This is a genomic window from Bacillus sp. CH140a_4T (assembly GCF_008923725.1).
Taxonomy (GTDB): domain Bacteria; phylum Bacillota; class Bacilli; order Bacillales; family Bacillaceae_G; genus Bacillus_A.
Genome location: NZ_WBPF01000013.1, coordinates 403070 through 460740 on the forward strand (window position 1 = coordinate 403070; position 57671 = coordinate 460740).

Here is a 57671-nt window from a genome sequence, read left to right on the forward strand (position 1 = left end):
ACTGCATCATCTAACGTTGGAAATTCTGTCGTTTGAAATGTTACTTCATCTTGAAGTAACCAAACATCTTTTGCCTCTTGCCCTACACCTGCAATGGACCAATGTAATAAACTATATGGATGATTATCATTCAAAAATGATGCCCACGTGCGCTCATTTGCAATGTTTCGTAATGTATGTAATTGTTTGTCCATCTCTCGTCACCTTACTCTAGTCAGTTATGAAAACTATTATAACACTCTATTCTTTCTCAAACAAAGTGCTCTTTTTATATTGTCAAGCACTTCCCTTGATTATATGATGAAATTAAGCGTTTGGGAAGGAGGGATAACGTTGGCGAAAGTACAAATTAAAGTAAATGATAATGGCTCTTTTCGCGTTACAGGGGACGTGGAATTAGTCGATTCACAAGGGAATGTATTCCCAGCAAAACCGGCATTTTCTTTATGCCGTTGTGGTTTATCAAAAAATATGCCTTATTGCGATGCTTCGCATAAAGGGAAATTCGAATCTGTTGTTAGAGCACCAGAGACAGAATAATTTCACATGTGACATGCACATTTTTTTGTGCATGTTTTTTCTTTTTATCAACTCCGTTATATCCCTTCTCCTTACAACATTTCTAATACTTCTGTCTCCATTCCAGCCTACATATATTTTCACATAATTCTTCACATTCGAATATTTTTTTCTAGCCTTTTATTTTTTTTGTGCTATAATTTGAGCAAACAACATCCTTCGGGGTCGGGTGAAATTCCCAACCGGCGGTGATGAAGTGCAAACTTCTAAGTCCGTGACCCGTTTTCAACTCGAAAACGGTGGATCTAGTGAAACTCTAGGGCCGACAGTATAGTCTGGATGGGAGAAGGATATGTTTCTAGTTTTTTATATAGTGAATACACTTTTATTTCAGTATGCATATTTTTAAAGATTCATTTTGATTCTTTATATATGTTTAGTTTTCTATACTTATTTTTTATACTGAAATAAAAAGAGACAACTAGCGTTTGAAAAATTCGATATTTTGCTAGGTTTTTTCCTTATGCAAAAATATCAATCATCGTTAGGTTTCTTTCCTGTACTTTCGTATTCGAACTATATTTCTAGAAATCACGTCTCCCAAACCCCAAGGATATAAAATCCTTGGGGTTTTTTGATTTTTTCAGGAGAGGTGAAGAGAATGACAGATCAAGAATATATGAGGATTGCTCTGCAGTTAGCAGAAGGAACATCTGGACAAACAAGTCCAAATCCTATGGTTGGTGCTGTTGTTGTAAAAGATGGAAATATCATCGGTATGGGCGCCCATTTACGTGCTGGTGAAGGACACGCAGAAGTTCACGCCCTTCATATAGCTGGTGAGAATGCAAAAGGAGCTACCGTTTATGTAACTCTTGAGCCATGTAGCCACTTTGGAAAAACAGCACCTTGCTGTGAATTGCTCATCGAAAAGGGAGTTAAGCGCGTTGTAATTGCTACCCTTGATTGTAATCCGCTCGTTTCTGGTAATGGAAAAAGGAGATTAGAAGAAGCTGGCATCGACGTAACAACTGGTGTTCTTGAAGCGGAAGCGGTTTTATTAAATCGCTACTTTTTTCACTACATGAAAACGAAACGTCCATTTGTAACAATAAAAACAGCGATGAGTCTAGATGGAAAAACAGCGACTGTCACTGGTGAAAGTAAGTGGATTACAAGTGAAGAATCACGATCTGATGTTCACCAATACCGCCATACACATGATGCGATTCTCGTTGGAGTGAATACAGTTATAGCTGATAATCCACATTTAACAACAAGAATTCCTAACGGGGGGAACAATCCTATACGCGTTATTTTAGATACCCATTTACGAACGCCACCATCTTCTCATGTCATAACAGATGGTTTAGCACCGACATGGATTATTGTCGGTAAGGATGTAAATAAGGAGAAGCTAGCTTCTTATGAATATAAAAATATAGCTATATTCCAAATGAAAACAAAACATATAGAAATCAAGGACCTTCTTTTCTTTCTTGGAGAGAAGCAAATTCTTTCTCTATTCGTTGAAGGTGGTCAAACAGTTCATGCAAGCTTCTTACAAACAAAGCATTTTAATGAAATTGTAACTTATATAAGCCCAAAATTAATTGGCGGGAAAGATGCCCCTACTTTATTTGGTGGAAATGGTTTCGCAGCATTACAAGATGCACTTTCCTTGGAAATTCAAGAGATGAAACAAGTTGGCAATGATATCAAAATCGTTGCAAATGCCCGAAGTGAGGTGACGGAATGTTTACAGGAATTGTAGAAGAGTTAGGAACGATTGCAAACATGAAACAAAGCGGAGAAGCGATGAAGTTAACGATCCATGCAAATAATATTTTATCAGATGTTCACTTAGGTGATAGTATCGCGGTTAACGGTATTTGCTTAACTGTAACGAGTTTCACAACAACTTCATTCACAGTAGACGCAATGCCTGAAACGATGCAATCCACATCACTTCGCATGCTTAAACCGCACTCTAAAGTAAATTTAGAACGAGCAATGGCTGCAAACGGACGATTTGGTGGACATTTCGTTTCAGGACACATTGATGGCATCGGAACGATATTAAACAAAAAACAACACTATAATGCCGTCTATTACAAAATAGCTATTGCTGATGAATTGCTTCGCTATTGTTTGTATAAAGGATCCGTTGCTGTTGATGGAACGAGTTTAACAATATTTGATATAGACGAATCTTCCATTACAATCTCACTCATCCCGCACACAGTAAGTGAATCTGTTATCGGAGAAAAGAATGCAGGTGACATCGTAAACATTGAGTGTGACATGATCGGTAAATATATCGAACGCTTTATTTCTAAACCAGTAAAACGAACAGGTTCAATGACCGAAAGCTTTTTACAAGAAAACGGATTTCTATAAGGGGGAAGCATTATGTTTCATCGTATTGAAGAAGCTCTAGAAGATTTAAAACAAGGAAAAGTCGTTATCGTATGTGATGATGAAAACCGTGAAAATGAAGGCGATTTTATCGCTTTAGCAGAATATATTACGCCAGAAACGATTAACTTTATGATTACACATGGGCGTGGTCTCGTTTGTGTACCGATTACGGAAGGGTACGCAGAACGTCTACAATTAGAACCAATGGTAGCTCATAATACAGATTCGCATCATACTGCATTTACAGTGAGCATTGATCATGTTTCTACAACAACTGGGATTAGCGCTCACGAACGTGCAACTACGATACAAGAATTGTTAAATCCTGCATCAAAAGGTGCTGATTTCAATCGTCCTGGACATATCTTTCCATTAATTGCGAAAGAAGGCGGTGTTCTGCGCCGTGCTGGTCATACAGAAGCTGCTGTCGATTTAGCACAGCTTTGCGGAGCAGAACCAGCTGGCGTCATTTGCGAAATTATTAATGAGGACGGTACGATGGCACGCGTACCTGATTTACTACAGTGTGCAAAACAATTTGATATAAAAATGATTACAATAGAAGATTTAATTGCTTATCGCCGCCACCATGAAACACTAGTGACGCGAGAAGTGGAAATTACATTACCTACAGATTTCGGTACTTTCCATGCAATTGGCTATTCTAATTCATTAGATACGAAAGAACATATCGCACTCGTAAAAGGTGATATTTCAACAGGAGAGCCTGTACTTGTACGCGTTCATTCAGAGTGCTTAACAGGAGATGTATTTGGCTCGTGCCGCTGTGATTGCGGACCACAACTCCATGCTGCCCTTGCTCAAATTGAGCGTGAAGGAAAAGGCGTTCTTCTTTATATGAGACAAGAAGGTCGAGGCATTGGCCTTCTTAATAAGCTTCGCGCTTATAAGTTACAAGAAGAAGGCTTCGATACTGTAGAAGCAAACGAAAAACTTGGGTTCCCAGCTGATTTGCGTGATTACGGTATCGGCGCTCAAATTTTAAAAGATTTAGGTTTACAACATTTACGATTATTAACGAATAACCCGCGAAAAATTGCTGGCTTACAAGGTTACGATTTAGAAGTAATCGAGCGAGTTCCATTGCAAATGCCAACAAAAGAAGAGAATAAAACGTATTTACAAACGAAAGTAAACAAATTAGGACATTTACTAAACTTATAATAAAGGGAGAGATTCATTATGTTATTCGAAGGTCATTTAGTTGGTACAGGATTAAAAGTTGGGGTTGTTGTTGGACGTTTTAATGAATTTATTACAAGTAAGTTACTCGGCGGGGCTTTAGACGGATTAAAGCGTCACGGTGTAGAAGAAACTGATATCGATGTCGCTTGGGTTCCTGGCGCATTCGAAATTCCTTTAATCGCTAAAAAGATGGCTAATAGCGGGAAGTATGATGCTGTTATTACGTTAGGCACTGTAATTCGCGGTGCTACAACACATTACGATTACGTTTGTAATGAAGTGGCAAAAGGCGTTGCATCTTTATCACTACAAACAGACATCCCAGTTATTTTCGGTGTATTAACGACAGAAACGATCGAGCAAGCGATTGAACGCGCGGGCACGAAAGCTGGTAATAAAGGCTATGAATCCGCCGTTGCTGCGATTGAAATGGCTCACTTATCAAAACAATGGGCATAAAAAAAGAGGCTGCGGCCTCTTTTTTTATTTCTTTACTTTTTTCCGTACATCTTTTATTAATTCATCCATTGTTTTTCCTTCTGTTTGTATACGAAGCGTTTGTGCTGTTCTCCATACATTCTCTCTTTTCTTCGCTTCTTCTATAATAGTAATTTCTTTTCGTACTTCCTTTAAATCTTTCCCTTCTGTTTTCAATCCAAAATGTTCAGCTTTCGTTCGAAAATGTTGTTCAATTCGTTGTTGCATCTCTTTTTGTTCAGGATTTTCGGCGGCCTTAACTGGATCAGTACTTATTGCTTTTAGTAAAATGAGACAAGTCATTATCGCTAATATATATTTGTGCATGTAAAATCCTCCAACCCAATATAAATTACATATTTACTATGTACAATTGGGGCTTGGAAAATTCGTCCACCAAAATTCTTTTTTTCGCTCAAAAACCAATAGTATCAAGTGTTTACAACTATTTATTACATTTTATTTACAAAAAAAAGCAAACTCTTTTACAAGTTTGCTTTTATCTATCTTATAGTGCACATTCTTCAATCTCAAATCCTAAATCTTCAATCATACCCCAGTCTGCAGTCGGCTCTTGCCCAGCTGTTGTTAAATAATCCCCGACAAAGATAGAGTTTGCTGCAAATAAACCGATTGGCTGTACAGAACGTAAATTGATTTCACGTCCTCCTGAAATGCGAATTTCTTTCGTTGGGTTTACAAAACGCATCATCGCCAGTACTTTTAAACATTCTACCGGCGTTAATTCTTTTTGTCCTTCAAGCGGCGTACCCTTTACAGCAACAAGGAAATTACATGGAATTGAATCTGCATCTATACGTTGTAATTCGAATGCAATTTCAGCACGCTCTTCTATTGTTTCTCCCATTCCAAAAATTGCACCAGAGCATGGTGAAATCCCCGCTTGTTTCGCTTTTTGAACTGTATCAACACGATCGTCATACGTATGAGTGGAGCAAATGCTTTCGTAATTATTCGCATGTGTATTTAAGTTGTGGTTATAACGATGTACACCCGCTTCTGCTAAACGTCCTGCTTGATCTTCGTTTAAGAAACCTAAACAACAACAAATCTTTAAATCTGTCGTTTCACGAATCTCCTTAACTGCTCCAATTACGTGATTCACCTCTTTATCCGTCGGACGACGACCAGATGCCACAATACAATACGTACCCGCTTTACGGCGAATTGCTTCATGCGCTCCTTCTACAATCTTTTTCTGCGTTAGCCATGCATATTTATCGATCGGTGCTTCTGAAATAATAGACTGTGAACAATATCCGCAATCTTCAGGACATAAGCCAGATTTCGTATTAATAATCATATTCAATTTTACTTTCTTACCAAAGTGATGATGGCGAATGATGTAAGCAGCATTCATAATTTCTAACACTTCTGTATCATCAGCTTCTAATATAGCTATTGCATCCTCTTTCGTAATCATTTTCTCTTCTACTACGTCATATGCAAGTTTTTTCCAATCCCTTTTTGTTTGTACTTGTTTCATTTCATCTCTTCCCCTCTTTTGTTATATGCATAAATAAAGCGTGATACGTTGCCATTATCCCTTCATTTTCCGTGAAGTCTCTTTCGTATATGCGAAGCATCGCACGAAAGAGTGAGGGACTTTGACAATATGTTTCTTCATTACTATTGGTTGCTCCTACTTTTCGAATAGAATGTAGAAACTCCCTAACTTCTGTAAATCTTTCTATGTAACATGTTTCAGAAACATGTACATCCCCTGTTTCTATTTCACAAATATGGCGCAACTGATTTTTCGAATAAAACCGTTGCCCAATCGATGTTTCATTTTGTATATTTTTTTCTTCTTTCGCCCGCTGGAACGAAGCATGCAACTCTTGAAATGTTTCCTGTCCAAACGTCGAAAAGAGTAATATCCCATCTATAGATAAATGATGAAATAAATTTCTTATCACTTGTTTTAAATCATTTAGCCATTGAAATGTGGCATTTGAAATAATGACATCATACGTTTTTTCTAGTCGTAATCGTTCGATATCCTCACAGTAAAATGTTACATTGTTCACATTTTTTCTAGTTTTTGCAACTGCAATCATACTTTCAGCAAAATCAATAGCTGTAATATGTGCTTTCGGAAATAAGTTTGATAATTGCTCTGTAACATATCCTGTCCCGCATCCAAGTTCTAAAATACGTATCGATGCATTTGCACTATATCGCCGATTCAATGTAGAAAGTAATGACTGTGCCATCTTTTTTTGTACATTTGCATATTGATCGTAGGATACAGCTGCCACGTTAAACCGTTTTTGTAGTAACGTTTTGTTGATCATGTCGTATCCCCTCTACAAATTGAGTTATCTCAATTCCGCAATATTCAAAATTCGTTACGCATAATGCGTGTCCAGCCTCCTTTACTACCTTGAGCGTTGCAGTTGCAGTCTCATTCTCAGCCATACTAAGCGCTGCAGAAAATGGACATATTACATCCTGCTCTCCGTGAATAAGTAGTATAGGTACTTTAACTTCTTTCAACTCTTCTCTCATATCTGTTTCTATTAAGTAATCTAAACCTAATTGTAAAGACTGAATACAATCACCTTTAAAGTGTTTTATTATATCGTCAAACCTTTTATTCCCTTTCAGCTCATCTTTCGTAAACATATTTTCATAAAAACGCTTGAGCGTATCTTCTTTCTTTCTCGCCAAATTCTTTTTCAGCCGTTCTACATGCAAAACGTTCCATCCACTCGTGTAGTCGCTCGTATTTGTAAATTTGGCAGTACCACCAATTAATACGATACCTTTTGCCTTAATCTTTTTATGAGCTTGAACTGCCGCTAACGCCCCTAGTGACCAACCAACTAAAATTACATTTTCATCCTTTGCTACCTCTATTATTCGCCCCGCAAATTCACTTTGTTCTTTCACATTACGCCAATTGATACATTGAACAGAATACCCTTTAAAATACGGCAGAACTAAAGTCCAAACATCTTCTTCCATTCCCCACCCAGGAATAAAAATAATCTTTAGCTCTTTCATACTAAAAACCCCTCTTCTTTACCAATGTGTATAATATGCTGAATAGCCCAGTTCAAATCAGCTATTGTATGTTGGGACGTAACTGCAAAACGGATCCTTGAACTATTAACTGGAACCGTTGGTGGACGAATTGCAATTGCTGCAATACCTACCTCTTGCAACCTTTTACTAAACCGTAAAGCTGTTTCATTTGAACCGACTACAATCGGTACAATATGAGTTGAGCTATTCCCAATATCAAAACCAGCTTCTCGTAAATGGTTTCTGAAATATGCCCCATTCTCTACAAGTCTCTCTCTTCTTTCATTATCTTCTTTCACAATTTCAATTGCTTTTTGTACCGCTCCCAATGTTCCTGGCGGTAATGCAGTAGTAAAAATAAAGCTTCTCATCATATTTTGTAAATACTCTATATAAATTGCATCGCCTGTCAAATACGCACCATAACACCCTAAAGCCTTGCTAAACGTCCCCATATGTATATCAATTTTTTGAGCAATATCTTTTTCTATATGGGACAACCCTGCTCCATCCATTCCATATATTCCACTCGCATGTGCTTCATCAACTATAATTATTGCTCCGTATTTCTGTTTAATTTGCACTAGCTCTCTTAAATGTGCAGTATCACCATCCATACTAAAAACAGTATCCGTTACGATTAATTTCTTCTTTTTGGGTGGCGCTACTTGCAACAGCTTCTCTAAATGATCTAAATCATTATGACGATATCTTTTATGCTCTGCCCCGCTTAATATAATTCCATCAACGATGCTTGCATGATTTAATTTGTCACTAAACACAATATCCTGACGACTGGCTAATGAAGAAATCACTCCAACATTTGCGGTATATCCACTATTTACAACTAAGGCTTTTTCAGTGCCTTTCCAATCGCATATACTTCTCTCAGCCTCTTCATACAGTGAGTAATTTCCTACAACGAGCCTTGATGCTGTCGCCCCAGTTCCATATTTTCTTGTGCATGCAATTGCAGCTTCTTTTAACCTTTCATCTCCAGCTAACCCTAAATAATTATTTGATGCTAAATTTAGCATCCTTTTCTCATCTCGAACAAGCCATGTCTCTTCTGCTTGCTCTGTTACATGTAAATTGCGATACTGTCCTTGCTTATTTAATTGTTGCAATTTAGATTGAAGATGTGTGCGCCACGTTTGATTCATTTCGGATAAGCTCCTCTAATTTTGAAATCATTATATATTCTTTAGCAGATTCCAAGACTTCTTCTTTTGTAAACTCACCTTCAAAGAATGGTAATAAACCTAAAACTGGTACCCCACTTAACTCTTCAATCATTTCTTTATTTTCTTGTACTCTTTCCATTTCGCATTCTTTGCAGCCAGATAAAATGACACCTGCTACTGTTAAACCATGTGCCTTTGCATAAGCAACCGTTAAAACTGTATGATTTACTGTTCCTAATGTAGGACGTGCTACTACAATGAGAGGAAGCTGTAATTCTTTTGCGAAATCAATTACTAAAGCGTCCTCTGTATACGGAACAGCTAATCCACCTGCTCCTTCTACAAGCAGACTATTAAACTCTTTCAATCTTTCATTATAGTGATGAATAATGTCTTTTAACGTTACTGTCCTTCCAGCTCTTTTCATGGCAAGTCTCGGAGCAAGCGGCTCTTCAATAGAATAAGGGCAAATTTCATCTTCTTTCGTCGGTACACCTGATAATGCCTTTAACCTTGCTGCATCTCCCTCTGGATTTGATGCAACATGTCCACTTTGCAACGGTTTATATACCCCAATGTTATATCCCAATTCTCTAAATACACCTGCTAATGCACCGGCAACGACAGTTTTCCCCACTTCAGTATCCGTTGCTGTTATAAAAAAACCGCTCATTATTCTCCCTCCGTAACATCCGAGATTGCTTTATACAAAATACGTAACATATCATTAATCTCATCAATTGTAGAAGCAAGAGGTGGCATAAATACAATCGTATTACCGAGCGGTCGCAAGATCATGCCTAGCTCTCTTGAGCGTTTACATACTTGAACACCGACTCTCTCTGTCCATTCAAACCCTTCTTTCGTTTCCTTATTCTTCACAAGTTCAATTCCAACCATTAATCCGCACTGACGAATATCCCCTACATGTTTATATGCAAAGAGTTCTTCTAATTGCGTCGCCACATATTCTGTTTTACGTGCCACTTCTTCTATTAAATTTGTTTTCTCATATAGTTCTAAATTCGCAATTGCTACCGCACACCCTAACGGATTCCCTGTATAACTATGACCGTGGAAAAACGTTTTTTGTTCTTCATAGCCTCCTAAAAAGGCATTATAAATTTCATCTGTCGTTACAGTGATTGCAACTGGTAAATATCCGCCCGTTAAACCTTTTCCGGCTGTTAAAATGTCCGGCGTTACATTTTCATGTTCACATGCAAACATTTTCCCGGTACGCCCAAATCCAGTCGCTACCTCATCTGTAATAAATAAAACGTTATATTTTGCACATAAATTACGTAGCCCTTTTAAGTATCCTTTTGGCATTGTAATCATACCGCCAGCACCTTGCATTAAAGGCTCTACAATAATCGCCGCAATTTCTTCATGTTTGTCTTTCAGTAACTCTTCCATTTCTTCTAAATGTTTTTTTACAATTTCCTCCTTATTATTTCCATAAGGAGAACGATATGTATATGGATAAGGCATTTTAATGGCTTCAAATAAAAGTGAACTATACACTTGGTGAAACAAGTCTATTGCTCCTACTGAAACAGCTCCAATTGTATCACCGTGATACGCTTCTTTTAATGTAACAAACCTTTGTTTCTTCGGTTTTCCTTTATGCTGCCAATATTGAAAGGCCATCTTAATTGCAATTTCAACAGCGCTAGAACCAGAGTCTGAATAAAATACTTTCTTCAATCCTTCTGGTACAACTTCAATTATTTTTTCTGCTAACAAAATAGATGGAACGTTAGCAAGTCCTAGCATAGTAGAATGGGCAATTTTATTTAATTGTTTACGAATTGCCTCATCTAGTTCCGGTACTTGATGCCCATGAACATTTAACCAAATAGACGAAACACCGTCCCAATATTCATTTCCATTTACATCGTATAGCTTTCTGCCCTCTCCACGTTCAATAATGACAGGATCTTCTTCTAAATAATCCTTCATTTGTGTAAATGGGTGCCATACATAGGCTTTGTTTTTCTCCGATAGTTCTTCATATGTATAAGACGATTTTTCAGTCGTATGTCTACTAAAAGTCACAATTGCCACCCCTAATGTTAACTAGTTTATAAATATAGTTAACATTAAATCTAAATGACTGTCAATTATTTTTAAATCAAGTAGTTCTTAAAAAAGAACAACTTATCATACGATAAGTTGTTCTACTTTCCATGTTGTATCTTTCCAATTTCTAAAATAATCTCTTCATCTTTTTTTCCTTCTGTATCAATTCCAAGTTGTTTTGCATGTTCAATCAATAAATCATGGCGCTTCTCAAATCTCGCGGTATTTACTTCTTTCGTAACCTCTTCTTTTGTTTTTCCTTCCGTAGAAACCCCTAGTTTCTCAGCTGCTTTTTCCATCGACTTCTTCTCTTCAGTTTCTTTCGCTTTCTTCACTTCTGACTGCTGCATTTGCGTTTGCTTCGCCTGCTCTGATTCAGCTGCAAAAGTCGTGTAAATTCCAGCACTTCCGCCAATGACTAGTAAGGTGGTAAAAAGAATTATTTTTTTCTTCACTCTTTCCTCCCCTTTCAAATTCATTATAACGCACATTTTTCGGCGTTAAAACCTATCTCCTTTATTTCCCTAAAAAAATATTACACATTTTTATTGACATGTATGATGAATATATGATAAAAATTTAACTAACATCATATGAATCGGCATTGATAGGATTTAGTAGTATTTCGATTTCTGATTTCAGAGAGCTGGTGGTCGGTGCGAACCAGTACAGAGCGAATTATGAATTACCCCCTGGAGCTTCTTTTGCGAAACGTAAGGAGTAGTGAAAGACGGTTATAGACCGTTATATCTAAAGAGTGGTGAAATGAAACTGTTTCACAATTTAGGGTGGTACCGCGAATTTTTCGTCCCTGCATATATTGCAGGGGCGTTTTTTATTTTATTAGCGCATATCATACGACCCTTTATTTTGTGATACATTCATTTCACAAGCTAGGGTGGTACCGCGATTTCTTCGTCCCTGCATAATTATATGCAGGGACGTTTTTTTATCCAATCATTTCCGTATCATATTGAAAGATCAACAATTACCGGTAATTTGTCACAAAATTCTAAATTTTAGAAGGAAATAAACAATATTGGCGAATTTTATATAAAAAAGAGCTATTTTAGATTACTTAGGAGGGAAAAACAATGGTTTCAAAAATTGAATCTGTTCTTTTAACATTATTTATCTTTTTCTGTATTGGCTTTAGTGTTATTCAATTAGAAGTTTCACCACACATCCCAATTTTATTTGGTATCGTGCTTTTATTAGCATTTGGATTTATGAAAAAAATCTCTTGGTCTACTATGGAAAAAGGGATGATTAGTAGTATTTCGGCTGGTATTCCATCTATTTTTATTTTCTTACTTGTAGGCGTATTAATTAGTGTTTGGATCGCTGCTGGAACAATTCCAACTTTAATGGTATACGGCTTCCAGCTTGTATCTCCTAAAATTTTCGTTCCAACTGTTTTTGTTGTTTGTGCAATCGTTGGAACAAGTATCGGTAGTGCCTTTACAACTGCCGCAACTGTAGGACTTGCCTTTATGGGTATGGGTAGTGCTCTCGGATACGATCCAGCTCTAATCGCTGGTGCAATTATTTCTGGTGCATTCTTTGGAGATAAAATGTCTCCTTTATCTGATACAACAAACTTAGCTCCTGCTGTAACAGGTGTAGATCTATTTGAACATATTCGTAACATGCTTTGGACAACAGTTCCGGCTTTCATTATTGCTTTTATCGCATTTTTCATTTTAGGAAGCGGTACAAGTGGAGACGTGGACTTTACAAACTTTATTAGCACATTAGAAAAAAACGCAACGATTTCTATTGTTACACTTATTCCAATTTTATTACTGTTCCTATTCGCATTTAAAAAAGTTCCAGCAGTTCCAACATTGCTTGCTGGAATTGTAGTAGGAATTATTATTCTCTTTATTTTTAAACCTAGCACTTCTTTAGCTGATTTAATGAAAATTATGCAAGACGGCTACGTTTCTAAAACTGGTATAAAAGACATTGATAGCTTACTATCTCGCGGTGGTCTACAAAGTATGATGATGTCGATTGCCCTTATTTTCCTAGCTCTTTGTATGGGAGGATTATTACAAGGAATGGGTATTATTACGCAGCTGATGAATATCATCTCTAGCTTCGTAAAAAATAGCACACGCTTAATTATTTCTACTGCTTCAACTGCAATTGGTGTAAATTTCTTACTTGGGGAGCAATACTTATCCATCGTTTTAACAGGACAAGCATTTGCTAATAAATACGATGAAGTCGGTTTAGAACGTAGAAATTTATCACGCGTACTAGAAGATGCAGGTACAGTTATTAACCCGCTCGTACCATGGGGAGTAAGTGGTGTATTCTTATCGAACGTCCTTGGCGTTCCGACATTTGATTACCTTCCATTCGCAATTTTCTGTTTAGCTTGTCCAGTCTTAACAATTATTGTTGGTTTCACTGGATTTGGCCTTTCATGGAAGAAAGAAAAAGCAGTAACAATTTCATAATATACTAAAAAGGATTACCTGAATCGGTAATCCTTTTTATATTTCTTGACTATCTATTTGCTTTCTTTCTTCTAAATAACAGAAGTAATCCCGCTCCAACAAACGCTAGACCTGCCCCAATTGTAGAAACAACACTTGTACCTGTTTTCGGTAAATCACGTTCTTCTTTCTTTTCACTTACAGTTGTTGTTTCTTTTGAGTTTTCATTACCCGTCGTAGTTTGTCCAGATCCTGCATTATTTCCATTATTACCTTCATTTGTTGGTGGTGTCGTTGGATTTTCTCCATTATTCCCTTCACCTGTTGGCGGTGTCGTTGGATTTCCTCCATTATTCCCTTCACCTGTTGGCGGTGTCGTTGGATTCCCTCCATTATTTCCTTCACCTGTTGGTGGTGTTGTTGGATTCTCTCCACCAGTTTCTTTACCCTCATCGTTCTTCTTCGTTATATCAATTGCATATTTAGCAAATTGATTTTCAGACGGTCCAACATATGATATTTTCCCATCTTTCTTTATATACTTTTGTGCATTTGGTGAAGAATCGAATGTTGTATTTAATTTATCTGCAACAATTGGTTTAAACGTCCAATTTTTATCTGCTGCTGGATCAATCACTGGTGTTTCTTGCATATACTTCACAATGATTTGACGTGTTTCATCTTGTGATTGGTATACAACTTCCCCTTTACTTACACCTGGGAACGTTTGGCTACTTCCACGATAGTTATTTGTAGCGACGATGAACTCTTGATTGTCAGCTACTGGTTTACCTTCATACGTCATATTTATAATACGATTCGTATTTGCATTTACAACTTTTCCATCTTTATCGTATTTCGCCGGTTGTGTTACATCAATTTCGTATTTTAAGCCATCTAAAATATCGAAGTTATATGTAGGATAGCCTATATTTACTAACGGCTGTTCTTCTATTTTCTTTGGATCGATTTGATTAAACTGACCTGCAGACATTTCAAGCCATTCTTTCACTTGTGCCCCATTTACTTTTACAGCATATAACGTATTTGGATATACATATAAGTCTGCAACGTTTTTAATTGCTAACGTTCCAGCTGGAATATCTGTATAATATGTAGCACCGTTTCGGCCACCTGCTTTAAATGGTGCGCCCGCAGATAAAACTGGAATTCCTTTATATTTGCTATACTGTCCATTTTCAGCAAGTAACTTTTCTACATACCATTTTTGTGCATTTGTCACAAGTTGTACAGAAGGATCATCTTGTACTAATGAGAAATAACTATTAATTGGCGCTGTCGTTTTTCCTACAGCTGTATTCACATAATCAATTGTCGCTTGATGATCATCTTTAATTTCATTAACTAATGTTTCATCAGATTGTACTAATGGGTTCCCTTTACTATCAGCAATCGGACGAAGTTGCGGCTTCGATTGCTCTTTTTGTACTTCCCATTTTCCGTTTACCTTTTTCAATTGCATATCAATAATACCTAAATTACTTCCAAAGACACCAGGCATTACGACTGGAACACCATTAAATATATCCTTCACTTCAGTATGTGAATGTCCCATTAATACTGCATCTACACCAGGAACTTCTGTTAAATAATACGACGCGTTTTCCATGCCAACGTTGTATCCACTCTTATCAACACCAGAATGCGCTAGTGCAACGATAACATCTGCACCTTCAGCTTTCATTTTCGGCACCATTTTCTTCGCTGTTTCAACTATATCTTTTGCTTTCACTTTTCCTTCTAAATTTGCTTTATCCCAGTTCATAACTTGAGGTGGAACAAATCCCATTACGCCAATTTTCACTTTTTGTTTTTGCCCTGATTCATCTTCTACTTCTTTTTCAAAAACATGATATGGTTTAAAGTAGTTTTGGTCGTTCTCTTCATTATTATCTTTATCATCTTTATAGACGTTCGAGTTAATAACCGGGAACTCTGTTTTACTAATTACTTTGTTTAAATAGTCTAAACCGTAGTTAAATTCATGATTCCCAAGAGAGATGACGTCATACTTCATTAAATTCATTAAACGATATAATGGATGTGTATAACTAGGATCCACAGGCTTCTTCGGATCATTTATTTTATTCGCTACATAATCTCCTAGCGGTGTCCCTTGTAATGCATCCCCATCATCAAATAGGACAGAGTTCTTCGCTTCTTCACGTGCTTTATTAACAAGTGTTGCCGTTTGTACGAGACCTACTTTATTATCGGTTTTCGTTTGATAATAATCGTAATTCATTAAGTTAACGTGAATATCTGATGTTTCTAGAATTCGTAAGTTAACTGTACTCTCCCCTGTTTTCTCATCCGCATAAGCTGTTGTTGGCAATACTTGCGGTGCTATTACACCAATAGCAAGCGTTGCTCCAGCTAGCATTTTTTTTGACTTTTTCACAAAAAATCCCCCTTATACAATTACCAAAAATAATGAGATGAATCTCTCTTTTTCTCTAACCACATACCTTTTTTCTTCTATTAGAGATAAGATTTTCATTTCATCCTGCGCTAATGAGTAGTCCCCTTAAACGCTTGATTAGTGAGACTTTAATTAGCTGGAAATATAGCCCTACTCATTAAAGTTTCACCTTATCTGACATTATCATATATAATGTACTTTCATATCGTCAATATTTTTTGACATACTTCTACAAATTTTCTGTAAAGTTATTGTAAACTTTTCATAAACATATAATATGCCCTTACATTGTTAATACTGCTGAATATGATACAATTACCAATTACAAGGAGGATGAATATATGAAAAAAGTCATCTTAACAATTGTTTGTCTCCTCCTTCTAATCATTTCTTATTCTTACTTTGAAAAGAACGATGAGACAAAACAAAATGAACCCGGAGAAAAAACAGAAAAAACAGAAAAAACATCTACTCCAAGTTGGATTGATAAGCAAACAAACGATTCCTTTTATCATCTCGTATTAGGTGATTCACTCGCCAAAGGATATGGATCAACGCAAGGGGGATTTGCTGAATTAGCTTCTAGACAAATAGAAACACAAATTCATAAACCAATTACAGTAGAAAACCTTGGGATAAACGGCCTTACAACTGATCGTCTCGCTAAAAAAGTTCAATCAGAAGATGTAAAGCAAAAAATTAGAGCGGCAAATATCATTACAATTAATATTGGGGGAAATAATTTATTTCGTTTAAATCGTGATGTCGGTGTTATAGATGGTATTAAAATGTTAAATAAAGAAAAGGCTCATTTTGAAGCGGATGTAAAAAATATTGTAAAGACAGTTCGAGATCAAAATCCGGATGCTTTACTCATTCTTTCTGAACTCTATAACCCGTTACAACTCGATGACTCCATCGCCAGTTATGCAGATATGTTTTTAGATGGCTGGAATGAATCCGTTTATTCCATTGCAAAAGCAAATCAACCATCTATCGTTTTACCCATTCGTAAATTAATATCGAATGATAAAAAAGAGTTATTATTTGACCAGGTACACCCTAATGATAAAGGCTATACGATTATTGCCGATTCATTTACAAAAAAAGTGTTGGCCTACAAATATTAAAGTTTCCATGAAACAATTCTATTTTTATAACATGTCTTTTTTGTTACAATGAGAGTGGAAGGGGGCCTTTATATGGAATCACGCGAGTGGGAACGTATTGTTGATCATCTTCTTTCGCTAGTGCCTCTTTTTTATCGCAAATTTATGCTTCCTGGAGAATTTTCTTCTCAAAGACATATGCCGCCATCACATACACAAGTATTGCTGCTTCTGCATGAAAATGGCACATTAGCAGTTTCCGAAATCGGCAAGCGGCTAGCGATTTCACGGCCTAACATGACACCTCTATTAAACAAACTGATTCAAGAAGAACTAATAGAGCGTCATTATAGCGAAAAAGATCGACGGGTCATTTTAATTTCCCTAACAGCTGAAGGGAAATTGTTAGTAAATCAGTATCAACAATTCATTTTAGACAAATTAAAAGAAAATTTTCAAACATTATCTGAGGAAGAACGTGAAAAACTCATTCACTCTCTTCAAACCATTCAAAATTTAATTTTGAAAACAAACGCATAAAGCTGCTTCTAAATAGAAGCAGCTTTATGATTCGTAATAATTACCATAGTATACATTTGAATACGGCCATGTCGTTAAATATGGTTTTTGTTCTTGCGTAGGCTGTTGCTGTGGTATTTGCGGTATTTGCTGTAATTGTTGTTGTCGATATAATTCGTATTGTCTATTCATATCATAAGCCGGATAATAATTTACATATGGATATACTTGAGGTACGTAATAATAATACATTCATTCTCTCCCCCTTTTTCTTAAACATATTCAAAGGAGAAAATGAGTGTGACACTCTTTATATTTGCACGAGTGGTTCTGTCACTCTTTTTTTTCTGTTCTTCAAACGTAACTTACGGTTCTTTTCGTATAGATAATGCACCACGAAATATGAAACTACACCAAACACAACTCCTAAAATCGTCATTCCGATTAATACATACACTTCACTCTGCAATAACCCCTTCAATATCGTAAAAATATGACTTGAAAACAAATCCGATATTGTAAATGGTTCATGATGTATTTTCTGTACATGAAATGGATAAATCATTTTCCCTAATGCATAAGCAAGTGGAAATAAAACTACTGGTAGAAACGAAATCTTTCCAATAATATTGCCAATCACCGCAGCAGGAAAAGATCCCTTTGCTAACCTGACGATTGGATAAAATATTAAATAGACGAGCGATGCCGTATATATAACCAACATCTCTAAACCAAAACCAATCGCAAACCCTAACGATACTTTCTTTGCGCCTTCTGGCGACCGAAGCAACTTATAATATTGAAACTTTAACATTCTCCACATCCGCTGAAAGAACGAATATGTTTTCTTAGTTGTTTTCACCCTCATCATCTCTTTAACTATATTTTTATACCTAGTATGCCCTTACACACTCCGAAAAACAAATTTCATTCTCTTTTATTATAGATGATATCAAAATGGTTAACTAAATATACATATGACATTTCACTATAAAAAAATACGTGTATCAACTTATTTCTACGCTGAAACCAAAAAAGCTCTTGTTGCCTTTAATCGACAATCAAGTACTTTCAGTTCATATTGTTTTTAAGTTGCACTAGATTTTATCTTAACCTTAAAACTTGTATATCTTGACAATTAATATTCATTTTCTTTTCTGTTCACTTCAAATATATTTTGCTTTAGCTGTATTAGTATTTATGTTTTTATAGCTGTACAGTAACAGACACTTAAAAAACATGACTGTATAAACTACCCCTTTAAAGCTAATATCTCTTCTCTATTATAGTCGATCATTGCTAAAAAGTACTCGTCAAAATTCTCAAATCTATCTATTTCTTCACCCGCAAACCAAATTATCTCTCCTGGTCTAGAAGAATTAGGTAAACATAAAACAAATAAATCCCTATCAAATTCAGAAACTGCTATTGGTAATAGCTCCTGTCTTAAAACACCGCTTTCTTCTAAAACAACATCATCTATAGCTTCTAATAATACCTGAGCATAATCCATTATAGATGATTCCTTTAATTGCTCCGTACCAAATAAATCCACCGTTTGATAAAAGCCTGCCCAACCATTGGCATATTGAAGAAATTCTCGATACATTAAATCAAGCTTATATCCCAATTCTTGTTCAATAGTGCGAATAGATTTTTCATTTGCTCCCACCTCTGGAAAATGGTGTGGCCATATTCTTTCTACATCTTGTTTCATTAGCTCCTGCTTCACTAAAATCATTGTAGCTATCTTAGCTTTCCAATTATTCATCATCTACTCCTCCTCTACAAACTTAAATTTTGTAGGTTTATAACCAATTGGGTATTTATTAGCCTGTCCACCTATGCTCATATTAACTTTTGGGTCAAGGTCTAACCAACTATGAGGATCCGGTTTCCCCATCCAAGTTGTATCAGGAACATGACCAACATGTCCCTTGTATGCTTCTCCATTATCAGCAGCTCTCTTACCTTCTAGTCTTGCCGCACGTGAAGCTTCTTGTCTTAATTTACCTTTAGTTGATACCCTTCCTGTTGGTGATAAAGCACCAGCTTCTAAGGCTTTATTAGATTCCTCAACATAAGCCTTAACTTGTGCTATCTGTTCATCTGTCGCTCCAGGAGGTGCTTTGACCTCTACAGGTCCCCCAGCCCCCTTAACTCCATTGACTTTCTCCACAGGTACTTTTTTAGCTTTATTCACAGCCTCAGTAGCCTTAGCAGTCATTTTAACTCCTTTGCCTACTTTAGCTATCTTTCCAAAGGGTGTAATCCCTGCTACTGCCATTCCTCCAGCAAATACTCTATCCAAAGTAGATAGTTTTTCGCCAGTAGATGGATCAATACCATTCCAAACGCGACGAATATCATACTCACCACTTATTTCACCCACTATATCCCTAGCAAGTTTTTCACCATCAAAATCCTCTTTTTCTGATGATAGTGGTCCACACATCGCCCCTCCTTCCATTGTAACATCTTGATTATCTGTATTGCGGAATTTTTCAGCAATTCGTTTCAAATCTTCTTCTACTTTTACAAGTGAATGAATAGATGTAAAAGCTTTTGGTTTCGCATCATTGAACATTTGAATGAACTGTTGATTAGAGGCACCAATCCACTGAAAACACAATTGATCTATTTCATTACATAAATTATTATGTATAGATTCTAATGCGATTCGGGTATTACTTGCACGATTCGCAACTTCTTCTAGCATTTCAGGTATTACTTTAATTTGAACCATTTTTTCCTCCCTCTCCCAATTAAAATTATGAGATAAAAAGAAAAAATGTGAATATAGAAATTTCAAAACATATAAATATCTTTATATAACACAAAAACTACTTAACAGCAAATAAAGCCTATGTGTATGTGAAGTAAAGGAAAGAACCTTCTTAGTGAACTGGACCCAAAAAGTTAGATGAAAAATTAACCAACTGTTTCTCTATTAGATGTCCCTTGTCTATCCATATAATTAAGCACTTTCATTTTATACTGAAGGGAATACCTTTTTTCATTTACCTTTTCTTCTAGTAAGAGTTTAGACCTAAAAAAATACACCTCCAATTGTTATTCGTGTCTAACAACTGGAGATGTACATTATTTAAGAAAGCTCTTCTACATTTTTAAATAAACTTACTAATAATGCTTTTTGCGCATGCAATCGATTACCAGCTTGCTCAAAGACGATAGACTGTGGTCCATCTATAATTTCTCCTGTTACTTCTTCTTCACGATGGGCAGGTAAACAGTGTAAGAAACGGTATGTTTGCTTCGCATGCGTAACAAGTTCTTTATTGATTTGGTAAGGTTGAAATAAAGTATATTTCTCTTCTTCTCCCTCTTGCCCCATGCTCATCCAAACGTCAGTATAAATGAAATCTGCTTCATTCATCGCTAGTTCAGGGTTATGCAAAATTTCAATTTTCGCTCCTGTTTGCTCGGCAATCGCTAACGCTTTTTTTACAATCTCTTCATTCGGTTCATATCCTACAGGCGTTGCAACAGTCATATTCATCCCGACTTTCGCACTCGCTAACAACAATGAATGACATACGTTATTTCCGTCACCTACGTAAGCCAATTTTATTCCTTTAAATGTATTTGTTTCTTCATATATTGTCATTAAATCTGCCAACGCTTGACAAGGATGATGATCATCCGTTAATCCATTAATTACAGGAATGCTCGATTCTTTTGCAAGCTCTTCTACATCCGCATGTGAGAATGTACGTATCATGATCCCGTCAATATAATGAGATAATACTTTCGCAGTATCTGAAACGCTTTCCCCTCTTCCAATTTGCATCTCTTTCCCACTTAAAAACATGCCATGTCCCCCGAGTTGTACCATTCCTGCTTCAAAAGATACGCGAGTACGAGTTGAATGTTTATCAAAGATAAGGCCTAATATTTTGCCTTGTAATAAAGCCTCCTGCTTATTCTTTTTTAAATAGATAGCGAACTCAATTAAGGAAATAATTTCTTCTTGCGTCAATTCTTCTAGTGTTAAAAGATCTTTCGTATTTAATTTCGGTACTTGTACAGTTGACATGGAACTTCCCCCTTATATAATTGATACGTTTTTCATACAAACTACTTTTTTTATCATATATACTGCCTGTTCTAACTCTTCATTCGTTACAATGAGTGGTGGTAATAGTCTTATCACATTAGGTCCTGCTTGTAATACGAGAAGTCCTTCTTTCCCTAGTTGTTCTATAAAACTTGAAACCTCATGCGTACACTCAATTCCAATCATAAGCCCCTTACCACGTATATTTTGAATACATTCGACATGTCGTAATTCCACTTGCAACTTCTGTAATACGTACTCGCCCTTTTCCTTTACTTCTTTTAAAAACGATGGTTTCTTAGTTATTTGCAATACTTCTTTCGCTGCAGCCATTGCAATATAATTCCCACCAAACGTTGAACCATGTGATCCTGCAGGAAACGATGTTCCAAGTTCCTTCCGGCCAATCATCGCTCCAACTGGAATGCCATTTCCAAGCGCCTTAGCGGTAGTAACGATATGAGGATGTACTCCCATTTGTTCGTAAGCAAATAATGTCCCAGTTCTTCCAATTCCAGTTTGTACTTCATCTATAATAAATAGGGAACCGGACTTCTTACATAATGTTTCAATCTCTTTCAAAAAGGCTAGATTAGCAGGTACTACTCCTCCCTCACCTTGAACAACTTCTACCATTACTGCCGCAACTTCTTCATTCATTACCTCTTTCAATGCCTTAATATCGTTAAAAGGAATATGTAAAAAAGATGGAAGTAATGGACCAAATCCCTCTTTCACTTTATTTTGCCCCGTCGCACTCATCGTTCCGAATGTTCTACCGTGAAAAGACTGCTCGCATGTTACGACGAGAGACTTTTCAGTATGCTTACGGGCTAACTTCAAAGCTGCTTCATTCGCCTCTGCCCCGCTATTACAGAAGAACACATAATCTAATGCAATATTTTCTGTTAATAATGACGCGACTTCTTCTTGTAAGCTGTTTGTAAACAGGTTAGATATATGCCATATTTCATGCAGTTGCTCTTGAACAGCTTTCATAACAGTAGGGTGACAATGTCCTAAATTACATACGCCAATTCCTGATGTGAAATCTAAATATTGCTTACCATTTTTATCAATAACTTTCGTTCCACTCCCCTTTACAAGCTCAATATTTCTTCTCCCATACGTTTGAAAAAGATGACTTGTCATACGATACTTACTCCTTTCGTTACCGTCGTTCCGATACACTCTCCCGTAACTTCAGTAAAATCTTTTGTACCGTTCACAATACTTATCTTTTGCACTCCCATTTTTAATGACGCTAGTGCCGCCTGTACTTTCGGAATCATTCCGCCTGTAATAACTCCTTTTTCTATTAAATTAATAATTTCCAATTCATCCGTTTTCTTTACTAACTTTCCTTCATGTAATATCCCATCTACATCCGTAATAAAAATGAGTTCTTTTGCGGATAATGCGGCCGCAATTCCAGCTGCAGCGGTATCCGCATTTATGTTATAAATCTCATTATCATTTATGCCGACCGGAGCAATAACAGGAATATAATTCAAATGTATTAATCCTTTTAGTAAGGCCGTTTCGACATAACTTACTTCTCCCACATATCCTATTTCTTCGCTGACAGGTTGAACTTGAAGTAACTTGCCATCACACCCTGAGCAACCTACCGCAAGTAAATTATGCCTTTGCAACTTCATCACAAACTTTTTATTCGTACTTCCGCATAGCACCATTTGAACAATATCCATAACTTCTTTCGGTGTTACTCGTAACCCATCTCTTTTTTCTACTTTGATGTTACAATCTTTTAGTTTGGCATCAATTTCTGGACCGCCACCATGGACAATCACTACTTTATACTTTTGTTGCAATTTCTTTATGCAATCAAAAAACACATCATTTAATTGATCCAACATACTACCGCCGCATTTCACTACAATATAATCGCTCATCTTCCCTCTCCTTATGTACGATAACAAGCGTTTATTTTCACATATTCATAGCTTAAGTCACAGCCCCAAGCTGATCCCCACTCTTCTCCTAAACGTAAATACACATTAATCATAATTTCATGTTCTTTTAATTTCTTTTTCATTTCCTCTTCAGAAAATATTTGGGGTTCACTATTTTTTAACACAGTGATCGATTGAAGAGTAATATCAATTGTATTTGGATTAATTTCTACTTCACTTTGTCCAATACTGCTAATAATTCGCCCCCAGTTTGGATCTTCACCATGTATTGCTGTTTTCACAAGACTCGAACCGACTATTTGCTTTGCAATTTTCTTTGCCTCTTCATTCGTTCGAGCTCCTAACACATTTACTTCTATTAACTTCGTAGCACCTTCACCATCTTGTGCGATTTTTTTCGCTAAATCTTCACATACCTTCTGTAAAGCAAATACGAAAGTTTCCCAATCTGCATGTTCCATATTGATTGGTTTCGTTTCTGATAATCCACTTGCCATAACGATGACCATATCATTCGTAGAAGTATCCCCATCTACCGTAATTTGATTAAATGTATGATTCGTTATTTTTGATAATGCTGTTTGCAATACGTCATGCTCTATATGAGCATCTGTCGTAATAAAACTTAGCATCGTTGCCATATTTGGATGAATCATCCCTGAACCTTTCGCAACGCCAGCAATCGTCACTTTCTTCTCATCAATCATCATCTCATAGCACGTTTCTTTCGTTATAAGATCCGTCGTTAAGATTGCTTCAGAAAAAGAATGAGCTTCATTTTCTTCCTTCGTCGGGATAAGAGTTGTAATTCCCTTTCGGATTATATCCATCGGCAGTGGAACACCAATTACACCTGTTGAAGCTACTGCAACGTAATGTTCTTTCACGGCAAAATGTTCTGCCCCTAATGCACGCATCTCGTAAGCATCTTGTAATCCTTTCATTCCTGTACAAGCATTTGCATTTCCACTATTGACGATAATAGCTTGCAATTTCCCCTCAGCCGTTATACTATCTTTCGTTACTTGCAACGGGGCTGCTTGTATTTGATTCGTTGTATAAACGGCGGCACATGATGCTGGCACTTCACAAATAATTACACCTAAATCCTTTTTTTCTTTTTTCAAACCATTTGCAGTACCGATTGCCGAAAAGCCTTTTGGTGTTACAATTGAACCATTTTCTAATTTTGTAATAGACTCTACTTTAATCATCATGTCCCCCTTATAGATAAAGCGGCATATGTTGTAAACCTGTTGTTTCTTCTAGTCCCGCTACAATATTTGCATTTTGAACCGCTTGCCCAGCCGCACCTTTCATCATATTGTCTATAACAGAAACGACTGTTACCCTTCCTGTTCTTTCATCGTAAGCTATCCCCATATCACAATAATTTGAGCCCCTCACTTCTTTCGGACTTGGAAACTCTCCTTGCATACGAATTCGAATAAAAGCCGATTGTTCATACGTTTCTTCATATAATTTTTGAAGTTGCTCTATTTCCATTTCTCGTTTTACTTTCGCATAAAGTGTAACCATAATCCCCCTTGATATCGGTATTAAATGTGTACTAAACGTGATTGGCTTCGTTTCCCTATTCCACTCTGCAAGCATTTGCTCAATCTCAGGAACGTGTTGATGCTCATTCACTTTATAAATACGCAAGTTATCATATAACTCAGGAAAGTGAGTCATTGTTGTTGGTGTTTTACCTGCTCCAGATACTCCTGATTTCGCATCAATAATAATAGAATCTTCTTCAACCATGCCGCTACGAACTAACGGTAATACCGCTAATAATGCAGCTGTAGCAAAACATCCTGGGTTTGCAATTAAATTTGCATTTTGTATCTCAGACCTTTTCCATTCACTTAACCCATATACAGCTTCACTAAGAACCTCTTCTTTTGGAGCTGCCCTTTTATACCACTGTTCATATATGAAAGGATCTTTCATACGAAAGTCTCCAGATAGATCAATTACTTTTAAACCCACTTCTAATAATTTTGGAGTTAGCTCTGCTGATACTCCTGCGGGGGTTGCCAAAAATACAATTTCTGCTTCCTTCACTATTTCCTCCGCATTAATTTCTTGTAATGTATGAACAAGAACATTTTGAAAATGCGGATATACATTTGTTATACACTCACCAACTTGCGAAAAAGAATGAAGAGATGCTATCGAAAAATATGGATGTTGCTCTAATAACCGAATTAACTCAATACCTCCATACCCAGTTGCTCCAATAATCGCGACTTTCATATGCCCCTCCTCATATCGATTCTTTAAATTAATTATGATTATAATATTGTATATTTATAGAGTCAATTAAATATTTATAAATTTTATAAACTTAAAAAACTTAATTTTACTAGAAAAACAATATACGAAATAGAATTTTTATACACAAATAGTGCATGGTAGTTTTTTCATTTCACTTCAAGTACAATAAAACAATACATGTATACATATAGGCGGGGAAAAACATGAATGAGAAATTAATTGAGAAAATGATTATAAAAAGTTTTCAACAATATCAATGTAATCCTATGTCAAATGAGGATCAGGAAATGCTTGTTAAACATATTCAAACGATAATTCATTCAAATACTGAAATTGATGTATACGAGGCAGTTGAGGATATCGTTTACGATTATGTGACTGGAAAATAAAAAAATAGGAGATTTCCATATGGAAATCTCCTATTTTTTACTTAATGATTTGCCTGCAACACGCTCAAATAAACCTGGGAATAGTGCATAAAGTTTTGGACCCATGCCCATCCACTTCGGTAAGTTTACTTCACGCTTTTTCGTTTGCATCGATTTTACGATTTGCTCTGCTACATATGTTGGTTTTAACATGTACCGTCCCATATTTTTCACATATGTACCGGATTGATCAGCTATTTCAAAAAAGTTCGTATCTATCGGACCTGGATTAATCGCTGTTACGAAAACATTTGTACTAGACAACTCCATGCGTAAACTATTCGTAAATCCTAATACTGCATGTTTCGTCGCTGCATACGCACTCGATTTCGGAGTTGCAATTTTCCCAGCAAGTGAAGCAATATTAATAATATGTCCTTCGTTCCTTTTCACCATATAGGGTAGTACCGCTTTCGTACAAGCTACTAATCCAAATACATTTACTTGGAACATATCTTTCACTTCATCCATTGAAGCATCTTCAAATGTTTTAAAAATACCAAATCCCGCATTGTTTACTAATATATCAATACGTCCCACTTCTTGTAATACCTTTGAAAAAACAGATTGTACTTCCGTCTCTTCACTTACATCTAATACATAATAATAGCAAGGCGTATTATAAGTTTCTTTAATTTTGTCTGCTAACGCTTTTAATTTCTTTTCTGTTCTAGCCATTAATACTGGAGTCGCCCCCTGCTCTGCAACTTGCATTGCAACTTGCTCTCCAATTCCACTAGAAGCACCTGTAATGACGATTACTTTATCTTGTAAACGTCCTGTCATTGCTGTCACCTACTTTGCATAATAAATCAATTGTTGCGAAGATTCATCAATCATCACTTGTTGATTATATGCTAAAAAGTCTAATTGTCCAACAGTTTCTGAAATAGTAAGCGGCAATTGCTCCTTATATAATACCGGAAATAGTTTTACACATACTTCAAATGCTGTCATTGGTTTTTCCTTTAATAACTCAAGCACTTTAAACGCACGTGTTTCTTGCTTTTGTAATCTTGTTTCAATAAGTTGTTTCACATTTAGAACATCTTCTCCATGTCCTGATAAAATGCGCGAAATATTCATTTCACTTAAACGCTTTAACGTTTGATTATATTGTAATAACGGACGCGCCCTTTCCGTTTGTCCTTCATATGGTGGTTCTAATATGGGATTCGAAGAAATATGACTAATGAGAGCATCCCCGCCAATTAATATTCCATCAGATTCTCTATATAATGAAATATGAGTGGAAGCATGACCTGGTGTTTCGATTACTGTAAACCCAGGCATTGAATCAATACGATCTCCCTCTCTCACAGTATGCGTTAACGATCTATTACAAGAATATTTAAGTGTCTTCGTCGTCAATAACGCCTCGTCTTTCAAAAATGCTGCTGGGACACCAAATTGCAAAGCTGTCTCTCTAAAAAACTCATGATACCACTTTAAAAATTCTGGATTTTGCGTGATCCAAGGCTTATTCCAAGGGTGTCCAATAATGTTCGTTTTCTCAGAAAATATATTTAAAAGCCCACAATGATCCGCATGATGATGCGTAATGACTACTGTTTCAATATCTTCTATCGCATATCCTAATGCACCTAATTGCCTTTCTAACGAACCTCTTGCCTCTTCTGTATTCGTCCCTGTATCAATTAATGTTAACGTCTCCCCCTCAACTAAAAACACATTCACAGTTTCAACTGCAAATGGCACAGGAATCTCCATTCGGTGAATCGCCGTCATGCTTAGCCCCCCTGTCTCTTTCCGGTTCAAAAATGAATACTTCTTCAGTTTACAACTTCTATATATTTTTGTCATTATTTTCAGATAAAAAGAGGTGTTTCCTATAAAAAAACGAATGTATGTACATTTATAAGCATTTCTAACCAAATTTAAAGGAGGAACATCATTGTCTACTCAAAATATTTCCTTTCTCGGTGCAGGCTCTATTGCTGAAGCTATTATTGGTGGCTTGTTACATGCAAATGTTGTAAAAGGCGAACAAATTACTGTAAGTAATCGGTCTAACGAGACAAGGTTGCAGGAGCTACATAACAAATACGGCGTCAAAGGTACGCATAATAAAAAAGAGCTACTTACTAATACAAATATTCTTTTTCTAGCAATGAAACCGAAGGATGTTGCAGAAGCGCTTACCCCTTTTAAAGAAGACATACATAATAACCTGCTTATTATTTCGTTATTAGCAGGTGTTTCTACTCACTCGATTAGAAACCTACTTCAAAAAGACGTTCCGATTATTCGTGCAATGCCAAATACATCTGCAGCTATTTTAAAATCAGCTACTGCTATCTCACCTTCAAAACATGCAACAGCGGAACATATTCAAACTGCCATAGCTTTATTTGAAACGATCGGTCTCGTCTCTGTTGTAGAGGAAGAAGATATGCATGCTGTCACTGCATTATCTGGAAGTGGGCCTGCTTATATTTATTACGTAGTAGAAGCGATGGAAGAAGCTGCAAAAAAAATCGGTTTAAAAGAAGATGTTGCAAAGTCACTTATTCTTCAAACGATGATTGGTGCTGCTGAGATGCTAAAAGCAAGTGAAAAACACCCTTCTATTTTGCGAAAGGAAATTACTTCTCCTGGTGGAACGACCGAAGCAGGTATTGAAGTATTACAAGAACATAAATTTCAACAAGCGCTTATTTCTTGTATTACACAGGCTACACAACGATCACATAATCTTGGGAAAACATTAGAACAACTAACAAAAGAAAAATAAAGAAATGGAGCTCAATCTTACTTGAGCTCCATTTCTTTATAAACATATATTTTTTAGTTATTAATCTTCCCAAAAATCTCTTCTTGCAGACGGCGACCAGTCGGTGTTGCTGCAAGTCCACCTTCTGCTGTTTCACGAAGTGCTACTGGCATCGTTTGTCCGATTCTAAACATTGCCTCAATTACTTCATCACATGGAATTGTACTCGTTACGCCAGCTAATGCTAAATCAGCTGAAATCATCGCATTCGCAGCTCCTGCTGCATTACGTTTTACACAAGGTACTTCTACAAGCCCTGCAACAGGATCACATACTAAACCAAGCATATTCTTTAATGAAATTGCCATCGCTGTAGCTGCTTGATCTTGTGTTCCACCAGCCATCTCAACTGCTGCTGCTGCTGCCATTCCACTTGCTGAACCTACTTCAGCTTGGCAACCTCCTGCCGCGCCGGAAATACAAGCGTTATTCGCAACAACCATACCGAAAGCTCCTGCTGTAAATAAGAATTCAATCATTTCTTCACGTGTAGGCTGTAACTTCTCTTGCAGTGCAAACAGTACACCTGGCACTGTTCCAGCAGAACCTGCTGTTGGTGTTGCACAAATAATTCCCATCGCTGCGTTTACTTCATTTGTTGCAACAGCTTTACTCACTGCGTCCAAAATCGTATCTCCAGATAAGCCTTTTCCGCTATTCATATACGTCTGAACTTTTACAGCATCTCCGCCAGTTAAACCAGTTGGTGATTTCACACCGCGAATACCACGTTCTACTGCTTGCTCCATCACGACTAAGTTCTTTTCCATACCAGCAATTACTTCTTCACGTGAAATACTTCTTGTTTCCATTTCACATTGAATCATAATTTCTGCGATTTTTACATTTTGTTCTTTAGCTTGCGCCACTAGTTCCGCTGCGTTCCGAAACATGGTGTGTCCCCCCTGCAATTATTCCATAATAGTTACTTGACAAATATTTTGTTGCGCGTTTATTTCTTCAATCACTTCATCTGCTAATAATTCATCTGTTTCAATAACCATCAGCGCTCTTCTACCTTTTTCTTTACGAGAAACACTCATTGTACTAATGTTAATTTCATGTTTCGCAAGGATTGAAGCTACTGCTGCAATAGCACCGAAGCGATCGTTATTTACAATAAGTAGTGCTGGACTCGTGCCTGTTAATTGAAGATCGAATCCGTTTAATTCTACAACTTCAATTTTACCGCCACCAATTGAGCAAGCAACAACTTCAATTTCTTCTTCACCTTTATACAAACGAATTCTCGCTGTATTTGGGTGAGGTGCATTTGCATCTTCTTCAATGAATTCCACTTCAATTTCGCGCTCTTTTGCTATGTCTAGCGCCTCTGGAATACGTAAGTCATCTGTTTCAAACCCTAATATCCCACCGATCAGTGCTACATCTGTACCATGCCCACGATACGTCTTTGCAAATGATCCATATAATGAAATGCTTACTCTTTCTGGTTCATGACGAAACAGCTGGCGAGCAACTTGCCCCATTCTTGCTGCGCCTGCTGTATGTGAACTTGATGGGCCAATCATAACTGGACCAATAATATCAAATACTGAGCGATACTTCATCATAACTCCCCCTAAACCTCTATGAAAAAAATTTTTACTATTCTATTAAGCTACCAAATCGGTTGCTTTTCTAGTTGTACTACGAATTTATTCCGCTGTACGAATTGGATCGTTTTTGAATAACAGTGAAACAATATATCCTGAAATAATACTAGTGACCATAATAAATAAGAAACTTAGCATTACCTTCATTTAAAAATAATATAAGCTAATCCACAATAAAGTCCGGTAGCAACCCAAAGTTTAACACAGAACCACTTACAAGGATAGCATAAACAAGTGAAACTTTAATTAGTAGGGATTTTGTCCATCCCACTGATTATTAGCCCGCAAATAGCGGATAAAGTGAAACTTTAATCAGTGGGGGTTTTGTTCATCCCCCACTGATTATTAGTTGAACCAATCGGACGTTTACGGACAGTTGATCTCCCACCTAACTTCTTTGCTCCAACTGAATTTTGAGGTGGGAGTTTTACTGTCCGTTAACGCGGGATAAATTATAATCTGCCCTCATTATAGCTTGTTTTTAATAAAACGCTTACTTTTATTGAATTTTAAAAGTTCTGAATAACAATCTGTTTTTACCATTTGTACCACTCGTATGTCGTCTGACTTATATAACAGTTTTTCTAAATAATCGCTACTATGTATTTTTATCCTATATCTTCACATCATTAAAACTTTCTGTTTCATCCCCTATAAGTATAAAATGATAACAGTTTTATTTTTGATTTTTTTTAGAAATAAAAAAATGGCAACCTCTTGTCGCCATTTTTTCATACCATTATTACCTTTCTACTGGAAATGATTTCAAATCCGTAGCTATTTCTGTATTAGAAAATAACTCTCTTGCCTCTTTCAATAATTCCTTATATGTATCTCCTTGATAACGAGAACTAATATGAGTCAATATTAAACGTTTTGCATTTGCCTGAAGTGCAATACTCGCAGCTTGCTTAGATGTGGAATGAAAATAATCATACGCTTGTTGTTCATCTTCTGCCGCGAAAGTTGCTTCATGAACAAGTACGTCAGCGTCTTGTGCTAGCTCTCTACTCGCTTCACAATATCTTGTATCACCTAAAATGGTAATAACTCTTCCCTTTTGAGGTGGGCCGATAAAATCTTTTCCGTTTAGTATCGTACCATTTTCTAATTCAACTACTTCTCCATCTTTTAAACGTTTAAAGAGTGGACCTGGTTTCACACCCATCTCCAGTAATTTATCGACTAAAAGGGCACCTTGTATATCTTTCTCTATAATACGATACCCAAAACATTCAATACCATGTGACAATCTTTTCGTTTCTACATGAAATTCATTATCTTCAAACACAGTACCTTCTTCTGTTATCTCAACAATTTCAAGTGGATATTTTACATGTGTCGTACTTACTGATAATGCCACTTCAATAAATTGTTTAATTCCTTTTGGTCCATACACTGTTAAAGGTGTAGTCCCTCCTTGAAATGAACGGCTTCCTAATAAACCAGGCAAACCAAAAATATGATCACCATGTAAATGCGTAATAAATATTTTTTCAATGCGGCGTGGGCGTACTGATGTATGTAATATTTGATGTTGCGTCGCCTCGCCACAATCAAATAACCAAGTCTGTCCTCGTTCTTCTAACAATTGCAAAGCAATTGCTGAAACATTCCTTCCTTTCGAAGGAACACCTGCACCAGTTCCTAAAAATACAAATTCCACTTTCTTTCCTCCAGCTCTTTATATAATCTACCTTTCATCTTACGGAATGTTATTTCAAATGGCAAATCGAATTTACATAACCAATCATCTAGACAACTATATAACACGAACATTATACTCAAAAAACTTAGATATCGTTCGTATTTTGTGTTAAAATAATTATACTACATGTTAAGGGAGCGTTTTATTATGAAAGAAGCATTTCGTTTACAAACTGATTTTTCATCTTCATTTGATCGCTGGGTAAGTTCTTTCGTGTCAGATCACCCAGCACAATTAGAATGGACGACTTTGAAAGAATTAATCCATGAATATACAACAACACATACAAATGATTCGTTACCAACATATATTTCTTCAGCTTTAACCTATTACGCACAACGCGTTTCAACAACAAACAGTTCAGAAATTGTTATTTTTGAAAATGCTACAATCTCATAATCTATAATAAAAAAGCACTGTAATCAGTGCTTTTTTATTTATACTTATTTAGCAAATCATCATATTCCGTCCAAAAATCTGTATACATACTTTGATCGAACTCATCTAAAATTATCTTTTCACTTGAGTGATTAAATAATTCTTTTGCTTGTAGTGCAAAAGAAACAATTTGTGTTCTATATTCACTTTCCTTCACTTCTATATGAATTCCTTCATAGTATGTAGCTTTTTGACAAGTAGAAATCACTTTAACAAAATCTTTTAAAAGCACGTTTTCGCCTATATAATTTACAGTCCAGTGAATTGAAATTGGGCATCCTAACATTAACATAGTGCCACATCCATGCAAAATAAGCCCCTCTTCATTTTCAATATCACAAGTATATTCTTTATCTAAAGTTCGTAACAGAGCCAAAGCTGATTCACTTATTCCCCATTCCTCATCCATACCTGTTTGTGTAATAATCGTTCCATCCACATTTAAATAAATTTCTCCGTGAGAACATAAATCTTCCTGCTCATTAAACAACCACTTTTGATTCTCAATATTTATAATAAATTTTTGTGGTACCATTACAAAATTCCCCTCTTATAAAAAGATTTATTCTCCATATTATTTATAAACGACATAATGTATTTCATCTCGAATATCTATTATAAATCTATATAATATTTTAAAAACACAGACAAAAAAGATATTGACACTATAAATTCACAGTGCTAACATTCAAATTGTAATAGAATATGGTCTCTGTTAGGTGAGGCTCCTGTATAGAGAAACGCTGCTGCCCAAAAATGTCGAGAGACGCCAATGGGTCAACAGGAAAGGTCGGAATGAAGGCCTTTTTTAACGTAGCTGGTTTCAGTACCTATGCTATACAGTGCTAAAACTCAACGAGGGAGAGGTGCGTATATTTTGTCATACACAAAAACTGTTTTTATCTATGTTTACTAACAGTATTTGTTGTGGACTCTTTTAACTGCGAATTCAGACCTTTACTCGTTTTGAGTAAAGGTCTTTTTATATGCACCTTACTATGAAACAAACATAGCATATTCAGAAACTACTAAATTGTACGGAGGTGAGGAACAGTTGGCAATTGATGATTCGGCCCAGATACCCATATGTTTTACGTTAATATTTCATCATGTAGGTAGGAAAGAAGCTGTTCCTCCTAATTTTAAATAGTCGAGTAACAGATTGTTTCCTCCTTCATGAAAAAGGAGGAACTACCGATGTTAAATTTACAAAGACAAGAAACAAAACATTCTTACAATCAAGATCGTATGAACACAAATAACGAATTATTGCTGGAAGTCGCAACACAAGGTGCAAAAAAGGCGTTACAACTTTTAGAAACAACAGAAGATGGACTCTCTAAACAAGAAGCGGCTCGTAGACTTACTTTATATGGCCCCAATGAAATCGCTCATAATAAAATATTGCCGTGGTACGTTCAATTTCTATTAGCATTTAAAAATCCGTTTATTTTTGTTTTATTAGCTCTCGGCGCACTCTCTTTTTTCACAAATGACATACAAGGAACCCTCGTTGTATCTGTCATGGTAATACTTAGTGCAACGATTCGCTTTTTACAAGAATTTCGTTCTCAAAAAGCTGCGGATCAGTTAAAAGCTATGGTTCGAACAACGGCGAGCGTCTTTAGAATAGATGGATTTGTACACGAAATAAAAAACGTAATGAATTTAAAGCAAAATAATACAACGGAAATTCCAATTGAGGAACTTGTACCTGGCGATATTATTTCACTTTCAGCCGGTGATATCGTTCCGGCTGATGTGCGTATTTTATCAGCTAAAGATTTATTTGTGAATCAGTCTTCTTTAACTGGGGAAGCACTTCCTGTAGAAAAGTACGAAAACTGTTACCATACAGAGAATCAACATATCTTACCGAAAAACACGAAAAAAAATTACAATCCACTCGATATGGAAAACCTTTGTTTTATGGGTACAAATATTGTAAGTGGTAGCGCAAAAGCTGTTGTCATCTCCACAAGTACCGATACGTATTTCGGTTCTTTAGCAAAGAAGGTAATTGGTAAGCGCGTAGAAACAAGTTTTGATAAAGGAGTAAACAAAGTAAGCTGGCTCTTAATTACATTCATGCTTATTATGGCACCTATCGTACTTCTCATTAACGGATTTACAAAAGGGGATTGGCAAGAGGCTTTCTTCTTCGCTATCGCTATTGCTGTTGGTCTCACACCTGAAATGTTACCAATGATTGTAACTGCTAATTTAGCAAAAGGTGCCGTTAACATGTCTAAACAGAAAGTAATTGTAAAACAACTGAATTCTATTCAAAACTTAGGTGCTATGAACATTCTTTGTACCGATAAAACGGGTACTTTAACAGAAGATAAAGTTGTACTTGTCCGGCATTTAGATCCAAACGGTAATACATGTAATCGTGTATTACACTTCGCCTATTTAAATAGCTTCTATCAAACAGGATTGAAAAATTTAATAGATAAAGCCGTTATGAAACATACAGAAGAAAACCAAAAGTTTAATCCATCCATTTTTCAAAAACTAGATGAAATTCCATTTGATTTTGCTCGCCGGCGTATGTCTGTCATCGTGAAAGATATTTCAGGTGAACATACAATGGTTTGTAAAGGGGCAGTAGAAGAAATTTTATCTATTTGTAACTACACTGAAATAGATGGAAAAGTTGTTTCTCTTACCGATGACATGCGCTCAAATGTAAAACAACTAAGTGAAACATTAAATAGTGAAGGTATGCGTGTTATTGCTGTAGCTTATAAAAAAGATAGACCAATAAATGATACAGAGTACGCGGTACAAGATGAAAATGATATGATTCTCGCTGGATATATTGGCTTTTTAGATCCACCGAAACCATCTGCAGCTACTGCCATTCAAGCATTACAGAAACATGGTGTACAAGTAAAAATTTTAACTGGTGATAACGAAATCGTGACAAGAAAAGTTTGCAAAGAAGTTGGATTAAATATCGGTGAGCCTGTCCTTGGTTACGAAATTGATTCTTTACCTGATAAAGCATTAGCAAAATTAGCCGAAGAAACGACTGTATTTGCTAAACTAAATCCAATGCAAAAATCTCGCATTATACAAGTATTACAAGGAAACGGACACACTGTAGGTTATATGGGAGATGGCATTAACGATGCGGTAGCGTTACGTGAAGCTGACGTTGGCATATGTGTTGATACTGCAACTGATATTGCAAAAGAGTCTTCCGACATTATTTTACTTGAAAAAAGTTTAACGATTTTAGAAGCAGGTATTTTAGAAGGACGCACTACATTTGGTAATATTTTAAAATATATTAAAATGACAGCTAGCTCTAACTTCGGAAATGTATTTAGTGTGTTAGTAGCAAGTGCTTTCATCCCCTTCTTGCCGATGCTTGCCATTCACCTTTTAATTCAAAACTTACTTTATGATATTTCACAACTGTCTATTCCATGGGACAAAATGGATAAAGAGTTTTTAGAAAAACCAAGAAAATGGGATACTGCGAACTTACGGAACTTCATTATTTGTATCGGTCCTATTAGTTCCATATTTGATATCATCACATATGTAGTCATGTGGAACGTCTTCGGTGCGAATACAACTAGCAATCAATCATTATTCCAATCTGGTTGGTTTGTCGTTGGATTACTAACACAAACTTTAATTGTTCACATGATAAGAACACAGAAGATTCCGTTCATTCAAAGTACTGCGTCAATACCGGTTCTTTTATTAACCGCTTGTATTATGGCAATCGGAATTTATATTCCATTCTCACCACTCGGAGCAGCCGTTGGATTACAAGCATTACCACTTAGCTACTTCCCTTGGTTAATAGGAATACTATTAGGCTATGCTTTCTTAACACAGTCCCTAAAAAAAGTTTATATTAAAAAATATCATAGCTGGTTATAAAGTGAAGCTTTCATCAGCCCGCAAATAGCGGGATAAAAATGAGAATGAGCGGGTCCCCCACTCATTCTCAAAAACATAACATGGACTTATATGTATGGAGGTGACCATGATGGTATGGTATGACATTGTATTAAGATTATTTATCGCCATTATTGTAGGTGCTTGCATCGGAATGGAACGGCAATGGAGACACAGGATGGCTGGACTACGGACAAATGCTCTCGTATCACTTGGTGCCTGTATATTTGTTTTATTATCCGTCATGCTTGATCACGATGCTAGCCCCTCACGTATTGCCGCTCAAGTCGTTAGTGGGATTGGTTTTTTAGGAGGCGGCGTTATTATCCGCGATGGTTTTAGTATTAGAGGGCTTAATACGGCAGCTACTCTATGGTGCGCAGCTGCCGTTGGTACTCTTACAGGCGCTGGTTTCCTCATTGCAGCTATATTAGGTGCAACTGGCGTTTTACTAGCAAATATACTACTTCGCCCAATCGCTCTCTTTATGAATCAGAAATCAAAAGAAGAATCACCTGAACAAACGAACTACTTACTGTCTCTTACTTGCTCAGAAGAAAATGAAGCCCACATTCGTTTTTTACTTATGCATATGGTAAGTTCTGAAGGGATCGGTTTAAAAGAATTATATAGTGAAGACGTAAATTCTAAGCAAAAAGTGTGTATACAAGCTACATTACATTGCAGTACAAATGCAGCAGTCTTAATTGAAAAAATAGTGAGTAGAATGCTATTAGAATCTGGCGTTACTGCAGCTGGGTGGAAAACTTCATTCAATTTAGAAGCAAGTTAAAAATAAAAGGTGTCATCATATTTATAGCTACATGACACCTTCTACATAAACTTATTTTCTAATTTTTGCTGAAAAGACTTTTCTTGCTTACGTAATAATTGACTACCTCGTTGTAAAATCGGCATTCCATACTTATCATTAATTTGATCAATGACAGCAAGTAGCGGCTCTTCTTTCGCATCTTCTTCAAATGAAAACAAATCTAATTGTTTCGCCGATTCTGTCTTCCACTCTATTTCAGTAGCTGTAACACCTAGTAAACGGACGGAATCACCGTCCCAATGTTGCTTCCATAAACGAGATGCTGCCTGAAAAATATCTCGTTCTTCCCAAATGGCATTTTTCAATTGCTTACTCCGCGTTACTGTCCGCCTATCATGATATTTAATCATAATTTGAATATTATAGCTGACAAGGGTTCGCTTTTGTAATCTTTTACTCACTGACTTGGATAGCCTTTCTAACATATCAAGTAATTCTTTCTCTTCATCCATATCCTTTGAAAAAGTCATCGAATTACCGACACTTTTATGTTGTCCCATTTGACTCGGATCAACTTCCCTATCATCCACACCTTTTGCCCGCCTTTGTAAATCAACACCATGCTTTCCAATTTTAGCGCGAATGATATGTTCGTTCCCTTTTGCTAACTGCTCAATTGTTTGTATATGAATATCATTTAATTTTTCAGCTGTTTTTTCTCCAATTCCATGCATCGCTCCAACCGGAAGTGGCCAAATCATTTCTGGAATATCTCGTTTTCGAAGCACAGTAATCCCGAGGGGCTTTTTCATATCAGAAGCTGTTTTTGCTAGGAAAAGGTTTGGAGCAATTCCAATGCTACAGGGTAGCTGTAACTCTGTTAATAACGCCTGCTGAATCATCTTTGCTATTTCAAGAGGCGAACCGAGTGCGTAGCAATCTGTAATATCTAAATATCCCTCATCTATAGAGACTGGTTGTATTTTTTCCGTAAAACGGGAAAGGATTTGAAACATTTGAAATGAAGCTTCACGATATAATGTAAAATTAGGACGCCTTACAACTAATTGCGGGCATAACCTTTTTGCTTCCCAAAGAGGCATCGTTGTACGTATTCCAAATTCCCTCGCCTCATAACTACATGTTATGATGATTCCTTTTCTTTCTTTTTCATTTCCAGCAACCGCTAACGGCTTTCCTTGTAATGATGGGTCATGAGCAATTTCAACAGATGCGAAGAAACAATTCATATCTACATGTAAAATAACACGACCATTTTTCGGATACATTTCTCGCATAGTACTCACTCCCTAATCAGAACATTCGTTCTTTTATTATATCAAATTTTGCACAATAATTATAATAATTCCTTGTTCTTTTCTATCATATTCATTGCTATAATTTAAATAAAGTGGATATATTTGTAATTAGGGGTGATTATTATGAATTCAACTGATAAACTCAATTATACGTTTCTCGTAATTATACTAATTGTCGCAATCAATTATTTACTTCTTCCTATTTTTGATATTAACATAGCTGGTTTCCTCCCTCGGCTAGTCCATGTAGTAACAACTTACATACTGCCATGGATTTTCTTGTATTGGCTTATCCGCCTTGTAAAAGCAATCGAATCAAAAAAAAGCGTGTAAATCCATTGTGATTTACACGCTTTTTCTATTACATTATTTCGCTACTTCTTCAATAATTGCGACAACTAATTCTGCTGTTTTCGCTAATTCCTCAACAGGGATCTTTTCGTTTGTTGTATGAATTTCTTCATAACCAACCGCTAAGTTAACTGTTGGAATACCGTGTCCTGCAATTACGTTTGCATCACTTCCGCCACCACTTTGGTGAAGGGAAGGTGTACGACCAATGTTTTCTGCTGCACGTTTTGCAACCTCTACAACGTGGTCGCCATCAGCAAATTTAAATCCTGGGTACATAACGTTTACTTCAACGTCTGCGTGACCGCCCATTTCTTTTGCAGTTGTTTCAAATGCTTCTTTCATTTTCGCAACTTGTACTTCCATTTTTTCATTGATTAATGAACGCGCTTCTGCAAAAATTTGTACATGATCGCAAACGATATTCGTTTGTGTACCACCTTCAAAACGTCCAATATTTGCAGTAGTTTCAGAATCAATACGACCAAGTGGCATCTTCGCAATTGCTTTCGCTGCAATAGTAATTGCAGATACACCTTTTTCTGGTGCTACACCAGCGTGAGCTGTTTTCCCGCGAATAATTGCATTCACTTTCGCTTGTGTTGGAGCTGCAACAACGATTTCACCAACTTTTCCATCGCTATCTAATGCGTAACCGTATTTCGCTGTAATGCGCTCACGATCTAATGCTTTTGCACCAACAAGACCAGATTCTTCTCCAACTGTAATAATAAATTCAATTGTACCATGAGGGATATTTTTTTCTTTTAAAACACGGATTGCTTCAAACATCGATGCTAATCCTGCTTTATCATCCGCACCTAAAATCGTAGTACCATCTGATACGATATATCCATCTTTAATAGAAGGCTTAATTCCATTACCAGGAACTACTGTATCCATATGAGAAGTAAAGTAAATTGTATCAACACCATCTTTTGTTGCTGGTAATGTACAAATTAAGTTACCTGCACTATGCCCAGTAACAGCCATTGTGTCATCTTCAAATACTTCTACACCTAAATCTGTAAATTTCTTTGTTAATACTTTGCAAATTTCTGCTTCAAATTTCGTTTCAGAATCTACTTGTACTAATTCCATAAATTCATTTACTAAACGTTCTTGATTAATCATAAGACTGCGCCTCCTGCACTACCATTATGTATGTAACACTATTAATTATAACAGAATTTCGCAAAAGTTTCGAAATACAAGACAAAAAACAGACGGTTTATATGTCTAGATAACCATCTGCTTTCTATTACTCATTTAACAATACCCAGCGCATATGATCTTCCCATACTCCATTTACCATTAACATCTTCCTAGACACTCCCTCATATTGAAAGCCTATCTTCGTCACTACTTGTATAGATGCTAAATTTCGCGGCATAATCGGTGCTTCTATACGATGTAATTGAAATTCCTCAAAAGCAACTTGAATCGCTTTTCTAAGCGCTTCTGTCGTATAACCTTTGTTTAACTCTGCCTTATCTAATTTATAACCGAGTACACAAGATTGATAAATGCCGCGAACGATTAAATTAAATGAAATACATCCAATTATTTTCGTATCATCACCCTTTTTAAAAATCCAAAGCCTGATGATTTTACCTTCTGCAAACTCTTTTCTATCCTTTTGTAACTTTTTCTTTTGATAATCTAACGTAAAAAAATCCTCTGGTCTATACTCTTCCCAAGCTTTTAAAAATTCACGATTTCTGTCGTAATATTGAAGAACTTTTTCAGCATACGACTCATCGATTTCCCTTAAATGTAAACGATTTGTTTCATATATTTTCATCATCGTATCTCCATTCTTCAGCTTGCATAACAAAAAACTTAAAATCTATCATTTTATATATTCTCTACATACATATGAATTTCCTGTTATACTTTACACACACTTCTCGAATTTTGTCATTTCTCTCCCCTTGTCCATAATATCATTTCTCGTTACAATGATATTGTACTGATTTGCAAGGAGGTATAACGATGCATAAAAAAGCTCAAAAAGTTATGATTTATGTAATGCTAATTTCTATGCTTGTAACAACATTACTTGCTGGCGCGAGTATGTTTTGGTAAAAAGGACGATGTATTCGTCCTTTTTTTACGTTTTACACATAATATAACAAAATAAACCATCTCGATATCGAGATGGTTTATTTTATATAAAGCACAACCGCTACAATACTAAAGGAAAATGACATTACAAGTGCTATTATAAAGCTTGTATATTGTTTCTGCTGAAATGCCCCAATAACAAAAGTAAGATTGAGTAATGCCATACATACAAGTGCTACAAGATAAGAACATATATTAAAAGTTGCCAACATGAATGTAACAACAAATAGAAATCCCATAAAGAACTGCATATACGAAAGCTTTGGATTCAAGTACATATGAGCAACCCCTTTATCTAATTTTTCACCCCGATTGGTGAGGGCTGATATTCAGCGGGTAATAACATCCCACTGATTAAAGTTTCATTTTATCTTTCTATACTCCCATTAACTCATGGTTATGTACACATGTCAAGACAACTTGTTACAATAGAAAAAGCCAACCTTTTCGTTGGCTTTTTCATATGCAATGGCTCCTTTTTCTTTTGCCAATTGCTGAAATGATTTTTTCGACTTCACAATCCATACTTTCGTTCCAATTGGAATGCGATCAAATAAATACTCCACATCGTTTTTCTTCATTCTTATACATCCTTGTGAAATATACTTTCCAATTGAACTAGGTTGGTTTGTTCCATGTATTCCATATTTACTCCCATCAGTTCCTCTTGCATTAAATCCAATCCACCTTGACCCAAGTGGATTTTTCGGTGATCCACCGGGAATATCCTTCGCAATATAATACGGATCCTTTGCTTTCATTACAACATCAAAAGTTCCCTCTGGAGTTAATTCATTTGTTTTCCCTGTCGCTACTGGAAAAACCTTTTGAATCTTTCCATCGTCAATATAAGCTAGTTTATTCGTCGCTTTATTTACAATAATAAAAGGATCTCCGGCACGTGGATTATCACCAAGAGGCCAAATAGGCGATAAAGAAAGACATAATATGAAAGAGAGAAGATACGGCATAAATAATTCCTACCTTCTATATAAGTTCTTTTATATTATCCTTTCCCTTAAAGCGGCTTTTAATGAGTAAATATTGCTCCATTTCATATACAAGTTGAACAAGTTTCGCACGTATCTCAAATTCTTCACGTGTAGCCGGCAATGGCATATCCCTAAATAATTCTCGCATTTCTTGAAGCTGTCTTAAGGAGATAACCCCAGTACTCTCAGGGCTAATGGCATTTCCAATGTTCTCAACCACATCCGCAATCATATCAGCTTGTTCATATGTCCATGATAAAGAAGCTGCTAACGGTATCATCCGCTCTAAAATTTCGAACTGTTGCATGCGCATATTAAAATAACGATAGTAATAGCCATCTTCTCGCATAAATGCATTCTCAAGTTTCTTAAACGATAAATCCCTTGCTTCATTTAGCATATTTTCAGTTTCAATAAGCTCTGCCCCGCTCCAACTACTTTCTCTGTTTCGTAGATACACAACCATTTCAAACAAAATCGTTTTAAAATTACTTTCTATTGTATCCTGATACTCTTTTAGCTTATTTTCACTACTTGGCATATACATATTCACTAATAATGCCACGCTAATCCCTATCGTTAATATCGCAATTTCATTTCCAACAATAAGCCATGTAATTTGTTTCAATGAATATAGATGCATCACAATAACTGAACTCGTGACAATACCTTCTTGAATTTTAAGCATAACTGCAGTCGGAATAAATGTAAGTAATAATACGCTAATTGCTAGTGGTGTATATCCAATTGTTTCAAAAATACAAAACGCGAATACCATTGATAATACACAAGCTAAAAAACGATGTAACGATACTTGAAGTGATTTACGTTTCGTATTTTGTACACATAATATAACTAAAATACCCGCTGAACTATAAAATTCTAATCCTAATAACTGAGCAATAAAAACCGCTGTGCCTGTCCCTATTGCTGTTTTTACTGTACGGTATCCGATTTTGAACATAGCATTGCTCCTATATGTATAAACGTATTTACAGTTAGTATAAAAAAAGGATGACACAATGTCATCCTTTTCTACTTATTATTCACGTAACCTTTACAGATTACAATATTTTTTGTAAAAATTGTTGCGCACGTTCACTTTTCGGTGCTGCAAAAAATTCCGCTGGCGAACTATCTTCTACAAGCTTTCCACCATCTAAAAAGAGAACACGATCTGCTACTTCTTTTGCAAATCCCATTTCATGTGTAACAATCGCCATTGTCATTCCTGTCGTAACTAATGATTTCATAACTTCTAACACTTCTTTTACCATCTCTGGATCTAGTGCTGATGTTGGTTCATCAAATAACATCACTTCTGGTTCCATCGCTAACGCTCTCGCAATTGCTACACGTTGCTTTTGTCCTCCCGAAAGACGATTCGGATACGTATCTTTTTTATCTAATAAACCGACCTTTTCTAAAAGTTTTTCGGCTTTCTTTTCAGCTTCTTGTTTCATTACTCCTTTTACATTGATAGGAGCATACGTAATATTTTCTAATACAGTCATATGAGGAAATAGGTGAAAATGCTGAAATACCATTCCGACATTTTCACGAACGTGCATAATATTCGTTTTCGGATTCGTTACTTCTTCCGTTCCAATCCAAATATGACCATTTGTCGGTGCTTCTAACACATTCATACAACGTAAAAATGTTGATTTCCCTGATCCAGACGGTCCAATAATTGCTACTACTTCCCCTTTTTCAATCGTTGTTGTAATTCCTTTTAATACTTCATTTTTTCCAAATGATTTATGAAGGTTTTCAATTTTAATCACTTTTCTTCATTCTCCCTTCAATTGCCTTCCCGACTAATGTAAGAATAATGACTAGCATATAATAAATTAGTCCAACAAAAAGTAATGGTTCAAGATATTTAAACGTTTCACCGCCTACGATGTAAGCACGGCGCATTAAATCCGTCGCTCCTATTACTGTTACTACAGCCGATTCTTTCGTAAGTGTCGCAAACTCGTTCACAAGCGCTGGTAATATATTTTTTAATGCTTGAGGGAAAATAATATTTCGCATCATTTTCCCGTAAGGAACCCCTAATGCCATTGCTGCTTCTGTTTGTCCTTTATCAACCGCTTGAATGCCCGCGCGGATTACTTCTGACATATATGCACCTGAATTCAAACTAAATGCTAATACAGCCGCTAAGAATGCTGGTATTTCATAACCAATTATTTGCGGGACACCGAAATAAATAATCATTAATTGCAATACAAGTGGTGTACCACGGAAAATTGATGTATAAAGATCAGCCGCTATATTTAATGCTCGTATTCTAGCAATTTTGCAAAGCGCTAATAACATTCCTAAAATAAATCCTACTAGCGCTGATACTGCTACAATTTTCAAAGTAACTTCTAAGCCCTTTAATATATATGGGATCGAAGGCGTAATCGCCGAAAAATCTAAGTTCATTCTTTTCATTCCCCTCACAGAAAAGTGAAAGGCAGCTTATTTTTCGCTGCCAAACCATTTCTTCACTAATTTATCCATTTCTCCATTTTCTTGCATTTTTTTAATTACTTTATTAAATTCAGCTGTTTTATCACTGTTTTTTGGAAGAGCAATTGCTGCTCCAACTTCTTCTGGCGCTTCTTTAATTTCAATTCCTTGTAATTCTTTCATTTTTTCTAAATAATTTTTAGCAACTGTATCTTCTATAATTGCAGCGTCAAAACGACCTGCTTTAATTTCTTGTACGATTTCTGGTATACGGTCACGTCCCTCAACTTTGAAATCTACTTGTTTTTTAAATTCTGCTGCTTTCTCTTCTTGAATAGATCCTGTTTGTACCCCTACTTTTTTCCCTTTTAAATCCTCTACAGATTGAATGTTTGAATCCTTTTTAGAAACGACCATGTTTTTCGCAACGAAATAAATATCTGTGAAATCAACATTATTTTTACGCTCTGCAGTTGGCGTCATACCTGCCATTACGAAATCAACTTTTCCTGAGCTAAGAGATGCTAATAAACCACCAAAATCCATATCTTTCACTTTCACTTCATAACCAAGTTCTTTTCCGATATATTTAGCAACATCAACATCAAAGCCGATAATTTCATCACTTTTTGAAGCTTCTACGTATTCATATGGTTTATAATCTGCTGAAGTCCCCATAACCAATACTTTTTTATCTTTTCCAGTAACCTTTTCTTCCCCATTACTACAAGCGCTGAACATACTTACAACTAAAATAAGTGCAAACGATATTGATAATAACTTCTTCATCTTTCTTCCCCCTAATGATGTATATTTAAAAGTTTAATAGAATATTTATTCGATGTTTGTATTGTATCAGCACTTTTATTTTTATGCAATATATAAAATAAAAATAAATTAAATAACAATATTAATAATGTTTGTCGTGTATAAAATAATGCATAAAACAACATGACTATGCATGTCCCATAAATTTTAATACTAAATAAAAAAGGCGGTACACCCACTTAATTGTGGACATACCGCCTTTTCGTTTATTTTTATAGTTCTTCACAATTCTCTTCGAAATAAGATTGTAGTTTTGCAATAACTTGCATCGGTTCATGACCTTCAATTTCATGACGCTCTACCATCGTTACAATTTTTCCATCTTTTAATAAAGCAAATGATGGAGAAGAAGGTGGATACCCTTCGAAATATTCACGAGCTCTTGCTGTTGCTTCTTTATCTTGACCTGCAAACACCGTTACAAGATGGTTAGGACGTTTATCATAATGTACAGAATGCGCAGCAGCAGGACGAGCAATACCACCTGCACAACCACATACAGAGTTTACCATTACAAGTGTTGTTCCATTTCTTTTAAACGCTTCTTCTACTGCTTCTGGCGTCGTCAATTCTGTATATCCAGCAGAGACAATCTCTTCACGCGCTTGGCGGACAACATCATTCATAAAAAAGTTAAAATTAATCAATCTTTTCCCTCCTCTAAAACTACCTATTAGTATCTTACCAGTTAATGTTTATGAAATACAAGTAAGTTTACTTGTATTTGGGTATAGAAAAGGTGTTAGAACCCTGTTCTAACACCTTTTCTTAATGACCACGATGTTTTTGCTTTGCTTTTTGTACTTTGATTAAACGTCTTCTTTGTTTTTCAGCCTCTCGCTTCTCCTTAGATTGCACTTTCTTTTCTTGTTTATGCAGTTCATAAGATAAGCTAATTGCCTCTTGCGCCTTAGTAAAGCGGTTTACATTTACTTCTTTTGCTGCTTGTCGTATGATCCGCTTTATATTTTTGGGACGCTGTTTTTCTTTCACTTCCACGCCACATTTTGCAAAGTACTGAAAATACGCTAACATTGAACCGTTCACAAATATAAGCACTTCTTCGTCTGAAGGTTCCGTTCCAAAGATATACCTCGCTCCATACAACTTCCCTTTTTCTTTACATGTAATGATTCCAACAAAAAATTGGCCATCGTGATATACTGTCAACTCCATTGACAGCCCCGCCTTAAAAAAATTAGAAATACGGGACATCCCGGAGGGGAAGGTTACTGACATGAAATCATGCGTCTGGACTACCAACCAGAACTATGTTTTTGTATTTCTTTCACTATTATTATATCTTTTTTTCCATAATCTTCGTATATTCCGCAATCATTTTTTTATGCGATCCTACAATATAGTCAGGTAGTTCTGTTAGTGGGAAGAATTTAAGCTGAACTGCTTCTTCTTTATTCATAACAAAATCACCTTCGTATTCATCCGTATAATAAGCTGTCGTTACAGATTGAAATTCATCACCGTTTGCTAGTTTTGTAAAATAGTTCGCTCCAGAAAACACATTGATTAATCGCAGGTTCTTCACTTCTATTCCTGTTTCTTCGTATACTTCACGGCAAGCTGTTTCTTCTGGTGATTCACTAAGCTCCATTAATCCGCCAGGCAGCCCCCATTTTCCGTAAGGCTCTGTTCTTTGTTGTAATAATACATATCCATTTTCATTTATAACGAGTACAACAGCACCAACTAAAATTAAAGGGCGATGACCAACTATTTTTCGTAATTCTTCTACATATCCCATCGTATCGCCTCCTTTTTCGTTGTCCACACTATTGTATCATATGTACGAAACGACAAAATGCGTATATTTTTCATTTTTTTTAACAAAATATTTATTTTATGCGCTTCATCTACTGTAGCTAACATACTGTGAAGTACAACGAGTATGAACGTTGTACTCATCGAGCCGAGTAATCCCATTTTTTCATCAGATAATGCATTAGAAATATTCCCACCAAGCAATAACACTAATACGACATCTAAAAAACGAAGTTGTGCGATGGACCTTTGCCCCATCGCTTTCGCAACTAATATTAAAAATATGTATGCTATCATCGCCCGAATAACCCATTCATTATTAGAAAGATGCCGTGCCCCTTCAAAAATATGCATATGCATTACTTTGCACTCCTTACCCATCTCAAACTGCTATTCTGTTTTAGTTTGCAACGTTTAAGAGCATATATGTAAAAAGGCTGGTTCGTATTTACACGAACCAGCTTTTTTACTTAACAGAAAACATATACTTTTTATACGTTTTCCGTACCGATAATATGAGACCCATCATAATCATATTCGAGAACAAGGAACTTCCCCCATATGATAAGAACGGTAATGCAATCCCTTTTACAGGCATTAATCCAACGATCATACCGATGTTTTGGAATATTTGAACCGTTAATATTCCAATTGCTCCCGCACATAATAATGTACCGAATAAATTATCAGCAGAATAACCAATAATAATTGTTCGATATAGTAGTAATAGGAACAAGAATACAACTAACGCGGCTACGATAAATCCACCTTCTTCGGCAATTGTAGCAAAAATAAAGTCAGTATGCTTCTCAGGTATATAGACGTTCCCTTCGCCAAATCCTTTTCCTTCCATACCACCACTACCTACAGCTAAAATTGATTGCTGTGTTTGATAACCTTGATCTGCATTTTCAAATGGATTTAACCAACCTACAATACGTGATTGTTGGTGAGGTTTTAGTAACGTAACTAAATTATTAAAGAAGAAATCCTCATACCTTACGTAAATAAATATTAACGTAGATAATACGGTCACCGGAATAACTGTACATAACGCTATCAATTTCTTCTGAATACCTGACATAAATAAAATACATGCAATAGCAGCAGCGTATAAGAACACCATCCCTGTATCCGGTTGGCTATATACAACGGCCATAGGCGGGAGGGATACTAGCACAATTTTACCTACTAATTTTAAGTCCGTTTGGAATGTCCTTGCCATATACTGCGCATTATGTTTCACTGCTATACTTGCTACTACGAGAAGCAATGAAATTTTGAAAAACTCAGATGGTTGAATTTGTCCAACTAATGGAAATACAAACCATCTTTTTGCACCTAATTTTTCAGGTGTGAAAGTGGAAACCGGTAGTATTTTCAAAAGAATAAGTGAAGCAAATCCAACGATATAAAGTGGCCAAGATAATTTTTGTAATTGATCTAAGTCAATGCTTGCAACAAGCAATAACAATACAATCCCAATTATGTAGTTCAAACCCTGTTTCATCGCAAAGTTTGCCTCTCCATATTGGCCAGTTTGCTGACTGCTATATATAGCAGCTATACTCGTAACACATAGTGCACACAAAATTAATATTAATTTTACATCTAAACTTTTTAGAAACTCGGTACTTCTTTTCATGACATCCTCCTGAAACATTGTTACAGCAAAATAAAAAACCAGGAGTCAACATTCTTCATGTTTTGACGACTGATTACACATTATCTATAAAACACTTATATAGAATAACTCTCTTTTTCATACAATACAATATATTATACTACAGTTTCATCAGTAAGATTTGCCAAAAAAATTATTCTTTCCTTATTTTATATCTATATACCATATATCAGCAATGTATTTTCATAAATTCCTAATACATACTCGTTCATTGTAAGATTGCTGGGAAAATTGTTGTACATATAGTAGGATGCAAATGAAGAAATAAGACGATAAAAAGCTCGCATAAGCGAGCTTTTTATTAATATACAGATGTATTATTTTCTGACGTATTTTCTAGAATTTCTTTTACACGTCCTAAGAACTTACCACAAATTAGGCCATCTAGTACACGGTGATCAAGTGATAAACATAAGTTAACCATGTCGCGAGCACCGAACATACCATTATCCATAATTACTGGGCGTTTTACAATTGATTCAACTTGTAAAATAGCCGCCTGTGGGTAATTAATAATACCCATAGATTGAACAGAACCGAATGATCCTGTGTTATTAATTGTAAATGTTCCGCCTTGCATTTCGTCCGCTTTTAACGATTTCGTACGTACTTTTCCTGCAAGCTCTGTAATTTCACGAGCGATACCTTTAATCGTCTTCTCGTCCGCATGTTTAATTACTGGTACAAATAATTCATCCTCTGTTGCAACAGCGATAGAAAGGTTAATATCTTTCTTCTGAACAATCTTATCGCCAGCCCACATTGAATTGATTTGAGGATATTCTTTTAACGCTTGTGCTACTGCTTTTACGAAGAAAGCAAAGAACGTTAAGTTAAAGCCTTCGCGTTTTTTGAAATCACCTTTAATTGAATTACGGTATGACACAAGGTTTGTCACATCTACTTCAATCATCATCCAAGCGTGTGGCGCTTCGTGTTTACTACGTAACATGTTCGCTGCGATTGCTTTACGCACACCTGTTACTGGAATTTCGATATCGCCAGGCATTGTTGGTACAGAAACTGGTTTTGCAGCTTCTACTTTTTGTGCTACTGGCGCTGCTTTTGGTGCTTCTGGACGAGCTTCTACTACTGCCGCTACCGCTTCCTCTTTCTTCGCACCTGCTTGCGGAATATTTCCAGATTCCACTAGCTTTAAAATATCTTTACGAGTGATACGACCATTTGCTCCCGTACCTTCTACTAAATCTAAATCAACATTATGCTCACCCGCAAGTTTTAAAACAGCTGGTGAAAAACGTGGTTTTCCATCAGTTGGTTGTTTTGCTTTCGGTGCTTTTTCAGACGTAGCTACTTCTGCCTTTGGTTCTTCTTTTGTTTTTTCCTCAACAGCTGTCGCTGCTACTTCATCTGCGCCTTCTACTTGAATAACACAAACTATTTCACCTACAGCTAACGTCTCACCTTCACCAGCGATTAATTCTTTCACAATACCAGTGAAAGAAGATGGTACTTCAGCATTTACTTTATCAGTCATTACTTCTGCAAGCGGATCATACTTGTTTACGTGATCGCCAACATTAACGAGCCATTTACTAATTGTACCCTCTGTAACGCTCTCCCCGAGCTGAGGCATTGTGATATTTTCTACAGCCATGTATAGTCCCCCCGATTAAAATTCCGCAAGTTCACGCATTGCTTTTTCAACTTTATCTGGATTTACCATAAAGAATTTTTCCATTGTTGGTGCATATGGCATTGCTGGAACGTCTGGACCTGCAAGACGTGCGATTGGCGCATCTAAATCAAACAGACAGTTTTCAGCAATAATTGCTGCCACTTCACTTATAATACTTCCTTCTTTATTATCTTCTGTTACAAGAAGAACTTTACCTGTTTTAGAAGCTGCTTCAATGATTGCTTCTTTATCTAATGGATATACAGTACGTAAATCAAGAACATGTGCAGAGATGCCATCTTGCGCTAACTTTTCAGCTGCTTGAAGAGCGAAGTGAACACATAATCCGTACGTGATAACAGTAATATCATCACCTTCGCGTTTTACATCTGCTTTTCCGATTGGTAATACGTAATCATCCTCTGGCACTTCACCTTTAATTAAGCGATATGCACGCTTATGCTCAAAGAATAATACTGGATCTTCATCACGAATTGCTGCTTTTAATAAACCTTTTGCATCATATGGTGTAGAAGGAATAACAATTTTTAAACCTGGTTGGTTCGCAAACATCGCTTCCACAGATTGTGAATGATACAATGCACCGTGAACACCGCCGCCAAATGGCGCACGAATTGTAACTGGACAAGTCCAATCGTTATTAGAACGATAACGAATTTTTGCTGCCTCAGAAACAATTTGGTTTACTGCTGGCATGATGAAATCAGCAAACTGCATTTCAGCGATTGGACGCATACCATACATTGCCGCACCAATTGCTACCCCAGCAATTGCAGATTCTGCAAGCGGTGCATCAAGCGCACGATCTTCACCAAATTGATCATATAAACCGTGTGTCGCTTTAAATACGCCACCTTTTTTACCAACATCTTCACCTAAAACGAATACTTTCTCATCGCGTTCCATTTCTTCGCGCATTGCTAATGTAATAGCATCAATATAAGACATTACAGCCATGAAACGTTCCCCCCTATTCTGCGTATACGTGCTTCAATGCATCTTCAGGTGCTGCATACGGAGCATTTTCTGCATATTCTGTTGCTTCATTTACGATATGCATAATTTCGTCTAACATTTGTTTTTCAGATTCCTCAGTTAACACGCCAGCTTCTTTTAAATAAGCAGCAAATGTTATAATTGAATCTTTTTTCTTTGCTTCTTCTACTTCTTCTTTATCACGATAAACACGATCATCGTCGTCACTAGAATGTGCTGTTAAACGATATGATACTGTTTCAATTAAAGTTGGGCCTTCACCACGACGGCCGCGGTCTGCAGCTTCTTTTACAGCTTTATATACTGCAAGTGGATCGTTTCCGTCTATTGTATATCCAGGCATACCGTAACCAATTGCACGGTCTGATACATTTTTACATGCTAATTGTTTTTCAACTGGAATAGAGATTGCGTATTTATTATTTTCACACATGAAAATAACAGGTAGTTTGTGTACACCAGCAAAGTTTGCCCCTTCATGGAAATCACCTTGGTTAGAAGAACCTTCCCCGAATGTAACAAACGTTACTAAATCTTTCTTTTCCATTTTTCCAGCTAATGCAATACCAACTGCATGTGGTACTTGCGTTGTTACTGGAGATGATCCTGTCACTATACGATTTTTCTTTTGACCGAAGTGACCAGGCATTTGACGACCACCAGAGTTTGGATCTCCAGCTTTCGCGAAAGCAGACAACATAAGCTCTTTAGCTGTCATACCAAACGCTAGTACAACACCCATATCACGGTAGTATGGTAATGCATAATCTTTCGCTCTATCAAGAGCGAATGCTGCTCCAACTTGTGCTGCCTCTTGTCCTTGACAAGAAATTACAAATGGAATTTTACCAGCTCTGTTTAATAACCACATACGTTCGTCAATTTTACGTGCAAGTAACATCGTACGGAACATTTCTAATACTTGTTCATCACTTAAGCCAAGCTCTTCATGGCGCTTTTCTTTTACTTCTGCCATTTTTCATAACCTCCTAAATCCACATTTTTATGCGTGTAACGCTTTTCCATCTACAGCTAATGCTGCTTCACCAATCGCCTCAGATAATGATGGATGCGGATGAATTGTATGTGCTACTTCCCACGGTGTTGCATCAAGTACTCTTGCAAGACCAGCTTCAGAAATCATATCTGTTACATGTGGTCCAATCATATGAACACCAAGAATGTCATTTGTTTCTTCATCAACTACAAGTTTTACGAAACCATCTGATTCGCCGTATACAAGTGCTTTTCCGATTGCACGGAATGAGAACTTCCCTACTTTTAACTTATAGCCTTTTTCTTTCGCTTCTTGTTCTGTTAAACCGACAGAAGCAACTTCCGGACTGCTATATACACATTTTGATACCATAGAATAATCAATTGGTGTAACTTCTTTACCAGCAATATGTTCTACTGCAACAATTCCTTCATGAGAAGCAACGTGAGCAAGCTGTAAACCACCGATTACATCACCGATTGCGTAAATATGAGATTCTTTCGTTTGATAAAACTCATTTGTTTGAATGTATCCTTTTTCCACAACGATATCCGTATTCTCTAAACCAATATTTTGCGTATTGGCTTGTCGTCCTACAGATACAAGCATTTTTTCTGCTTTAAATTCTTTATTCTCACCGTTATGTTCAGCTTGAATTGTTACTCCATTATCTTTTACCAATGTTTCTGGTAATACTTTTGCACCAGTTACCACTTTAATACCTTTTTTCTTGAATAGACGTTGCATTTCTTTTGAAACGTCCTGATCTTCTAGTGGTAATATCGTTTTCGCATACTCTAATACTGTAACTTCTACACCAAAGTCAGCAAGCATAGATGCCCACTCAATACCGATTACACCGCCACCAACGATAATGATCGAACTAGGAAGCGTTTCCATTTTTAGGGCATGATCGGAAGACATTACATACTCTCCGTCTAATTCTAAACCTGGTAATGAATTCGGACGAGAACCTGTTGCAACAAGTACATTTTTTGGAATTAACATTTCATTCTCTTCTCCACTTGCAAGTTCAACTGAAATTGTCCCTGGCATTGGAGAGAAAATAGATGGGCCAAGAATACGACCGATACCTTCAAACACATCAATTTTACCTTGTTTCATTAAGTGTTGAACACCTTTATGAAGTTGCGTTACAATCTTCTCTTTACGCTCTTGCACTTTCGCAAAGTTTAGTTCTACATTACTGGCAATAACTCCGAACTCTTCGCTTTTTTTAGCAGTTGCGTATACTTCCGCACTACGTAAAAGAGCTTTACTAGGAATACATCCTTTGTGCAAACAAGTACCACCAAGATTTTCTTTTTCAACAAGTGCAGTTTTTAAACCTAGTTGTGATGCACGAATAGCAGCAACATATCCACCAGTACCGCCGCCAACGATGACTAAATCATATTCTCTTGCCATTATCTCAACCCCTAGCTACTGTTTGTTTTTCTCGTACAACATACTCTTTCGGCGCTTCTTCTTCACGTAATACACGAAGTGCTCCTTCTGCCAATGCTTGTAATTCATCTTCCCCTGGATGTACGATAACATCTGCAATCCAGTCAACACGTTCTTTTATTTCATCAACAAGAATTTTACTGTATGCAAGTCCACCAGTTAAAACGATTGCATCGATTTTCCCGTGAAGTACAGCGCTAGCTCCGCCAATCTCTTTTGCAACTTGATATGCCATTGCTTTATAAATAAGAGTTGCTTCCGGATCACCTTTTTCCACCATTTGTTCTACTTTGATCGCATCATTTGTACCGATTAGGCTTACAAGTCCACCTTGTCCAACAAGTTTTTTAACCATTTCGTCACGGTAATACTCACCAGAGAAACACATCTCAACTAATTGTCCTACCGGTACTGTACCCGCACGCTCTGGGCTAAATGGTCCTTCTCCGTTTAAGCCGTTATTCACGTCAATAACTTTTCCTTTTTTATGAGCACCAACTGTGATACCGCCACCCATATGTGTAACTAATAAATTTAAATCCTCGTATTTGTGATTTAATTCTTCAGCCACTTTACGAGCAACCGCTTTTTGGTTTAATGCATGGAAAATACTTTTACGTTCCATACCAGCAATACCGCTTATACGAGCAATCGGCTCCATTTCATCTACAACGACAGGATCTACTATGAATGCCGGAATATTTAATCCAGAAGCGATTTCATATGCTAAAATGCCTCCAAGGTTTGAAGCATGATGACCGCTAAACCCATTTTTTAAATCTTCTAACATCGAATTGTTCACTGTGTATGTTCCGCCTTCGATTGGACGAAGTAATCCCCCACGCCCACAAACTGCGTTTAACTTTGAAATGTTAATACCGTGAGAATGTAGAACTTCTAAAATCGTTTCTTTGCGAAACTCATATTGATCGATAATTCTTTTATATTTTCCAATTTGTTCTTCATCATGACGAATAGTTTCTTCTAAAACGGGTCTTTCATTATCAAAAACACCAATTTTTGTGGATGTACTACCCGGATTAATAACAAGAATTCGATTTAAAGACACTGTTGCTACCTCCACTAATAAATTCAAAAGGAAGTGGAAACCTCATAAGAGGTAACCACACCTTTTGTAAAAGTTATATATGAATGATTAGCGACGGCTAATAATATCGTGACCGTTGCGTAAGTACGTGCTACGAGAGTTTTTCAAGCTTGCAATGCGCTCTTCAGCTAGACGATCTGCTGCTACATAAGTTGCTATGCCATCACGTTTTGAAATTTCGATTACTTTTGCAATTGTGTCATAAATAGACTCAACACGTTTTAGTGCACGTTCTCTATTGTATCCATATAACTCGTCTGCTACGTTAATTACACCACCAGCATTAATAACATAGTCTGGTGCGTATACAATACCCATTTCATGAATCATGTCGCCGTGACGATCTTCTTTTAATTGGTTATTTGCAGAACCTGCGATTACTTTTGCTTTAAGTTGTGGAATAGTTTCGTCATTAACTGTTGCGCCTAATGCACATGGTGCGTAAATATCACATTCAACACCGTAAATTTCATTTGGTTCAACTGCTGATGCACCGAATTCTTCTACCGCGCGTTGTACAGCTTCTTTATTAATATCTGTAACGATTAGTTTTGCTCCTTCAGCGTGTAAATGTTTGCATAGATGATATGCTACGTTACCAACGCCTTGAACAGCAATTACTTTTCCTTCTAAATTATCAGTACCGAAAGCCTCTTTCGCAGCTGCTTTCATACCACGATAAACACCGTATGCAGTTACTGGAGATGGGTTACCAGAAGAACCGAATGATGGTGAAATACCTGTTACAAAGTCAGTTTCTTCGTGAATAATATCCATATCATCTACTGTTGTACCAACATCTTCAGCTGTAATGTAACGTCCGTTTAGTCCTTGAATATATCGTCCTAATGCACGGAACATCGCTTCGCTCTTATCTTTACGTGGATCACCGATAATTACTGTTTTCGCACCACCTAAGTTTAAGCCAGCTGCTGCGTTTTTGTATGTCATCCCTTTTGCAAGACGCAATGCATCTTCAATCGCCGCTTCTTCAGAATCATATGTCCACATTCTTGTTCCACCAAGAGCTGGTCCAAGTGTTGTATCATGAATTGCAATGATTGCTTTTAAACCAGATTCTTTATCTTGACAAAATACTACTTGCTCATAATCATATTTCTCTAAGTATTCGAAGATTTCTAATGTCATTGTCGTTTCCCCCTAGTGTTTTACCCTTTTTGGTTTATTTTGAAGCAGTCGCAACTGCCAATGCTAATGAATATACTTTTGTTTCTGCTGAATCAGCACGAGATGTTAAAACAATCGGTGCTTTTGCGCCAGCAATCATAGCTCCTACTTTTGCATCCGCAAAGTATACGAGTGATTTGTATAGCACATTTCCAGCTTCAATCGTTGGGACGAGTAAAATGTCTGCCTTACCTGCTACATCACTTACTATGCCTTTATGTTCTGCTGCAATTTGTGATACTGCATTATCTAAAGCAAGTGGTCCATCAACGACACAATTTTTAATTTGTCCGCGGCGATTCATTTGAGTTAACATCGCTGCATCAATTGTCGCTTGCATCGCAGGATTCACAACCTCTACCGCTGCAATTGGTGCTACCTTAGGCAAATCTATTCCTATTGCCTGGGCAACTTCTACAGTATTCTGTATAATAGCAGCTTTTTGTGTTACATCAGGTGCAATGTTCATCGCTGCATCTGTAACAAATATAAGACGATCGTAATTTGGAACTTCAAATGCTGCAATGTGTGAAAGTACGCTGCCTTTACGAAGTCCCCACTCTTTATTTAATACAGCTTTCAAAATATTTGCTGTCGGGATGTTTCCCTTCATAAGCACATCTGCTTCGCCATTTCTTACAGCTTTAACAGAAAGTTCTGCAGCCCCAGCACTTGACGTTGCTGCAATCACTTCAATATGTTCTGAAGTTTGTAAACCATGTTCTTGTAGCATTCCCATTATTTTTTCTTGATTTCCATATAGACGAAATTGAGCTAGCTGTAATGTAATTGCTTTCGCTACAGCTTCAATTACTTCATGATCTTCAGCTACTGCTACAGCCACAGTTTTTTTAGGCTGTCCTGCTGCTTGATCAATTAAGTGTTCTAACTTCATATTTTGTAATCAACCCTTTCCGTCGTCCCTCGTCTATTTATAAAGCAAATACCGTGCCAACTTTTAAAAGTGGTCTTACCAATAATGAAAACGCATTCAAAATGCAGTAAAATCAATGTTTTGGAAAATAACGAAATATTCTGTCTTGTTTTGTCGCATTTTGTATACCATGCAATAAATTGCATGGTACGCAATTTATTGCATGCTATTTTTTGCACACTCATACTTTTCTAGCTTGTAATATAAATTCCGAACCGAAATTCCTAATGCTCTTGCAGTTTTTGTTTTATTTCCATCTAACCTCTCTAAACATTCATGAATGATATGCCCTTCAAACTCTGTCACCAAATGTTCAAGTGGCTTTTCTTCTAATTC

Annotated in this window: 61 protein-coding genes, 1 pseudogene, 2 riboswitches and 1 other annotated feature (2 of these 65 running past the window's edge); of the genes and pseudogenes, 15 read left to right on the forward strand and 47 right to left on the reverse strand. The window is 36.5% G+C overall.

Annotation, left to right across the window (positions count from 1 at the left end):
- Positions 1-194, reverse strand: partial view of a DUF2552 family protein gene (locus F8162_RS10745; RefSeq protein WP_098498734.1) — the 5' portion only. It extends 52 nt beyond the left edge of the window; 194 of the gene's 246 nt are visible here — the first part of the coding sequence; it begins with the start codon at positions 192-194; the stop codon falls past the left edge of the window.
- Between the two features lie 103 nt (positions 195-297).
- Between F8162_RS10745 and F8162_RS10750 the strand changes: the two genes are divergently transcribed.
- The 5 genes from F8162_RS10750 to ribH all read left to right on the forward strand — a co-directional run bounded on the left by F8162_RS10750 (position 298) and on the right by ribH (position 4605).
- Complete coding sequence (locus F8162_RS10750; protein WP_151633857.1) at positions 298-540, forward strand: CDGSH iron-sulfur domain-containing protein; 243 nt, start codon at positions 298-300, stop codon at positions 538-540.
- Between the two features lie 190 nt (positions 541-730).
- Positions 731-874: riboswitch (FMN riboswitch) on the forward strand.
- A gap of 306 nt (positions 875-1180) precedes the next feature.
- On the forward strand, positions 1181-2293 hold the full coding sequence (gene ribD, locus F8162_RS10755; protein ID WP_151632988.1) for a bifunctional diaminohydroxyphosphoribosylaminopyrimidine deaminase/5-amino-6-(5-phosphoribosylamino)uracil reductase RibD: 1113 nt from the start codon (positions 1181-1183) through the stop codon (positions 2291-2293).
- A complete protein-coding gene (ribE, locus tag F8162_RS10760) occupies positions 2275-2919 on the forward strand; it encodes a riboflavin synthase subunit alpha (RefSeq protein WP_151632990.1) in 645 nt (214 codons plus the stop codon). Before ribD ends, ribE begins: the two co-directional genes overlap by 19 nt.
- 12 nt (positions 2920-2931) lie before the next feature.
- The gene (gene ribBA / locus F8162_RS10765) at positions 2932-4125 is read left to right on the forward strand and encodes a bifunctional 3,4-dihydroxy-2-butanone 4-phosphate synthase/GTP cyclohydrolase II (protein WP_000468991.1); all 1194 of its coding nucleotides are present in this window, start codon (positions 2932-2934) and stop codon (positions 4123-4125) included.
- Between the two features lie 18 nt (positions 4126-4143).
- On the forward strand, positions 4144-4605 hold the full coding sequence (gene ribH / locus F8162_RS10770; protein ID WP_151632992.1) for a 6,7-dimethyl-8-ribityllumazine synthase: 462 nt from the start codon (positions 4144-4146) through the stop codon (positions 4603-4605).
- 24 nt (positions 4606-4629) lie between these two features.
- Here the strand turns inward: ribH and F8162_RS10775 are convergent, their stop codons facing one another.
- The 8 genes from F8162_RS10775 to F8162_RS10810 form a co-directional block, all read right to left on the reverse strand.
- Positions 4630-4950: a hypothetical protein gene (locus F8162_RS10775; protein ID WP_000549787.1), complete on the reverse strand. Its 321-nt coding sequence runs from the start codon at positions 4948-4950 to the stop codon at positions 4630-4632.
- 181 nt (positions 4951-5131) lie between these two features.
- Complete coding sequence (gene bioB / locus F8162_RS10780) at positions 5132-6130, reverse strand: biotin synthase (protein WP_151632994.1); 999 nt, start codon at positions 6128-6130, stop codon at positions 5132-5134.
- Position 6131: 1 nt separating this feature from the next.
- Positions 6132-6941: a malonyl-ACP O-methyltransferase BioC gene (gene bioC, locus F8162_RS10785; protein ID WP_151632996.1), complete on the reverse strand. Its 810-nt coding sequence runs from the start codon at positions 6939-6941 to the stop codon at positions 6132-6134.
- A complete protein-coding gene (locus F8162_RS10790) occupies positions 6907-7653 on the reverse strand; it encodes an alpha/beta fold hydrolase (protein WP_151632998.1) in 747 nt (248 codons plus the stop codon). Before F8162_RS10790 ends, bioC begins: the two co-directional genes overlap by 35 nt.
- Entirely contained in the window at positions 7650-8837 is a 1188-nt protein-coding gene (bioF, locus tag F8162_RS10795) for an 8-amino-7-oxononanoate synthase (RefSeq protein WP_151633000.1), read from the reverse strand. The genes F8162_RS10790 and bioF overlap by 4 nt, the downstream gene beginning before the upstream one ends.
- Positions 8803-9531: an ATP-dependent dethiobiotin synthetase BioD gene (bioD, locus tag F8162_RS10800; RefSeq protein ID WP_151633002.1), complete on the reverse strand. Its 729-nt coding sequence runs from the start codon at positions 9529-9531 to the stop codon at positions 8803-8805. Before bioD ends, bioF begins: the two co-directional genes overlap by 35 nt.
- Positions 9531-10919: an adenosylmethionine--8-amino-7-oxononanoate transaminase gene (gene bioA / locus F8162_RS10805; RefSeq protein ID WP_151633004.1), complete on the reverse strand. Its 1389-nt coding sequence runs from the start codon at positions 10917-10919 to the stop codon at positions 9531-9533. Before bioA ends, bioD begins: the two co-directional genes overlap by 1 nt.
- Before the next feature lie 122 nt (positions 10920-11041).
- Positions 11042-11398 (reverse strand): hypothetical protein, encoded by a 357-nt coding sequence (locus F8162_RS10810; RefSeq protein ID WP_151633006.1) that lies wholly within the window; start codon positions 11396-11398, stop codon positions 11042-11044.
- A 140-nt stretch (positions 11399-11538) separates the two neighbouring features.
- Positions 11539-11759 (forward strand) — a binding site (T-box leader).
- Between the two features lie 278 nt (positions 11760-12037).
- Between F8162_RS10810 and nhaC the strand changes: the two genes are divergently transcribed.
- Complete coding sequence (gene nhaC / locus F8162_RS10815; RefSeq protein ID WP_151633008.1) at positions 12038-13411, forward strand: Na+/H+ antiporter NhaC; 1374 nt, start codon at positions 12038-12040, stop codon at positions 13409-13411.
- 49 nt (positions 13412-13460) lie between these two features.
- Here nhaC and cpdB read toward each other — a convergent pair whose 3' ends face one another.
- The gene (gene cpdB, locus F8162_RS10820; protein WP_151633010.1) at positions 13461-15812 is read right to left on the reverse strand and encodes a bifunctional 2',3'-cyclic-nucleotide 2'-phosphodiesterase/3'-nucleotidase; all 2352 of its coding nucleotides are present in this window, start codon (positions 15810-15812) and stop codon (positions 13461-13463) included.
- 362 nt (positions 15813-16174) lie between these two features.
- Between cpdB and F8162_RS10825 the strand changes: the two genes are divergently transcribed.
- On the forward strand, positions 16175-16963 hold the full coding sequence (locus F8162_RS10825; protein WP_151633012.1) for a GDSL-type esterase/lipase family protein: 789 nt from the start codon (positions 16175-16177) through the stop codon (positions 16961-16963).
- Positions 16964-17035: 72 nt separating this feature from the next.
- Positions 17036-17482 (forward strand): MarR family winged helix-turn-helix transcriptional regulator, encoded by a 447-nt coding sequence (locus F8162_RS10830; protein ID WP_000445817.1) that lies wholly within the window; start codon positions 17036-17038, stop codon positions 17480-17482.
- Positions 17483-17506: 24 nt separating this feature from the next.
- Here F8162_RS10830 and F8162_RS10835 read toward each other — a convergent pair whose 3' ends face one another.
- The 9 genes from F8162_RS10835 to argC all read right to left on the reverse strand — a co-directional run bounded on the left by F8162_RS10835 (position 17507) and on the right by argC (position 25738).
- Complete coding sequence (locus F8162_RS10835; RefSeq protein ID WP_151633014.1) at positions 17507-17713, reverse strand: hypothetical protein; 207 nt, start codon at positions 17711-17713, stop codon at positions 17507-17509.
- A 58-nt stretch (positions 17714-17771) separates the two neighbouring features.
- Positions 17772-18332: a DUF2062 domain-containing protein gene (locus F8162_RS10840; protein WP_151633016.1), complete on the reverse strand. Its 561-nt coding sequence runs from the start codon at positions 18330-18332 to the stop codon at positions 17772-17774.
- A gap of 381 nt (positions 18333-18713) precedes the next feature.
- Positions 18714-19232, reverse strand: a complete 519-nt coding sequence (locus F8162_RS10845; RefSeq protein WP_151633859.1) for an SMI1/KNR4 family protein — start codon at positions 19230-19232, stop codon at positions 18714-18716.
- Positions 19233-19235: 3 nt separating this feature from the next.
- Entirely contained in the window at positions 19236-20207 is a 972-nt protein-coding gene (locus F8162_RS10850) for a WXG100 family type VII secretion target (RefSeq protein WP_151633017.1), read from the reverse strand.
- 360 nt (positions 20208-20567) lie between these two features.
- Positions 20568-21518 (reverse strand): ornithine carbamoyltransferase, encoded by a 951-nt coding sequence (gene argF / locus F8162_RS10855; RefSeq protein WP_151633018.1) that lies wholly within the window; start codon positions 21516-21518, stop codon positions 20568-20570.
- Positions 21519-21530: 12 nt separating this feature from the next.
- Positions 21531-22691: an acetylornithine transaminase gene (locus F8162_RS10860; protein ID WP_151633020.1), complete on the reverse strand. Its 1161-nt coding sequence runs from the start codon at positions 22689-22691 to the stop codon at positions 21531-21533.
- Positions 22688-23455, reverse strand: a complete 768-nt coding sequence (gene argB / locus F8162_RS10865) for an acetylglutamate kinase (protein WP_151633022.1) — start codon at positions 23453-23455, stop codon at positions 22688-22690. The genes F8162_RS10860 and argB overlap by 4 nt, the downstream gene beginning before the upstream one ends.
- An 11-nt stretch (positions 23456-23466) precedes the next feature.
- Positions 23467-24690, reverse strand: a complete 1224-nt coding sequence (argJ, locus tag F8162_RS10870) for a bifunctional glutamate N-acetyltransferase/amino-acid acetyltransferase ArgJ (protein ID WP_151633024.1) — start codon at positions 24688-24690, stop codon at positions 23467-23469.
- Between the two features lie 10 nt (positions 24691-24700).
- A complete protein-coding gene (gene argC, locus F8162_RS10875; protein ID WP_151633026.1) occupies positions 24701-25738 on the reverse strand; it encodes an N-acetyl-gamma-glutamyl-phosphate reductase in 1038 nt (345 codons plus the stop codon).
- A gap of 224 nt (positions 25739-25962) precedes the next feature.
- On the opposite strand from argC, the gene F8162_RS10880 reads away from it, so the two are divergent.
- Positions 25963-26148: a YqzH family protein gene (locus F8162_RS10880; protein ID WP_001003211.1), complete on the forward strand. Its 186-nt coding sequence runs from the start codon at positions 25963-25965 to the stop codon at positions 26146-26148.
- Positions 26149-26178: 30 nt separating this feature from the next.
- Here the strand turns inward: F8162_RS10880 and F8162_RS10885 are convergent, their stop codons facing one another.
- Complete coding sequence (locus F8162_RS10885) at positions 26179-26973, reverse strand: SDR family oxidoreductase (RefSeq protein ID WP_151633028.1); 795 nt, start codon at positions 26971-26973, stop codon at positions 26179-26181.
- 9 nt (positions 26974-26982) lie between these two features.
- On the reverse strand, positions 26983-27936 hold the full coding sequence (locus F8162_RS10890) for an MBL fold metallo-hydrolase (RefSeq protein ID WP_151633030.1): 954 nt from the start codon (positions 27934-27936) through the stop codon (positions 26983-26985).
- 166 nt (positions 27937-28102) lie between these two features.
- Between F8162_RS10890 and proI the strand changes: the two genes are divergently transcribed.
- Positions 28103-28942, forward strand: a complete 840-nt coding sequence (gene proI / locus F8162_RS10895) for a pyrroline-5-carboxylate reductase ProI (protein ID WP_151633032.1) — start codon at positions 28103-28105, stop codon at positions 28940-28942.
- 53 nt (positions 28943-28995) lie between these two features.
- Here the strand turns inward: proI and sdaAA are convergent, their stop codons facing one another.
- The 3 genes from sdaAA to rnz form a co-directional block, all read right to left on the reverse strand.
- On the reverse strand, positions 28996-29874 hold the full coding sequence (sdaAA, locus tag F8162_RS10900; RefSeq protein WP_151633034.1) for an L-serine ammonia-lyase, iron-sulfur-dependent, subunit alpha: 879 nt from the start codon (positions 29872-29874) through the stop codon (positions 28996-28998).
- An 18-nt stretch (positions 29875-29892) separates the two neighbouring features.
- On the reverse strand, positions 29893-30552 hold the full coding sequence (gene sdaAB / locus F8162_RS10905) for an L-serine ammonia-lyase, iron-sulfur-dependent subunit beta (RefSeq protein WP_048531003.1): 660 nt from the start codon (positions 30550-30552) through the stop codon (positions 29893-29895).
- Positions 30553-31339: 787 nt separating this feature from the next.
- Complete coding sequence (gene rnz / locus F8162_RS10915) at positions 31340-32263, reverse strand: ribonuclease Z (protein WP_048531005.1); 924 nt, start codon at positions 32261-32263, stop codon at positions 31340-31342.
- A gap of 189 nt (positions 32264-32452) precedes the next feature.
- On the opposite strand from rnz, the gene F8162_RS10920 reads away from it, so the two are divergent.
- Positions 32453-32704, forward strand: a complete 252-nt coding sequence (locus tag F8162_RS10920; RefSeq protein ID WP_000656495.1) for a DUF3932 family protein — start codon at positions 32453-32455, stop codon at positions 32702-32704.
- A 34-nt stretch (positions 32705-32738) separates the two neighbouring features.
- Here the strand turns inward: F8162_RS10920 and F8162_RS10925 are convergent, their stop codons facing one another.
- Positions 32739-33278, reverse strand: a complete 540-nt coding sequence (locus F8162_RS10925; protein WP_151633036.1) for a hypothetical protein — start codon at positions 33276-33278, stop codon at positions 32739-32741.
- A gap of 169 nt (positions 33279-33447) precedes the next feature.
- Positions 33448-33613, forward strand: a riboswitch (M-box (ykoK) riboswitch).
- A gap of 327 nt (positions 33614-33940) precedes the next feature.
- On the opposite strand from F8162_RS10925, the gene mgtA reads away from it, so the two are divergent.
- Together mgtA and F8162_RS10935 are read left to right on the forward strand one after the other, a co-directional pair.
- Positions 33941-36646: a magnesium-translocating P-type ATPase gene (gene mgtA, locus F8162_RS10930; RefSeq protein WP_151633038.1), complete on the forward strand. Its 2706-nt coding sequence runs from the start codon at positions 33941-33943 to the stop codon at positions 36644-36646.
- Positions 36647-36755: 109 nt separating this feature from the next.
- Complete coding sequence (locus F8162_RS10935; RefSeq protein ID WP_151633861.1) at positions 36756-37457, forward strand: MgtC/SapB family protein; 702 nt, start codon at positions 36756-36758, stop codon at positions 37455-37457.
- Positions 37458-37498: 41 nt separating this feature from the next.
- Here F8162_RS10935 and F8162_RS10940 read toward each other — a convergent pair whose 3' ends face one another.
- Complete coding sequence (locus F8162_RS10940) at positions 37499-38737, reverse strand: DNA polymerase IV (protein ID WP_151633040.1); 1239 nt, start codon at positions 38735-38737, stop codon at positions 37499-37501.
- Positions 38738-38881: 144 nt separating this feature from the next.
- Here F8162_RS10940 and F8162_RS10945 point away from each other — a divergent pair, with 144 nt between their 5' ends.
- Positions 38882-39091, forward strand: coding sequence for a hypothetical protein (locus tag F8162_RS10945; RefSeq protein ID WP_151633042.1), 210 nt, complete (start codon positions 38882-38884; stop codon positions 39089-39091).
- Between the two features lie 33 nt (positions 39092-39124).
- Here the strand turns inward: F8162_RS10945 and F8162_RS10950 are convergent, their stop codons facing one another.
- Together F8162_RS10950 and F8162_RS10955 are read right to left on the reverse strand one after the other, a co-directional pair.
- Positions 39125-40243: a tripeptidase T gene (locus tag F8162_RS10950; RefSeq protein WP_151633044.1), complete on the reverse strand. Its 1119-nt coding sequence runs from the start codon at positions 40241-40243 to the stop codon at positions 39125-39127.
- A gap of 127 nt (positions 40244-40370) precedes the next feature.
- Complete coding sequence (locus F8162_RS10955) at positions 40371-40916, reverse strand: GNAT family N-acetyltransferase (RefSeq protein ID WP_151633046.1); 546 nt, start codon at positions 40914-40916, stop codon at positions 40371-40373.
- Positions 40917-41104: 188 nt separating this feature from the next.
- Between F8162_RS10955 and prli42 the strand changes: the two genes are divergently transcribed.
- Positions 41105-41197 carry a stressosome-associated protein Prli42 gene (gene prli42, locus F8162_RS10960; protein ID WP_000549038.1) on the forward strand — a complete coding sequence of 31 codons (93 nt, stop codon included), beginning with the start codon at positions 41105-41107 and terminating at the stop codon, positions 41195-41197.
- Positions 41198-41274: 77 nt separating this feature from the next.
- Here the strand turns inward: prli42 and F8162_RS10965 are convergent, their stop codons facing one another.
- The 19 genes and pseudogenes from F8162_RS10965 to F8162_RS11070 form a co-directional block, all read right to left on the reverse strand.
- Positions 41275-41514: a DUF3894 domain-containing protein gene (locus F8162_RS10965; RefSeq protein WP_151633048.1), complete on the reverse strand. Its 240-nt coding sequence runs from the start codon at positions 41512-41514 to the stop codon at positions 41275-41277.
- Positions 41515-41646: 132 nt separating this feature from the next.
- Positions 41647-42207, reverse strand: coding sequence for a L,D-transpeptidase (locus F8162_RS10970; protein ID WP_151633050.1), 561 nt, complete (start codon positions 42205-42207; stop codon positions 41647-41649).
- 16 nt (positions 42208-42223) lie between these two features.
- On the reverse strand, positions 42224-43192 hold the full coding sequence (locus F8162_RS10975) for an aromatic acid exporter family protein (protein ID WP_151633053.1): 969 nt from the start codon (positions 43190-43192) through the stop codon (positions 42224-42226).
- Positions 43193-43292: 100 nt separating this feature from the next.
- Positions 43293-44015: an amino acid ABC transporter ATP-binding protein gene (locus tag F8162_RS10980; protein WP_151633055.1), complete on the reverse strand. Its 723-nt coding sequence runs from the start codon at positions 44013-44015 to the stop codon at positions 43293-43295.
- Complete coding sequence (locus tag F8162_RS10985) at positions 44008-44667, reverse strand: amino acid ABC transporter permease (RefSeq protein WP_151633057.1); 660 nt, start codon at positions 44665-44667, stop codon at positions 44008-44010. Before F8162_RS10985 ends, F8162_RS10980 begins: the two co-directional genes overlap by 8 nt.
- A gap of 36 nt (positions 44668-44703) precedes the next feature.
- Positions 44704-45483, reverse strand: coding sequence for a transporter substrate-binding domain-containing protein (locus tag F8162_RS10990; RefSeq protein ID WP_151633059.1), 780 nt, complete (start codon positions 45481-45483; stop codon positions 44704-44706).
- A gap of 251 nt (positions 45484-45734) precedes the next feature.
- Positions 45735-46148 carry a BrxA/BrxB family bacilliredoxin gene (locus F8162_RS11000; RefSeq protein ID WP_001979317.1) on the reverse strand — a complete coding sequence of 138 codons (414 nt, stop codon included), beginning with the start codon at positions 46146-46148 and terminating at the stop codon, positions 45735-45737.
- A 142-nt stretch (positions 46149-46290) separates the two neighbouring features.
- Positions 46291-46698: a YjdF family protein gene (locus tag F8162_RS11005; protein ID WP_151633061.1), complete on the reverse strand. Its 408-nt coding sequence runs from the start codon at positions 46696-46698 to the stop codon at positions 46291-46293.
- A 121-nt stretch (positions 46699-46819) separates the two neighbouring features.
- Positions 46820-47284 (reverse strand): NUDIX hydrolase, encoded by a 465-nt coding sequence (locus F8162_RS11010; RefSeq protein WP_318826077.1) that lies wholly within the window; start codon positions 47282-47284, stop codon positions 46820-46822.
- A gap of 128 nt (positions 47285-47412) precedes the next feature.
- Positions 47413-47661: pseudogene (locus tag F8162_RS11015) on the reverse strand (hypothetical protein); the annotation flags it as partial.
- Positions 47662-47767: 106 nt separating this feature from the next.
- Positions 47768-48946 (reverse strand): FtsW/RodA/SpoVE family cell cycle protein, encoded by a 1179-nt coding sequence (locus tag F8162_RS11020; protein WP_151633065.1) that lies wholly within the window; start codon positions 48944-48946, stop codon positions 47768-47770.
- Positions 48947-49286: 340 nt separating this feature from the next.
- On the reverse strand, positions 49287-50603 hold the full coding sequence (locus F8162_RS11030) for a dihydrolipoamide acetyltransferase family protein (protein WP_151633069.1): 1317 nt from the start codon (positions 50601-50603) through the stop codon (positions 49287-49289).
- A 15-nt stretch (positions 50604-50618) separates the two neighbouring features.
- A complete protein-coding gene (gene bfmBAB, locus F8162_RS11035; RefSeq protein WP_000290073.1) occupies positions 50619-51602 on the reverse strand; it encodes a 3-methyl-2-oxobutanoate dehydrogenase subunit beta in 984 nt (327 codons plus the stop codon).
- Between the two features lie 13 nt (positions 51603-51615).
- Positions 51616-52617, reverse strand: a complete 1002-nt coding sequence (gene bfmBAA / locus F8162_RS11040) for a 3-methyl-2-oxobutanoate dehydrogenase subunit alpha (RefSeq protein ID WP_151633071.1) — start codon at positions 52615-52617, stop codon at positions 51616-51618.
- 27 nt (positions 52618-52644) lie between these two features.
- Positions 52645-54066: a dihydrolipoyl dehydrogenase gene (gene lpdA / locus F8162_RS11045; RefSeq protein ID WP_000090438.1), complete on the reverse strand. Its 1422-nt coding sequence runs from the start codon at positions 54064-54066 to the stop codon at positions 52645-52647.
- A 4-nt stretch (positions 54067-54070) separates the two neighbouring features.
- Complete coding sequence (gene buk / locus F8162_RS11050; protein WP_151633073.1) at positions 54071-55174, reverse strand: butyrate kinase; 1104 nt, start codon at positions 55172-55174, stop codon at positions 54071-54073.
- A gap of 87 nt (positions 55175-55261) precedes the next feature.
- A complete protein-coding gene (locus tag F8162_RS11055; protein ID WP_016086354.1) occupies positions 55262-56362 on the reverse strand; it encodes a leucine dehydrogenase in 1101 nt (366 codons plus the stop codon).
- A 34-nt stretch (positions 56363-56396) separates the two neighbouring features.
- Positions 56397-57296: a phosphate butyryltransferase gene (gene yqiS, locus F8162_RS11060; RefSeq protein ID WP_151633075.1), complete on the reverse strand. Its 900-nt coding sequence runs from the start codon at positions 57294-57296 to the stop codon at positions 56397-56399.
- A gap of 195 nt (positions 57297-57491) precedes the next feature.
- Positions 57492-57671, reverse strand: the 3' end of a protein-coding gene (locus tag F8162_RS11070; protein ID WP_151633080.1) for a sigma-54 interaction domain-containing protein. Its footprint extends 1893 nt past the window's final position; 180 of the gene's 2073 nt are visible here — the last part of the coding sequence; its start codon lies beyond the right edge, outside the window; the stop codon is at positions 57492-57494.

Bases quoted from the DNA above. Each gene is read 5' to 3' on its own strand.
- argB (WP_151633022.1), bottom strand. From the start codon at position 23,455: ATGAGCGATTATATTGTAGTGAAATGCGGCGGTAGTATGTTGGATCAA.
- bioC (WP_151632996.1), bottom strand. From the start codon at position 6,941: ATGATCAACAAAACGTTACTACAAAAACGGTTTAACGTGGCAGCTGTA.
- bfmBAB (WP_000290073.1), bottom strand. From the start codon at position 51,602: ATGGCTGTAATGTCTTATATTGATGCTATTACATTAGCAATGCGCGAA.
- F8162_RS10990 (WP_151633059.1), bottom strand. From the start codon at position 45,483: ATGAAGAAGTTATTATCAATATCGTTTGCACTTATTTTAGTTGTAAGT.
- F8162_RS11020 (WP_151633065.1), bottom strand. From the start codon at position 48,946: ATGAAAAGAAGTACCGAGTTTCTAAAAAGTTTAGATGTAAAATTAATA.
- F8162_RS10830 (WP_000445817.1), top strand. From the start codon at position 17,036: ATGGAATCACGCGAGTGGGAACGTATTGTTGATCATCTTCTTTCGCTA.
- F8162_RS10885 (WP_151633028.1), bottom strand. From the start codon at position 26,973: ATGACAGGACGTTTACAAGATAAAGTAATCGTCATTACAGGTGCTTCT.
- argC (WP_151633026.1), bottom strand. From the start codon at position 25,738: ATGAAAGTCGCGATTATTGGAGCAACTGGGTATGGAGGTATTGAGTTA.
- F8162_RS10940 (WP_151633040.1), bottom strand. From the start codon at position 38,737: ATGCGAGAAATGTATCCGAAAAATGGTCGTGTTATTTTACATGTAGAT.
- ribD (WP_151632988.1), top strand. From the start codon at position 1,181: ATGACAGATCAAGAATATATGAGGATTGCTCTGCAGTTAGCAGAAGGA.
- F8162_RS11055 (WP_016086354.1), bottom strand. From the start codon at position 56,362: ATGACATTAGAAATCTTCGAATACTTAGAGAAATATGATTATGAGCAA.
- F8162_RS10950 (WP_151633044.1), bottom strand. From the start codon at position 40,243: ATGATTAATCAAGAACGTTTAGTAAATGAATTTATGGAATTAGTACAA.
- F8162_RS10925 (WP_151633036.1), bottom strand. From the start codon at position 33,278: ATGGTACCACAAAAATTTATTATAAATATTGAGAATCAAAAGTGGTTG.
- F8162_RS10985 (WP_151633057.1), bottom strand. From the start codon at position 44,667: ATGAACTTAGATTTTTCGGCGATTACGCCTTCGATCCCATATATATTA.
- ribH (WP_151632992.1), top strand. From the start codon at position 4,144: ATGTTATTCGAAGGTCATTTAGTTGGTACAGGATTAAAAGTTGGGGTT.
- F8162_RS10970 (WP_151633050.1), bottom strand. From the start codon at position 42,207: ATGCCGTATCTTCTCTCTTTCATATTATGTCTTTCTTTATCGCCTATT.
- argF (WP_151633018.1), bottom strand. From the start codon at position 21,518: ATGTCAACTGTACAAGTACCGAAATTAAATACGAAAGATCTTTTAACA.
- F8162_RS11000 (WP_001979317.1), bottom strand. From the start codon at position 46,148: ATGAATGATGTTGTCCGCCAAGCGCGTGAAGAGATTGTCTCTGCTGGA.
- yqiS (WP_151633075.1), bottom strand. From the start codon at position 57,296: ATGAAGTTAGAACACTTAATTGATCAAGCAGCAGGACAGCCTAAAAAA.
- F8162_RS10790 (WP_151632998.1), bottom strand. From the start codon at position 7,653: ATGAAAGAGCTAAAGATTATTTTTATTCCTGGGTGGGGAATGGAAGAA.
- F8162_RS10965 (WP_151633048.1), bottom strand. From the start codon at position 41,514: ATGTACTTGAATCCAAAGCTTTCGTATATGCAGTTCTTTATGGGATTT.
- bioF (WP_151633000.1), bottom strand. From the start codon at position 8,837: ATGAATCAAACGTGGCGCACACATCTTCAATCTAAATTGCAACAATTA.
- F8162_RS10860 (WP_151633020.1), bottom strand. From the start codon at position 22,691: ATGACAAGTCATCTTTTTCAAACGTATGGGAGAAGAAATATTGAGCTT.
- nhaC (WP_151633008.1), top strand. From the start codon at position 12,038: ATGGTTTCAAAAATTGAATCTGTTCTTTTAACATTATTTATCTTTTTC.
- prli42 (WP_000549038.1), top strand. From the start codon at position 41,105: ATGCATAAAAAAGCTCAAAAAGTTATGATTTATGTAATGCTAATTTCT.
- bioB (WP_151632994.1), bottom strand. From the start codon at position 6,130: ATGAAACAAGTACAAACAAAAAGGGATTGGAAAAAACTTGCATATGAC.
- F8162_RS11030 (WP_151633069.1), bottom strand. From the start codon at position 50,603: ATGGCTGTAGAAAATATCACAATGCCTCAGCTCGGGGAGAGCGTTACA.
- F8162_RS10935 (WP_151633861.1), top strand. From the start codon at position 36,756: ATGGTATGGTATGACATTGTATTAAGATTATTTATCGCCATTATTGTA.
- ribBA (WP_000468991.1), top strand. From the start codon at position 2,932: ATGTTTCATCGTATTGAAGAAGCTCTAGAAGATTTAAAACAAGGAAAA.
- F8162_RS10955 (WP_151633046.1), bottom strand. From the start codon at position 40,916: ATGATGAAAATATATGAAACAAATCGTTTACATTTAAGGGAAATCGAT.
- F8162_RS10840 (WP_151633016.1), bottom strand. From the start codon at position 18,332: ATGATGAGGGTGAAAACAACTAAGAAAACATATTCGTTCTTTCAGCGG.
- F8162_RS10920 (WP_000656495.1), top strand. From the start codon at position 32,453: ATGAAAGAAGCATTTCGTTTACAAACTGATTTTTCATCTTCATTTGAT.
- sdaAA (WP_151633034.1), bottom strand. From the start codon at position 29,874: ATGTTTCGGAACGCAGCGGAACTAGTGGCGCAAGCTAAAGAACAAAAT.
- ribE (WP_151632990.1), top strand. From the start codon at position 2,275: ATGTTTACAGGAATTGTAGAAGAGTTAGGAACGATTGCAAACATGAAA.
- F8162_RS10775 (WP_000549787.1), bottom strand. From the start codon at position 4,950: ATGCACAAATATATATTAGCGATAATGACTTGTCTCATTTTACTAAAA.
- argJ (WP_151633024.1), bottom strand. From the start codon at position 24,690: ATGATTAAAGTAGAGTCTATTACAAAATTAGAAAATGGTTCAATTGTA.
- F8162_RS10845 (WP_151633859.1), bottom strand. From the start codon at position 19,232: ATGAATAATTGGAAAGCTAAGATAGCTACAATGATTTTAGTGAAGCAG.
- F8162_RS10880 (WP_001003211.1), top strand. From the start codon at position 25,963: ATGAATGAGAAATTAATTGAGAAAATGATTATAAAAAGTTTTCAACAA.
- F8162_RS10850 (WP_151633017.1), bottom strand. From the start codon at position 20,207: ATGGTTCAAATTAAAGTAATACCTGAAATGCTAGAAGAAGTTGCGAAT.
- mgtA (WP_151633038.1), top strand. From the start codon at position 33,941: ATGTTAAATTTACAAAGACAAGAAACAAAACATTCTTACAATCAAGAT.
- bfmBAA (WP_151633071.1), bottom strand. From the start codon at position 52,617: ATGGCAGAAGTAAAAGAAAAGCGCCATGAAGAGCTTGGCTTAAGTGAT.
- F8162_RS10835 (WP_151633014.1), bottom strand. From the start codon at position 17,713: ATGTATTATTATTACGTACCTCAAGTATATCCATATGTAAATTATTAT.
- F8162_RS10945 (WP_151633042.1), top strand. From the start codon at position 38,882: ATGAATTCAACTGATAAACTCAATTATACGTTTCTCGTAATTATACTA.
- F8162_RS10890 (WP_151633030.1), bottom strand. From the start codon at position 27,936: ATGACGGCGATTCACCGAATGGAGATTCCTGTGCCATTTGCAGTTGAA.
- F8162_RS10825 (WP_151633012.1), top strand. From the start codon at position 16,175: ATGAAAAAAGTCATCTTAACAATTGTTTGTCTCCTCCTTCTAATCATT.
- F8162_RS10975 (WP_151633053.1), bottom strand. From the start codon at position 43,192: ATGTTCAAAATCGGATACCGTACAGTAAAAACAGCAATAGGGACAGGC.
- F8162_RS11005 (WP_151633061.1), bottom strand. From the start codon at position 46,698: ATGGAGTTGACAGTATATCACGATGGCCAATTTTTTGTTGGAATCATT.
- F8162_RS10750 (WP_151633857.1), top strand. From the start codon at position 298: ATGATGAAATTAAGCGTTTGGGAAGGAGGGATAACGTTGGCGAAAGTA.
- bioD (WP_151633002.1), bottom strand. From the start codon at position 9,531: ATGAGCGGTTTTTTTATAACAGCAACGGATACTGAAGTGGGGAAAACT.
- F8162_RS11010 (WP_318826077.1), bottom strand. From the start codon at position 47,284: ATGGGATATGTAGAAGAATTACGAAAAATAGTTGGTCATCGCCCTTTA.
- lpdA (WP_000090438.1), bottom strand. From the start codon at position 54,066: ATGGCAAGAGAATATGATTTAGTCATCGTTGGCGGCGGTACTGGTGGA.
- sdaAB (WP_048531003.1), bottom strand. From the start codon at position 30,552: ATGAAGTATCGCTCAGTATTTGATATTATTGGTCCAGTTATGATTGGC.